57 protein-coding genes (1 of these 57 cut by a window edge) are annotated in these 57,671 nt (G+C 38.0%); 28 read left to right on the top strand and 29 right to left on the bottom strand.

The window, feature by feature from the left end; all coding sequences use genetic code 11:
• Window positions 1-1,187 carry the 5' portion of a hypothetical protein gene (locus BMX11_RS09495; RefSeq protein WP_090883783.1) on the bottom strand. It extends 382 nt beyond the left edge of the window, so the window shows 1,187 of its 1,569 coding nt (coding positions 1-1,187); the start codon lies at window positions 1,185-1,187; the stop codon falls past the left edge of the window.
• Between the two features lie 91 nt (window positions 1,188-1,278).
• Here BMX11_RS09495 and BMX11_RS09500 point away from each other — a divergent pair, with 91 nt between their 5' ends.
• The 3 genes from BMX11_RS09500 to BMX11_RS09510 all read left to right on the top strand — a co-directional run bounded on the left by BMX11_RS09500 (window position 1,279) and on the right by BMX11_RS09510 (window position 4,892).
• Window positions 1,279-1,665, top strand: coding sequence for a DUF423 domain-containing protein (locus BMX11_RS09500; RefSeq protein WP_090883784.1), 387 nt, complete (start codon window positions 1,279-1,281; stop codon window positions 1,663-1,665).
• Window positions 1,665-4,145 carry a replication restart helicase PriA gene (gene priA, locus BMX11_RS09505; RefSeq protein ID WP_090883785.1) on the top strand — a complete coding sequence of 827 codons (2,481 nt, stop codon included), beginning with the start codon at window positions 1,665-1,667 and terminating at the stop codon, window positions 4,143-4,145. Before BMX11_RS09500 ends, priA begins: the two co-directional genes overlap by 1 nt.
• A gap of 90 nt (window positions 4,146-4,235) precedes the next feature.
• Entirely contained in the window at window positions 4,236-4,892 is a 657-nt protein-coding gene (locus BMX11_RS09510) for a protein-L-isoaspartate(D-aspartate) O-methyltransferase (protein WP_090883786.1), read from the top strand.
• A gap of 129 nt (window positions 4,893-5,021) precedes the next feature.
• Here BMX11_RS09510 and smpB read toward each other — a convergent pair whose 3' ends face one another.
• The gene (gene smpB, locus BMX11_RS09515; RefSeq protein WP_090883787.1) at window positions 5,022-5,471 is read right to left on the bottom strand and encodes an SsrA-binding protein; all 450 of its coding nucleotides are present in this window, start codon (window positions 5,469-5,471) and stop codon (window positions 5,022-5,024) included.
• 189 nt (window positions 5,472-5,660) lie between these two features.
• On the opposite strand from smpB, the gene BMX11_RS09520 reads away from it, so the two are divergent.
• Entirely contained in the window at window positions 5,661-6,140 is a 480-nt protein-coding gene (locus BMX11_RS09520) for a TlpA family protein disulfide reductase (protein ID WP_090883788.1), read from the top strand.
• A 1-nt stretch (window position 6,141) separates the two neighbouring features.
• On the opposite strand, the gene BMX11_RS09525 is transcribed toward BMX11_RS09520, so the two are convergent.
• Window positions 6,142-8,004 carry an Nramp family divalent metal transporter gene (locus tag BMX11_RS09525; RefSeq protein ID WP_090883789.1) on the bottom strand — a complete coding sequence of 621 codons (1,863 nt, stop codon included), beginning with the start codon at window positions 8,002-8,004 and terminating at the stop codon, window positions 6,142-6,144.
• Window positions 7,991-8,653, bottom strand: coding sequence for a metal-dependent transcriptional regulator (locus BMX11_RS09530; RefSeq protein WP_090883790.1), 663 nt, complete (start codon window positions 8,651-8,653; stop codon window positions 7,991-7,993). The genes BMX11_RS09525 and BMX11_RS09530 overlap by 14 nt, the downstream gene beginning before the upstream one ends.
• 126 nt (window positions 8,654-8,779) lie before the next feature.
• Between BMX11_RS09530 and BMX11_RS09535 the strand changes: the two genes are divergently transcribed.
• Window positions 8,780-9,250, top strand: coding sequence for an Lrp/AsnC family transcriptional regulator (locus BMX11_RS09535; protein WP_090883791.1), 471 nt, complete (start codon window positions 8,780-8,782; stop codon window positions 9,248-9,250).
• A gap of 137 nt (window positions 9,251-9,387) precedes the next feature.
• Here the strand turns inward: BMX11_RS09535 and BMX11_RS24285 are convergent, their stop codons facing one another.
• The 4 genes from BMX11_RS24285 to BMX11_RS09550 are packed head-to-tail and all read right to left on the bottom strand — an operon-like array spanning window position 9,388 to window position 11,275.
• Window positions 9,388-9,561 carry a hypothetical protein gene (locus BMX11_RS24285; protein WP_175474520.1) on the bottom strand — a complete coding sequence of 58 codons (174 nt, stop codon included), beginning with the start codon at window positions 9,559-9,561 and terminating at the stop codon, window positions 9,388-9,390.
• Between the two features lie 14 nt (window positions 9,562-9,575).
• Window positions 9,576-10,049 carry an alpha/beta hydrolase gene (locus BMX11_RS09540; RefSeq protein WP_090883792.1) on the bottom strand — a complete coding sequence of 158 codons (474 nt, stop codon included), beginning with the start codon at window positions 10,047-10,049 and terminating at the stop codon, window positions 9,576-9,578.
• Window positions 10,050-10,730 (bottom strand): uracil-DNA glycosylase, encoded by a 681-nt coding sequence (ung, locus tag BMX11_RS09545; RefSeq protein WP_090883793.1) that lies wholly within the window; start codon window positions 10,728-10,730, stop codon window positions 10,050-10,052.
• 23 nt (window positions 10,731-10,753) lie between these two features.
• Window positions 10,754-11,275, bottom strand: a complete 522-nt coding sequence (locus BMX11_RS09550; RefSeq protein WP_090883794.1) for a thioredoxin family protein — start codon at window positions 11,273-11,275, stop codon at window positions 10,754-10,756.
• A gap of 113 nt (window positions 11,276-11,388) precedes the next feature.
• On the opposite strand from BMX11_RS09550, the gene BMX11_RS09555 reads away from it, so the two are divergent.
• Window positions 11,389-11,928, top strand: a complete 540-nt coding sequence (locus BMX11_RS09555) for a YgaP family membrane protein (RefSeq protein WP_090883795.1) — start codon at window positions 11,389-11,391, stop codon at window positions 11,926-11,928.
• A gap of 182 nt (window positions 11,929-12,110) precedes the next feature.
• On the opposite strand, the gene BMX11_RS09560 is transcribed toward BMX11_RS09555, so the two are convergent.
• On the bottom strand, window positions 12,111-12,608 hold the full coding sequence (locus tag BMX11_RS09560) for a YdeI/OmpD-associated family protein (protein ID WP_090883796.1): 498 nt from the start codon (window positions 12,606-12,608) through the stop codon (window positions 12,111-12,113).
• Between the two features lie 291 nt (window positions 12,609-12,899).
• On the opposite strand from BMX11_RS09560, the gene BMX11_RS09565 reads away from it, so the two are divergent.
• Window positions 12,900-13,454, top strand: a complete 555-nt coding sequence (locus BMX11_RS09565; RefSeq protein ID WP_090883797.1) for a pyridoxamine 5'-phosphate oxidase family protein — start codon at window positions 12,900-12,902, stop codon at window positions 13,452-13,454.
• A 62-nt stretch (window positions 13,455-13,516) separates the two neighbouring features.
• Here BMX11_RS09565 and BMX11_RS09570 read toward each other — a convergent pair whose 3' ends face one another.
• From BMX11_RS09570 to BMX11_RS09590, 4 genes are all read right to left on the bottom strand, one after another.
• Window positions 13,517-13,732: a hypothetical protein gene (locus BMX11_RS09570; RefSeq protein WP_090883798.1), complete on the bottom strand. Its 216-nt coding sequence runs from the start codon at window positions 13,730-13,732 to the stop codon at window positions 13,517-13,519.
• A 95-nt stretch (window positions 13,733-13,827) separates the two neighbouring features.
• The gene (lysS, locus tag BMX11_RS09575) at window positions 13,828-15,537 is read right to left on the bottom strand and encodes a lysine--tRNA ligase (protein WP_090883799.1); all 1,710 of its coding nucleotides are present in this window, start codon (window positions 15,535-15,537) and stop codon (window positions 13,828-13,830) included.
• 541 nt (window positions 15,538-16,078) lie between these two features.
• Entirely contained in the window at window positions 16,079-16,537 is a 459-nt protein-coding gene (locus tag BMX11_RS09585; protein WP_090883801.1) for a MaoC family dehydratase, read from the bottom strand.
• A 183-nt stretch (window positions 16,538-16,720) separates the two neighbouring features.
• Window positions 16,721-18,637 carry an AMP-dependent synthetase/ligase gene (locus BMX11_RS09590; protein ID WP_090883802.1) on the bottom strand — a complete coding sequence of 639 codons (1,917 nt, stop codon included), beginning with the start codon at window positions 18,635-18,637 and terminating at the stop codon, window positions 16,721-16,723.
• 294 nt (window positions 18,638-18,931) lie between these two features.
• Between BMX11_RS09590 and BMX11_RS09595 the strand changes: the two genes are divergently transcribed.
• Together BMX11_RS09595 and BMX11_RS09600 are read left to right on the top strand one after the other, a co-directional pair.
• Window positions 18,932-20,944, top strand: coding sequence for a sensor histidine kinase (locus BMX11_RS09595; RefSeq protein WP_090883803.1), 2,013 nt, complete (start codon window positions 18,932-18,934; stop codon window positions 20,942-20,944).
• Window positions 20,931-21,566 carry a response regulator gene (locus BMX11_RS09600; RefSeq protein WP_090883804.1) on the top strand — a complete coding sequence of 212 codons (636 nt, stop codon included), beginning with the start codon at window positions 20,931-20,933 and terminating at the stop codon, window positions 21,564-21,566. The genes BMX11_RS09595 and BMX11_RS09600 overlap by 14 nt, the downstream gene beginning before the upstream one ends.
• A 26-nt stretch (window positions 21,567-21,592) precedes the next feature.
• Here the strand turns inward: BMX11_RS09600 and BMX11_RS09605 are convergent, their stop codons facing one another.
• The 3 genes from BMX11_RS09605 to BMX11_RS09615 all read right to left on the bottom strand — a co-directional run bounded on the left by BMX11_RS09605 (window position 21,593) and on the right by BMX11_RS09615 (window position 23,758).
• A complete protein-coding gene (locus tag BMX11_RS09605; protein WP_090883805.1) occupies window positions 21,593-21,919 on the bottom strand; it encodes a HesB/IscA family protein in 327 nt (108 codons plus the stop codon).
• Window positions 21,920-22,033: 114 nt separating this feature from the next.
• Entirely contained in the window at window positions 22,034-22,447 is a 414-nt protein-coding gene (iscU, locus tag BMX11_RS09610) for a Fe-S cluster assembly scaffold IscU (RefSeq protein WP_090883806.1), read from the bottom strand.
• 99 nt (window positions 22,448-22,546) lie between these two features.
• Window positions 22,547-23,758, bottom strand: a complete 1,212-nt coding sequence (locus BMX11_RS09615) for an IscS subfamily cysteine desulfurase (protein WP_090883807.1) — start codon at window positions 23,756-23,758, stop codon at window positions 22,547-22,549.
• A 138-nt stretch (window positions 23,759-23,896) separates the two neighbouring features.
• On the opposite strand from BMX11_RS09615, the gene mce reads away from it, so the two are divergent.
• Together mce and BMX11_RS09625 are read left to right on the top strand one after the other, a co-directional pair.
• A complete protein-coding gene (mce, locus tag BMX11_RS09620; protein WP_090883808.1) occupies window positions 23,897-24,304 on the top strand; it encodes a methylmalonyl-CoA epimerase in 408 nt (135 codons plus the stop codon).
• Window positions 24,305-24,695: 391 nt separating this feature from the next.
• Window positions 24,696-24,983 carry a hypothetical protein gene (locus BMX11_RS09625; RefSeq protein ID WP_245738627.1) on the top strand — a complete coding sequence of 96 codons (288 nt, stop codon included), beginning with the start codon at window positions 24,696-24,698 and terminating at the stop codon, window positions 24,981-24,983.
• Between the two features lie 143 nt (window positions 24,984-25,126).
• Here BMX11_RS09625 and BMX11_RS09630 read toward each other — a convergent pair whose 3' ends face one another.
• Complete coding sequence (locus tag BMX11_RS09630; protein ID WP_090883809.1) at window positions 25,127-26,440, bottom strand: Gfo/Idh/MocA family protein; 1,314 nt, start codon at window positions 26,438-26,440, stop codon at window positions 25,127-25,129.
• A 266-nt stretch (window positions 26,441-26,706) separates the two neighbouring features.
• Between BMX11_RS09630 and BMX11_RS09635 the strand changes: the two genes are divergently transcribed.
• The 8 genes from BMX11_RS09635 (at window position 26,707) to BMX11_RS09670 (ending at window position 33,210) form a co-directional block, all read left to right on the top strand.
• On the top strand, window positions 26,707-26,955 hold the full coding sequence (locus BMX11_RS09635) for a type B 50S ribosomal protein L31 (protein WP_090883810.1): 249 nt from the start codon (window positions 26,707-26,709) through the stop codon (window positions 26,953-26,955).
• A 72-nt stretch (window positions 26,956-27,027) separates the two neighbouring features.
• A complete protein-coding gene (locus BMX11_RS09640) occupies window positions 27,028-28,203 on the top strand; it encodes a GlmU family protein (RefSeq protein WP_090883811.1) in 1,176 nt (391 codons plus the stop codon).
• A gap of 62 nt (window positions 28,204-28,265) precedes the next feature.
• Window positions 28,266-29,027: a triose-phosphate isomerase gene (gene tpiA / locus BMX11_RS09645; RefSeq protein ID WP_090883812.1), complete on the top strand. Its 762-nt coding sequence runs from the start codon at window positions 28,266-28,268 to the stop codon at window positions 29,025-29,027.
• On the top strand, window positions 29,027-29,866 hold the full coding sequence (gene prmA / locus BMX11_RS09650) for a 50S ribosomal protein L11 methyltransferase (protein WP_090883813.1): 840 nt from the start codon (window positions 29,027-29,029) through the stop codon (window positions 29,864-29,866). The genes tpiA and prmA overlap by 1 nt, the downstream gene beginning before the upstream one ends.
• Before the next feature lie 106 nt (window positions 29,867-29,972).
• Entirely contained in the window at window positions 29,973-31,325 is a 1,353-nt protein-coding gene (locus tag BMX11_RS09655) for a UDP-N-acetylmuramate--L-alanine ligase (RefSeq protein ID WP_090883814.1), read from the top strand.
• Entirely contained in the window at window positions 31,325-31,645 is a 321-nt protein-coding gene (locus BMX11_RS09660; RefSeq protein WP_090883815.1) for a helix-turn-helix domain-containing protein, read from the top strand. The genes BMX11_RS09655 and BMX11_RS09660 overlap by 1 nt, the downstream gene beginning before the upstream one ends.
• A gap of 142 nt (window positions 31,646-31,787) precedes the next feature.
• Window positions 31,788-32,267: an Lrp/AsnC family transcriptional regulator gene (locus tag BMX11_RS09665; RefSeq protein WP_090883816.1), complete on the top strand. Its 480-nt coding sequence runs from the start codon at window positions 31,788-31,790 to the stop codon at window positions 32,265-32,267.
• A gap of 1 nt (window position 32,268) precedes the next feature.
• Window positions 32,269-33,210 (top strand): EamA family transporter, encoded by a 942-nt coding sequence (locus BMX11_RS09670; protein WP_090883817.1) that lies wholly within the window; start codon window positions 32,269-32,271, stop codon window positions 33,208-33,210.
• Between the two features lie 20 nt (window positions 33,211-33,230).
• Here the strand turns inward: BMX11_RS09670 and BMX11_RS09675 are convergent, their stop codons facing one another.
• The 5 genes from BMX11_RS09675 to BMX11_RS09695 all read right to left on the bottom strand — a co-directional run bounded on the left by BMX11_RS09675 (window position 33,231) and on the right by BMX11_RS09695 (window position 39,285).
• On the bottom strand, window positions 33,231-34,349 hold the full coding sequence (locus BMX11_RS09675) for an N-acetyltransferase (RefSeq protein WP_090883864.1): 1,119 nt from the start codon (window positions 34,347-34,349) through the stop codon (window positions 33,231-33,233).
• Between the two features lie 72 nt (window positions 34,350-34,421).
• Complete coding sequence (locus tag BMX11_RS09680; RefSeq protein ID WP_090883818.1) at window positions 34,422-34,610, bottom strand: hypothetical protein; 189 nt, start codon at window positions 34,608-34,610, stop codon at window positions 34,422-34,424.
• An 88-nt stretch (window positions 34,611-34,698) separates the two neighbouring features.
• On the bottom strand, window positions 34,699-35,265 hold the full coding sequence (gene scpB, locus BMX11_RS09685; RefSeq protein ID WP_090883819.1) for an SMC-Scp complex subunit ScpB: 567 nt from the start codon (window positions 35,263-35,265) through the stop codon (window positions 34,699-34,701).
• A gap of 251 nt (window positions 35,266-35,516) precedes the next feature.
• On the bottom strand, window positions 35,517-38,513 hold the full coding sequence (locus BMX11_RS09690) for a ligand-binding sensor domain-containing protein (RefSeq protein ID WP_090883820.1): 2,997 nt from the start codon (window positions 38,511-38,513) through the stop codon (window positions 35,517-35,519).
• Window positions 38,500-39,285 carry a LytR/AlgR family response regulator transcription factor gene (locus tag BMX11_RS09695; protein WP_090883821.1) on the bottom strand — a complete coding sequence of 262 codons (786 nt, stop codon included), beginning with the start codon at window positions 39,283-39,285 and terminating at the stop codon, window positions 38,500-38,502. Before BMX11_RS09695 ends, BMX11_RS09690 begins: the two co-directional genes overlap by 14 nt.
• Window positions 39,286-39,410: 125 nt before the next feature.
• On the opposite strand from BMX11_RS09695, the gene BMX11_RS09700 reads away from it, so the two are divergent.
• From BMX11_RS09700 to BMX11_RS09715, 4 genes are all read left to right on the top strand, one after another.
• Window positions 39,411-40,133, top strand: a complete 723-nt coding sequence (locus BMX11_RS09700) for a ferritin-like domain-containing protein (RefSeq protein ID WP_090883822.1) — start codon at window positions 39,411-39,413, stop codon at window positions 40,131-40,133.
• An 18-nt stretch (window positions 40,134-40,151) separates the two neighbouring features.
• Window positions 40,152-41,009, top strand: a complete 858-nt coding sequence (locus BMX11_RS09705; RefSeq protein WP_090883823.1) for a ferritin-like domain-containing protein — start codon at window positions 40,152-40,154, stop codon at window positions 41,007-41,009.
• A gap of 320 nt (window positions 41,010-41,329) precedes the next feature.
• Window positions 41,330-41,572 (top strand): hypothetical protein, encoded by a 243-nt coding sequence (locus BMX11_RS09710; protein ID WP_090883824.1) that lies wholly within the window; start codon window positions 41,330-41,332, stop codon window positions 41,570-41,572.
• A gap of 180 nt (window positions 41,573-41,752) precedes the next feature.
• Complete coding sequence (locus BMX11_RS09715) at window positions 41,753-42,757, top strand: fibronectin type III domain-containing protein (RefSeq protein WP_090883825.1); 1,005 nt, start codon at window positions 41,753-41,755, stop codon at window positions 42,755-42,757.
• A gap of 693 nt (window positions 42,758-43,450) precedes the next feature.
• Here the strand turns inward: BMX11_RS09715 and BMX11_RS09720 are convergent.
• Together BMX11_RS09720 and BMX11_RS09725 are read right to left on the bottom strand one after the other, a co-directional pair.
• Window positions 43,451-43,954: a hypothetical protein gene (locus BMX11_RS09720; protein ID WP_090883826.1), complete on the bottom strand. Its 504-nt coding sequence runs from the start codon at window positions 43,952-43,954 to the stop codon at window positions 43,451-43,453.
• Between the two features lie 19 nt (window positions 43,955-43,973).
• Entirely contained in the window at window positions 43,974-45,098 is a 1,125-nt protein-coding gene (locus tag BMX11_RS09725) for a CofH family radical SAM protein (RefSeq protein ID WP_090883827.1), read from the bottom strand.
• A 132-nt stretch (window positions 45,099-45,230) separates the two neighbouring features.
• Here BMX11_RS09725 and BMX11_RS09730 point away from each other — a divergent pair, with 132 nt between their 5' ends.
• Together BMX11_RS09730 and BMX11_RS09735 are read left to right on the top strand one after the other, a co-directional pair.
• The gene (locus tag BMX11_RS09730) at window positions 45,231-46,475 is read left to right on the top strand and encodes a M16 family metallopeptidase (protein WP_090883828.1); all 1,245 of its coding nucleotides are present in this window, start codon (window positions 45,231-45,233) and stop codon (window positions 46,473-46,475) included.
• Window positions 46,468-47,739 (top strand): M16 family metallopeptidase, encoded by a 1,272-nt coding sequence (locus BMX11_RS09735; protein ID WP_090883829.1) that lies wholly within the window; start codon window positions 46,468-46,470, stop codon window positions 47,737-47,739. The genes BMX11_RS09730 and BMX11_RS09735 overlap by 8 nt, the downstream gene beginning before the upstream one ends.
• A gap of 53 nt (window positions 47,740-47,792) precedes the next feature.
• On the opposite strand, the gene ppnP is transcribed toward BMX11_RS09735, so the two are convergent.
• From ppnP to BMX11_RS09760, 5 genes are all read right to left on the bottom strand, one after another.
• Window positions 47,793-48,074, bottom strand: a complete 282-nt coding sequence (ppnP, locus tag BMX11_RS09740; protein ID WP_090883830.1) for a pyrimidine/purine nucleoside phosphorylase — start codon at window positions 48,072-48,074, stop codon at window positions 47,793-47,795.
• Window positions 48,075-48,086: 12 nt separating this feature from the next.
• Window positions 48,087-48,386: a hypothetical protein gene (locus tag BMX11_RS09745; RefSeq protein ID WP_090883831.1), complete on the bottom strand. Its 300-nt coding sequence runs from the start codon at window positions 48,384-48,386 to the stop codon at window positions 48,087-48,089.
• A gap of 104 nt (window positions 48,387-48,490) precedes the next feature.
• On the bottom strand, window positions 48,491-49,396 hold the full coding sequence (locus BMX11_RS09750; RefSeq protein WP_090883832.1) for a hypothetical protein: 906 nt from the start codon (window positions 49,394-49,396) through the stop codon (window positions 48,491-48,493).
• Window positions 49,393-49,788, bottom strand: a complete 396-nt coding sequence (locus BMX11_RS09755) for a hypothetical protein (protein WP_090883833.1) — start codon at window positions 49,786-49,788, stop codon at window positions 49,393-49,395. The genes BMX11_RS09750 and BMX11_RS09755 overlap by 4 nt, the downstream gene beginning before the upstream one ends.
• Window positions 49,789-49,870: 82 nt before the next feature.
• A complete protein-coding gene (locus tag BMX11_RS09760) occupies window positions 49,871-51,706 on the bottom strand; it encodes an outer membrane protein assembly factor BamB family protein (protein ID WP_090883834.1) in 1,836 nt (611 codons plus the stop codon).
• 463 nt (window positions 51,707-52,169) lie between these two features.
• Here BMX11_RS09760 and guaB point away from each other — a divergent pair, with 463 nt between their 5' ends.
• From guaB to BMX11_RS09775, 3 genes are all read left to right on the top strand, one after another.
• Window positions 52,170-53,639 (top strand): IMP dehydrogenase, encoded by a 1,470-nt coding sequence (guaB, locus tag BMX11_RS09765; RefSeq protein ID WP_090883835.1) that lies wholly within the window; start codon window positions 52,170-52,172, stop codon window positions 53,637-53,639.
• A 716-nt stretch (window positions 53,640-54,355) separates the two neighbouring features.
• Window positions 54,356-56,935 carry a TonB-dependent receptor gene (locus BMX11_RS09770; protein WP_090883836.1) on the top strand — a complete coding sequence of 860 codons (2,580 nt, stop codon included), beginning with the start codon at window positions 54,356-54,358 and terminating at the stop codon, window positions 56,933-56,935.
• A 208-nt stretch (window positions 56,936-57,143) separates the two neighbouring features.
• Complete coding sequence (locus BMX11_RS09775) at window positions 57,144-57,605, top strand: MaoC family dehydratase (RefSeq protein ID WP_175474521.1); 462 nt, start codon at window positions 57,144-57,146, stop codon at window positions 57,603-57,605.
• The last annotated feature ends 66 nt before the right edge of the window (window positions 57,606-57,671 follow it).

The following is a 57,671-nucleotide window of genomic DNA, read 5'->3' on the forward strand; positions in this document are numbered from 1 at the left end:
GGCTCTCCAAAAAAGTTGTAAAGTATACCAGCCGATTTAAAAATTTTAATTTCTTCATTATAATCTGTACTTACATCAAGCAACAGCTGCTTCACTTTTTCTCCATTGCTTAAGGAAATGGCACCAAGCTTTTCGGTAGTGCTTAATTGAAATGAAATAAACTGATTTTTTACATAATTGGAGAATACATCAGTTAAATCTATTCTGTATTCATTCTTAATTTGTTCTATTGCAGCTTTGGATTTATTTATTTCATTGATTTGTGTTAGCCATTGTTCCAGTTTTTTTTGCCAGGCTTTGTAGCTGTCAATGGCATAAACATTATAATTGGCTGTATTATCGGGCAAAATGTCGGTTATGGAAATGTTTTGAGCCGGTATGTTTTCAAATAACTTCAGGTAATTGTTGGTATCCTTAATTTCTGTTGATCCATTAAACAGAATTCGCTCTTTACTAAAGTTATAATTCAACGTAGCATAACTATTCTGCTGGTTGAAAATGCTAAGTTCGCCACTCAAATTTCCAGCGATAATATTTTTAATGAGCTGGGGCGCTTGATTGAAATTGATGTATATACGGGCCAGCGCATTCTTATTTTGTTGATTATTCTCCTTTATATACGCTGTAAAAGGGTTTTCTTCTAATCTTACGCCTGCCTCATGAATTAATTTTAAAGAGGTAGATGCTGTAATTACGCTATTTTGAATACCAATAAAAATAGAGAGACTATCATTGAATTTAATGGAATAAACTTCCTTCTCGTTTTTAATTGCTATGGTTTTCTTTTTTAGCAGCTCCTGAAGCTGGCTAATTTTTTTTTCCTTAATAATTTGTACGGTAAAGAGAAAGTTTAAAGTTTTATTTGAATCGGGCAGCACACTGATGTAAACCTGCTGATTTTTAATAAAACTGTTTATCTTATTATTCTCGATGATCTCTTTTTTAAATTGCAGTAATAGTTTTACTTTATCAATGCCAATAGCCTGTTGTAGTAATTGCTGGCTTTCAATAATATCGTAAAATCCTTTGTCGTTTTGAAAAGAGAAGACCAGGGCGGCATTATTTGTAGCAGATTGAAGAGCAAGGTCTTTAGCATTGTTCTCGGTGTTCAATCTGGAAAAATAAAGGTAAGCCATTAAGACGCTACCTATAAATAATGCTGCTGTTAAAATTATTATTTTTTTCATCTGTGTATGCAACAAATTTAATTTATTACATTGATTAGTGAGAAGTTCTTGACCATTTTATTAATTTAGCCCTGCTATACGCAAAAGCTATATGAATAAAAGAATTATCCTCACTGCTGCTTTTTTTGGAGCCGTAGCCGTTTTATTAGGTGCTTTTGGGGCGCATGGCCTTAAGAGTCTGATAGATGCACCTGCTTTAGAGATTTGGCAGAAAGGAGTCGACTATCAATTTTATCACACCTTTGCATTATTATACCTTTCAACCTTTGCACGTTACAGAAATAAATTGATCAATATTGCGTATTTCTGTTTTACCTTTGGCATTATTCTGTTTTCAGGTTCTCTTTATTTGCTCGCTACCAGAAGTATTTTTAACTTCAGCTTTACAGCTTTTATAGGACCAGTTACACCTATTGGTGGTTTACTATTTGTTTTAGGCTGGATTATGTTATTCTTTGCCGCTTTTAAAGATAAATAATGGAATCTTTCGAAAATGACATATTTACAGAAAGAGAAACACTTTTTGTGGAAGTTATTTTGCCTTTATCCCTGGCGAAAAATTATACCTATCGTGTTCCTTTTGACCTTAATAACCAGGTAGCAATCGGTAAGAGGGTAGTGGTGCAATTTGGTAAACACAAAATTTATACTGCACTTATTAGTGCCATTACAAAAGTACCACCTGCTGCCTACGAAGCTAAATATATCATTGATGTAGTTGATAATGAGCCTGTAGTAACACCAGTTCAGCTTAAATTCTGGACCTGGATGACACAGTATTATATGTGTAATGAAGGCGATGTGATGTCTGCAGCGCTTCCGGCAAGCTTAAAACTGGCCAGCGAAACCATTTTGGTTTTAAGAGAAGATTTTAAGGATGATGTGCCGTTGACAGAAAAAGAAGAAATTATTATTGCTACGCTTAAGAAACAGCAGAAGCTTACTGTAAATGATGTGTCTAAGCTTTTAGGACAGAAAACCATTTATCCAATCATTAATAACCTTTTAGATAAGGAACTGATTTTGGTGGCAGAAGAAGTTGTTCAGAAATATAAACCACTACTTAAATCGTTTATCCTGCTCAATGAGTTCTATCTGGAGGAAGAAAATTTAAGACAGCTTTTTGAAGTTCTGGAACGTGCACCGAAGCAATTAGATGCTTTGTTAGCCTATTTAAAATTAAGCAAGTCGGGAGAACCCATCTCAAAAGAACAATTGCTGGAAGCGAGTAATTGCGGGCCAGCGGCATTAAAAGCACTTACCGATAAAGAGATTTTTGTGGTGATGAAAAGGCCTGTTAGCAGACTTGCCGCCCACGATGACGAGTTCAATGTTAACTTTACACTTAATGAAGGTCAGCAAAAGGCTTTTGAAAAAATCAAAGCCTCTTTCGAAGAAAAAGATGTGGTGTTACTTCACGGAGTTACCGCTTCAGGGAAAACACAGGTGTACATTAAATTAATTGAAGAGATTATTCAACAAACTGATGGACAGGTGTTGTTTCTTTTGCCGGAAATAGCCCTAACTACTCAGATCGTAGAACGCATTAAACGATATTTTGGTAACGCCATTGGTGTTTATCATTCTAAATTTAACAATAGTGAGCGGGTTGAGATCTGGAATAAAGTGAGGACTGGCGCTTATAAAGTTGTTTTAGGTGCAAGGTCGGCAGTTTTTCTTCCTTTTCAAGATCTTAAGCTTATTGTTGTGGATGAGGAGCATGAATCTTCTTATAAACAACAAGATCCGGCACCTAGATATCAGGCCAGAGATGCGGCAATTTATCTCGCTCATCTTTATCAAACTAAAGTGGTGTTGGGTTCTGCTACACCATCCCTCGAAAGCTATTATAATGCCCTTCAGGGAAAGTATGCTTTAGTAGAAATGAAAGAACGCTTTGGAGGTGTTCAGTTGCCTAATCAACAGGTGGTGAGTATTGCAGAAGAAAATAAAAAGAAAACGATGGTTTCTTATTTTTCGAGTATACTTATTAAGGATATAGATGAAGCCCTGGCTAAAAAGGAACAGATTGTACTCTTTCAAAACAGGAGAGGTTACGCCACCATATTAATTTGTGCCACCTGTGGCTATACCCCTAAATGTGTGAATTGCGATGTGAGTTTAACTTATCACAAAAGTAGTGGAAAGCTTCATTGTCATTACTGTGGTTATTACCAAAGCAGCGTAAATATATGCCCCGCCTGTGGCTCTGTGCATGTAGAACAAAAGGGTTTTGGAACAGAACGTATTGAAGAGGAACTTAAACTACTCTATCCAGAGGTTAACATCGCCCGGTTAGATATGGACAGCACCCGGACGAAAAATGGTTTGCAGCAAATCCTGACTGATTTTCAGGAGAAGAAAACAGATATCCTGATTGGTACACAAATGGTAGCGAAAGGACTGGATTTTGATAACCTAAACCTGATTGGCGTAATTAATGCCGATACGATACTGGGATATCCAGATTTTAGGGCTTATGAAAGAAGTTTTCAATTGCTGGCTCAGGTTGCCGGAAGAGCGGGAAGAAGGAATGATCAGGGAAATGTATGTATACAAACGTATGATGCCGATCATCGGATTATAAAGCAGGTGGTAGAAAATGACTATATAGGAATGTATAACGATGAGATTGCAGAGCGTGAGCGATTTTCTTATCCGCCTTTCTCCAGAATGATTTTTCTTTACCTTAAGCACAAGGATTCTAACGTACTCGATCATGCATCGGCAACACTTGCCAATATATTAAAGGGGAAGTTTGGTAAGCGTGTACTCGGACCTGAACAGCCTTTGGTAAGCAGGGTGCGAAATCTTTATATTAAACAGATTATTATCAAGGCAGATAAGCATACTGCCATACAAAAGGTTAAGGATGTTTTGCGCGAAACGCTAACTGAATTTAACGCTACAAAAGACTTCAAAAGCGTAATTACCCAATTGGATATTGATCCTTATTAGTAGTTTTTTTAGTTTTGATTTACTGCTACTTACAAAATCGCTAAAGAATAAAGCTTGTTTCACCATTAAAAAAAGCTAATTTTGAAGCTCATGGCCTATAAATTTGTTGATAATTACCGAGAACGTGGAGCGAGAAAAAAGCTGGTAGAGTTGTTGAGATCTCGCGGAATTGAAGATGAAAATGTGCTTAATGCAATAGGCAAGGTTCCTCGTCATTTCTTTTTTGATGAAACATTTTGGAAGCAAGCCTATAAGGACATAGCCTTTCCAATAGGTGATGGGCAAACCATATCTCAACCTTACACAGTTGCTTATCAAAGTGAGTTACTGCACATTAAAAAAGGAGACAAAGTTTTAGAGATTGGCACGGGATCGGGTTATCAAACTTGTATTTTAATGGAGCTTGGTGCCCAGGTTTATACCATTGAGCGGCAAGAAAATATTTATAATAGAACTATACAGGTATTGCCAGGCATGGGGTACAGACCTAAGTTTTATTGTGGAGATGGTTCCAGAGGGATTGCAGAAGGCGCTCCTTACGATAAAATTATTGTGACTGCTGGTGCACCTATGGTACCCGAAATCCTCTTAAAACAGCTTAAAATTGGCGGAATATTGGTTATTCCAGTAGGGGATGAACATACCCAGAAAATGGTAACGGTGCTACGGGTAAGTGAAACTGATTATGAAAAAATTGTTTTAGATACTTTTAGGTTTGTACCACTGGTTGGTGATCAGGCCTGGTGAGGATTAATATCTAGTATCAAGTATTAAGTATTTAGTATCAAGTACAAAGTAGTTGGTTTCAAGATTAGATATTTTGTTATAGGCTTTGAACTTTGAACTTTCAACTTTTGACTTTTAACTTTCAACTATTTATCGTTTCATCGCTCTGTCTAACTCACGTTTTGTATCTCTTTCTTTGATGCTATCTCGTTTATCGAATTCCTTTTTACCTTGACCTAAAGCGATTTCCATTTTGGCAAAGCCTCTTTCGTTGACAAAAATTCGGAGGGGGATAATGGTGTATCCTTTCTCTTCTCCTTTTGTTTTTAACTTTCTAAGCTCCTTTTTTTGCAGTAATAAAACCCGGTCTCTTTTAATATCATGGTGATAGAAAGAGCTGTGACTATATTCAGAAATGTGGAGGTTGCGCACATAAAGATTATCTCCGATAAACATGCAGAAAGCATCAGTCATATTCGCCTTTCCTTGTCTAATCGCTTTAATTTCAGTTCCTAATAAAGCTATACCCGCCACATACTTGTCGATAAGGTTGTAGTCGAAATAAGCCCTTTTATTTTTTATATTGATGTCGTTTTTCAAAATGTATGTTTTTAATCGTTGAATTAATCTCTATGTCTTAATTCGGGATGCAAATATCTTAAAAATAAGCGTAATTAAATTATTCAATAACATTTAACAGTGATAAAGCTCATCTGTTTGTAAAACAAAAGTTAAAATTATAGTTGTAACTCTTTAAAGTTTTATGTTTGGGGCTTATCGGTTAAACTTATGAAATCAAGACTTCTTTTTGCTGTAATCTTTTTATTTTTCGTTTCAGTTGTAAATGCTCAACAACCGGCTGCTTTGCCTTTGTTCACTTTTTATAAGCTAGATGGCAAACCCGTATCCAACATTAATCTTAAAGCAGGAAAGAAGAACCTGTTCATTTTATTTGATTGTACCTGTGAGCATTGCCAAAGAGAAACCAAGCTGTTAAATACTAACTACGCGGCCTTTAAAGATGTTAATATTTACATGATTACTTTGGATGAAGCTTATATCATACCTAAGTTCTTCGATTCGTATGCTAAAGGCTTAAATGCTAAACCCAATGTAACTGTATTACAAGATAAAAAGCAAATCTTCATTCCTACCTTTCTCCCTTCTATGTATCCGGCTATGTACTTATACTCTCCACAAGGAAAACTTCTGGCCTATAATGCGGGTGATGGCGGGATTAAAAAGATGCTGAAAACTATCAAAAAATAAGCTAGCGAATAATCAGCACCGGAATGTTTACCTTATGCCTTACGGAATCAACAGTGGTTCCGAAGATAAGGTCCTTAAGTCCTTTATGTCCATGGGCACCCATTACTAAAAGCTGAAACTCATTTTTGTTGCTGATATCTGCTATTGCCCTTGCAGTTCCGCCAAATCCTATAAATACGCTGGCATCATAACCCAGATCGGCTAGGTTTGCTTTATATTTTTCAAGGTTTTCTGCATCGCTTTGCGTTTCATGGTCCATCACAATATCGCCATGGTACCTGGCAGCAGCAGTTTCTACTACGTGTATAAGGTAATAATGGGCATCTTTTCCACCCTGAATTAAGGCATGTCTGATGGTATTTCTGTCATTTTTAGAAAAGTCTACCGCTATTCCAATTCTTTCATAGCTTATTTTCTCAATCTTACCAATATCCAGGGCATTGCCATGAGGTACCATTTGTTTAGCACGATTTTTCTTATCGATAATGGGATGAAAGAAAACATAAAGAAGAAGGAGTGCGGTTAAGATTATAGCGGGGAAAATAAAGACATAAAGCCACCAAATATTGGCATCCTTGGTCCAGCCACTAATCTCTTCTATAACCAGCTTTACATTGAGTGATATGATTACAGCAGCACTGCCCCAGGCGAGTACTTTTACCCAGGGTTTAATGGCAAAATCTTTCATCAACTTTTTATCAGAGGTAAAATGGATTAAAGGGATAATGGCAAAGCCCAATTGTAAGCTTAGCACTACCTGACTCAAGACCAATAATCCGCCTAGTGCATCATCACCATAATGTAGAATAGTAAAGAATGCAGGGATAATGGCTAATAACCGGGTGATTAAGCGTCTCAGCCAAGGCTGAATCCTTAAGTTTAAATGCCCTTCCATTACAATTTGTCCGGCAAGGGTACCTGTAACGGTAGAACTCTGTCCGGCGGCAATTAAAGCAATAGCAAATAAGGTTGGGGCAACATTTCCAAAAATATTAGACAGTAATTTATGGGCATCCTGAATCTCTGCTACCTCGTGTAATCCATTTTTATAAAAGGCTGCTGCCGCCAGTATCAGAATAGCGGCATTAACAAAAAAGGCAAGATTTAAAGCAACAGTAGTGTCTATAAGATTAAATTTCAGGGCTTCTTTAATTCCTTTATTACTGCGCTCAATTTTACGTGTTTGAACCAGGGAGGAGTGTAAATAAAGATTGTGCGGCATAACGGTAGCGCCAATAATACCTATAGCAATATAAAGTGCATCACCGCTTAACAACGAAGGCTCAAATCCTTTTACCACCTCTTTTAATGAAGGTTCTACAATGAACATTTCTGTCAAAAAAGATAATCCGACAATGAAAACCATCGATACGATAAAGCTTTCCATGGCTCTCATTCCTTTATTGAGTAAAAAAAGGAGTAAGATGGTGTCAAATATGGTAATGGATATTCCCCATATTAAAGGGAGTCCGAAAAGTAGCTGTAAGCCTATTGCCATTCCAATGATCTCCGCCAAATCGCAGGCTATAATAGCCGTTTGGGCAAGTCCAAATAAAGGAATGTTCGCCCATCTTGGATAAGCATGTTTAGAGGCTTGGGCAAGGTCTAGTCCGCGAACAATCCCCAATCTGGCGCTTAATGATTGAAGTAGGAGCGCAATCAGGTTCGACATTAACAGCACCCAGATTAACTGGTAACCGAATTTACTTCCCCCAGCCAGGTCGGTCGCCCAGTTACCCGGATCCATGTAGCCAACGCTAATCAGGTAAGCGGGACCAATAAAGGCTAAAATTCTACGCCATCCCTTGCGTTTATCGGTATGAACACTTTGATGTACTTCGCTTAACGATTCAGATTTTGTCATTATTGCTAATTAAAATGTGTTTGGCAACTTCTCGGCTAATATTTACTGGTTTATTGGCGATTAAGAGTTCAACTGAACCATCAAAATCGGTAATATCCTTCACTTCAATCTCTTTCCCTAATGTTAATCCTAACTTCTCTAAATGTTTTAAAAATGCCGAACTGTGCTGGCTTACACCCGTGATGGTGCCAAGGTCATTAATTTTTAAATCGATAAGTTTTATAAATTGGGTTTTGGCAAAGCGGCCATTTTTATCAGGTATAGGATCTCCATGTGGATCTGATTTAGGGAAACCTAGAAATTCATCTAAACGCTCAATAAGATCGACAGATTTGATATGTTCCAATTCTTCTGCAACATCATGCACCTCATCCCATTTGAAATTCAATTTATCTACCAAAAAAACTTCCCATAAACGATGTTTTCTAACAATGTCTATTGCCGCTAATCGGCCGTTTGTAGTTAAACTTACTCCCTGATATTTAATATAATCAACCAGGCCTTTTTCGGCTAGTTTTTTTATCATGTCTGTAACGGAGGCAGGCTTGGTTTGAAGTTGCTCTGCAATGGCATTTGTTTGCACACTGCTTGACTTTTCTGCCAGATGATAAATCGTTTTTAGATAATTCTCTTCGGTAAAGCTCTGCATTTATGTTTATCTAATTTTATTTTTAGGTAAATCTAAAAATTTTTATTTAAAATATATATGATAAATTATGTTAAAATTTAGAATATAATTTGGTTATGTTTGTGTTCTCAATACCTTTTAACCAATATGGCATCAGAATTAGATAAAATTGATTTTAGAATCTTAAAAATTCTACAAGAAAATGGTAGAATTACCAATTTATTACTCTCACAAGAAATCGGTTTATCACCCGCACCAACTTTAGAACGTGTTCGTAAACTCGAAATGGCAGGATATATCAAAAGTTATCATGCTTTAGTAGATGAAGAAAAGCTTGGATTAGGCATTAAAACTTTCATTCAAATCCAACTGGATTTTCATAAGAATAATACCATTCAGATTTTCCTGGATGAGGTAAATCAGATTAAAGAAATTACCGAGTGCCATCACGTTACCGGACAGGCAGATTTCCTGCTTAAGGTTTATGTGAAGGATATTAAAGCTTACGAGCGATTGATCATGGATAAGATCAGTAAGATTTCCGTTGTGAAAACTTTTCAGACCATGATGATTATGTCAACTACTAAAAAAGAGCCGATTGTGCCTTTAGAATATTAGAATTCGGAGTTTTTTACCACCTCAGGCATCTTAGGCATCTAAGCTGGCATCCAGTTTAAGTGTTAGCAACTACTTTACAATACTGGCACTGTTGCCCCCACCTTAGAGCCTCAACGGCATCTAAGGTGGTTAAAACTTTAAGTGTCGATGGTTTTCCTCAATATTTTACCAATCAAAGCAGAAATTTCGGCTGCATTTTGATAAACCATAAAATGTGTTCCTTCAGGAATCGAAAAGTCTGGCAGGTATTTTTTGGTGTAAAGTATCTTATCTTTCGTACCGTGAATATGAAAAAGTCTTTCAGGCTTCATCTCGTTTTTCCAACTCAAAATAGCCCCAATAGCCCATTTAAAAATTGGGCATCAGTATCGTTTACAATTTTGCTTAGGAGCTTTTTCTCTACTGCTGTTTTTATTCCGAAGAAATAATTTTGGGTCAGTTTATTCGATGATTTAAGTAAGCTGGCAGGAATTAAAGGTAATAGATTCAATTTGCCTGCAAGTTGATAGCTTATGGGGAGGTGACTGCTTTTTAAACTGCTGGAAATGATAATGGTTACCACCGGTGATAATACTTTTGCTATTTCTACCGCAATCATTCCTCCAAAAGATACGCCAATAATTGCAAAGGGTTTGCTGGGATCGATAATTTCACTTAAGCGTTGAGCATAGTTTGCTAACTTCTCTTTTGGTTGCGGAGGAATCCAATCAATGTGATTAATGACAGTATTTTCGGGAAACTTAAGCTTACCGAAAATACGTCTGTCCGCCCCCAAACCGCTAATCAAATAAACATTCATTTATACTGGCAGCGTCCAATCAATGGGTTTTAAGTTATTTTGAACCAATAGCTGATTGGCCTTGGAGAAGTGTTTAGATCCGAAGAAACCATTGTAGGCAGAAAAGGGTGAAGGGTGGGCTGCAGTGAGTACGTAGTGTTTCTTTTGGTCTATTAAGGCTCCTTTAGCTTGTGCATATTTACCCCAAAGTAAAAAAACAATGTGCTCACGCTTTTGCGATAGTGCTTTAATAATTTCATCTGTAAAGATTTCCCAGCCACGATTTTGATGGGAGCCGGCCTCACTTGCCCTAACAGTTAAGGTCGCATTTAATAAGAGTACACCCTGCTCGGCCCAATGGGTTAAATTGCCATGAGCCGGGCTTTTGAAATCGGATATATCGGTCTCTAATTCCTTGTAAATATTTTTTAAAGAGGGGGGAATTGCAACCCCACGTTGAACTGAAAAAGATAAACCATGTGCTTGTCCGGTACCATGGTAGGGGTCCTGACCTAAAATAACTACCTTAACATTATCGAAAGAAGTTGTATTTAACGCATTAAAAATATCTGCTCCCTTGGGGTAAATTGTTAGCCCTTTATCTTTCTCATCTTGTAAAAAAGCCTTCAGGCTTTTCATATAATCTTTCTCAAATTCTTGATCTAAAACGGCGAGCCAACTGGTTTCTAAGGATGGAGACATATATTGAAAATTAAGCTATTATATTATGAAGTTTTCTGTTTTAATATGGCTAACAAATCTGCTTCCAAAGTGTTTTTTGGACCTTCGATAATTCTTCCGATCTCATTTCCTTTTTTATCGGAGATAATAAATGTAGGGACACGTAGAATATTTAATTTATCTAATAAGCCATTTTCAGCTTTTTTATTTCCGTCAACCGCAATGATATTGACATTTTTATCGCTGAAACCTGCCGCATCTAAAATTTTAAAGAAATTCGGCACATTAACCTTACTATCACCACACCAGCTGCCAAATACAATGGTAATTTTCTCCTTCTTAAGCAACTTCTTAATTTCTATTAGCGTGGCTGCATCCGGTGTGTAGGCTTCGTAAATTGGATCGTACATCTCCTTAAACTCGGGGAAAGAAGTAATGCCTTCTCGGGTGCAGGTATTGATCAGGATATCCTTATTTTTGATTTGATCGTGTATTTTTTTATTCAGTTCTTGTGCAGAAACGCTCATGGTAACTAAAATTAGGGTTATAGATAATAGGAATTTCATGTTTCTAGGGAGATTAACGTCATTATAAATTTTTAATGAAATTATTGTTTTAAAATCTAATTTCTGCTATTTAAACACGATATTTGCAGAAAAAAATAATTGTAATAAATTTTATGCCAAATATTATCAGATTAATTGCGGGGTTTGCTTTACTGGGTGGCGCAGTAGCTTTATTTATATTCGGTTTCTGGCCTTGGGGCATAGTTGCCATTTTAGTAGGTTTAATTGTATTGGTTACTTATTTCTTCAATGAAAATATGTTATTGGCACAATGGTATCTCAGAAAAGATAACATGGAAAAGGCCGAGCTGTTTTTGAAACGCATTACCAATTATGAAAAACAGTTGATAAAAGTTCAACATGGTTATTATAACCTTTTGGTCGGATTGATTGAAAGTAGAAGAGCGCCAATGCAAAGTGAGAAATATTTCAAAAAATCTCTTGCTTTAGGCATGCAAATGGATCATAATGTGGCTTTGGCTAAGTTAAGCCTTGCCGGAATTGCCATGGCGAAGCGTAATAAACGTGAAGCAACCATGTATTTAGCCGAAGCTAAAAAAGCAGATAAGAATAAATTATTAGCCGATCAGATCAAACAAATGAAAGATCAGATGGGGATGATGGATAAGCAACAACAGGTGCGTTATCGCTAAATAGCATATTGGAATTTATTTTCCTGTCAAAGCCATCTTTTAATTAGAATGGCTTTTTTATTTTATTTGAAAACGTGAGTATCAGCAATGCTTCTGAAACTGTAGCCCCGCTCTTTGCTATAGCTCCGATTAAAATATCGGAGGCTGCCACGACGATCGGGTTTAATATTTACGGCTTGTACTTATGGCTTGTCTCTTCCAATAAACCTTTCATTTCCCAATAGAAAACGAATAGCTCGCTTTACGTTCAGATCTACAGACGCTTCAGTTTTAAGGTTATTAATGTACCTGATAACTTCTTTTTGCAGGTAGGGGGCTAGGCTGTCAAATATCTGCCTGGCTTCAATATTTTCTGTCAATGCGGCTTTAAGTTTGGGGTGGAAGACTATTGTTCTTTCTTCCGGATCAAATTCTATTTCAAATTCTGCTGTATCACCCAACTCTTTACTCGCAGCAGTACGCATAGGTGCGTTAAGGTATAAGCGCCAGTGGCCTGCATATTTTACCAGGGTTTGCTTAAAAGGATAACCATCAATTTTCATCTTAACAGGGATCTTTCCTTTGTCATTTTTAGCTTGATCAAACAGGTGCAACAGTGTTTCCTCTGGTATAAATACAAAAGGATTAATCCCGATGATTTCAATTTTCGCCAGGAAGGGTTTAGGCTTTTTTGTAGGCATATGGCAGTTCTTAGTTTAAAGATACGATAAGAAGTTTATTAGTCATTGGCTCACTTTTATTGGTTCATTAGTCATGGATCATTTGTTCACAAGTTTTGAGTCAGGTAGGGGGTATGTTTTACAGTCGTAGCGAGACGCTAAAACCAGTTTTAGACGCTATAACCAGTTTTAGATTAAGTTGATTACATTGGGTGTAGGCATGTGTGCTGGTGGGGTGGTTAGATCCCCTCATTTAATTTCTTCAAAACCAAAGCGATTTTAAAATTGTAGTTTATGTAAAATCTTATACCTATGGCAACATCACAAGAAGGAAGTACTAACAATACTCAGGAAGAAAATAACATTCAGGATTTAGGCGGGAAAGAAGCTATTGAAAAGCTACGCGCATTGGCTGAAAAGGCAGAGAGCTGTTTCTTTTGTACAAATATCAAAACAGGTATTCCGTTATCTGTTAGGCCAATGGCGATTCAGCAAGTGGATGATGAAGGAAATATCTGGTTCATGAGCATGAAAGATAGCCATAAAAACGACGAAATTGCTACTGATCCATTTACCCATTTACTTTTTCAGGCAGGCGCCCATTCGGGCTTTGTTAATATTTACGGGATATCTGAAATCAGCCGGGATCAGGCTAAAATTGATGAGTTATGGAGTCCTTTTATTAAAACCTGGTTTCAGGGAGGGAAGGAAGACCCCAATATTACATTAATAAAAGTAATTCCATCAGAAGGTTACTATTGGGATACCAAACATGGTACCGCTGTTGCCTTTTTGAAAATGGCGGCTTCAGTAATTACTGGAAAAACTATGGATGACTCGGTTGAAGGGACATTAGACGTAGACTAACTTCCGTCATGCTCGATCTAAAGCGCGGCATAGAACTTTGCTGTAAATCTAGCATGAGGGATTTATTTGTCATCTAAGTTATCGTAGCCTTCGTATTCTTCTCTTTGTGCACGTTTACTTAAGATATCGTCTTCATCGATTTCTGTATGACGTTTGAAGAAAAGGGCTTCGGCCTGGATTCTTTTAATCAATTGGCGAACCAGGGTTAAATCAAATGCATCTTTACTTAATTTGATGCAGTATTCGCTTTCGTTAATTTCTAAACTTGAAGTATTCATAGCAATAATGTTAATTATCAATTGCTGTAAATATAGAAAAGGCTTGCTAATCATTTATTAGCAAGCCTTTTAAGTTTTTATTATGTTTATGTTAACTATTTGTGTGATAGAAACAAGCCATCATCAGTTTTTGCAACTTTTAAGATTCCTTTGCCTGTTAAGGCTTTTAAGGTCGTATCCCATTTTTTATTGCTCCAATCAGTCAGCTTTGCTTTAACATCTGTAAGTAGTGCTTGTTCTCCTTCTCCAACTAAGGCATAAAGTTCTGATTCTTCTGCTGTTAATTCAATTTTCTTTTTCTCAGGGCGCATTTGCGGGAAGAAAAGTACTTCCTGGATAGTACTTTGATTCGTCATTAACATGACCAAACGATCAATGCCAATACCTAAACCAGATGTTGGAGGCATACCATATTCTAATGCACGTACGAAATCATCATCCATAACCATGGCTTCATCATCACCACGGGCTGCCAGTTTCAATTGATCCTCAAAACGTTCTTTCTGATCAATAGGATCGTTCAATTCTGAATAGGCATTCGCAATTTCTTTTCCCTTAACAAATAGCTCAAAACGTTCTACTAAACCTTCAGCTGAACGATGTTTCTTAGCCAGAGGTGTCATTTCGATAGGATAATCTGTGATATAGGTAGGCTGAATTAAATTAGCTTCTACCTTCGCACCAAAAATCTCATCAATTAATTTACCTCTTCCCATTGAAGGGTCAATTTCAATGCCTAAATCTTTACAGGTTTGGGCAATTTCTTCTTCAGTCATGGCTGATACATCTATACCTGTATATTTTTGTATAGATTGGTACATGGTCAGTTTCTCGTAAGGACCTTCGAAATTGATGTCATGTCCGCCAACATTAACTACTGCCGAACCATTAGTTGCGATTGCTACTTTCTCCAAACACTCTTCTACCATTGCCATCATCCACACATAGTCTTTGTAGGCAACATAGATTTCCATAGAGGTGAACTCTGGATTATGGGTGCGGTCCATACCTTCATTTCTGAACATTTTGCCGAACTCATAAACGCCATCAAAACCAGCAACGATTAATCTTTTTAAGTATAATTCATTCGCAATACGTAAATAAAGCGGCATGTCCAGCGTATTGTGGTGCGTAGCGAAAGGACGCGCTGCGGCTCCGCCATGAATAGGCTGTAGGATAGGAGTCTCTACTTCCATCCATCCCTGCTCATCAAAATAGTTGCGCATGGTGTTAATTACCTTGCTGCGTTTAATGAAAATCTGTTTGTAATCTGGATTTACCGTTAAATCGACATAGCGCATGCGGTAACGCAGTTCCGGATCGGTAAAGCCATCGTAAATGTTGCCATCGTCATCACGTTTAACCACAGGAAGCGGTTTAAGTGATTTAGCTAAAACCGTAAATGAAGTTACATGAACGGAGATTTCGCCTGTCTGCGTGGTAAAAACATAGCCTTTTACACCAATATAATCACCTAGATCTAAAAGCTTTTTAAAAACGGTGTTGTACAAGGTTTTATCTTCATCAGGACATAAGTCGTCACGCTTTAGATACAACTGAACACGGCCTGTAGAATCTTGTAATTCAGCGAAAGAAGCACTACCCATGATACGACGGGTCATTAATCTTCCAGCAATGCTGATATTCTTATAAGCAGTTTTATCTCTTTCGTAGTTCTGGTTAATATCATCTGCATAAGCATTAACTTCATAAGCTTCGGCAGGATAGGGCTCAATGCCCAATTCGCGTAATTGTTTTAACGACTCACGTCGTAATATCTCTTGTTCTGATAATCCTATACTCATTTCGGGTATTTTTTGCAAAAGTAAGAATTTTGCAGGGTTTTATTTGTGATTTAATTTTCGTTTTTTCATTAGTACTCCATTTGATTATGGACCGTAAGGTTTAAATGGTTGTAAGTGTCACGCTAGCTAAATGTGCCTGTATGTTTACATGTAAAAAAATCTTGTTCATCTGCATGGATCTGCTACCTGGTTCCCGCAGATTAAATTTGATGCTTGCAGATTTACCTTATGTATATTATTAAAGAATTGTATCTTCAAATTATGAAAAAAATGCTCTTAACCCTTTCCCTAATTATTATTTGCCATTATTGTTTTGCTAGTTCAAATAATGAAGTTACCCACACCGCCATTGGAAATGGAATAGGCATCGGATCTGCACTTGCAGTTTCCATATGCTGGTCCAGAACAGAATCAGTTTTAAGTTCGCTTATAGCTGGAATATTTGGCTGGTTGTATATTATTTATTTTCTTTTAACAAGAGAAACATAATAGGTTGCAAATAATGACAGAAAGTATTATTATCCCTATTGATTAAATACCCTTAATTAAAATGATAAAGAAAAACCACATTGCCAATATAAGCTGGCTTGGCTTCTCCTTTAATATCTAATATGGCTTGAATAACGACTTTGGTAATGCCACGAAGATTGGATATGGCCAGTAGTTTGGCCTTAAGTTGTATTTCGCTATTTACTTTAACGGCTTGGCCGAACTTAAAGCTTTCTATGCCATAATTGATTTCCATTTTGATGTTACGAATATCAGCTATCTGTTTCCAAAGATAGGGGATAAGCGAAAGGGTAAGGTAACCATGGGCAATGGTGGTATTAAATGGGCTATCTGTTTTTGCCCGTTCAGTATCCGTATGGATCCATTGGTAGTCAAGTGTTGCATCTGCAAACTTATTAATTTGTTCTTGCGTAATGGTGTGCCATTGCGATATGCCGAGTTCTTTTCCTAGATGGGCTTCGTATTCTTCAAAATTGTTTACAATCAGCATATTTTAGAATTTATAGTAGCGGGTTTTTAGGATATACTAAATAAGGTCGGTCGCAAATGCGATTTCTCAACATTACATTAGTGTTTCAGCCCGGTGTTTAAAGATAGTATTTTAATCCACATGTGTGAATTTATTTCAGTGCCTAAGCTCATTGCGCCGAAATAAATCATGTGCCATAAGGGCTTAGGCATCTGCCTCAACATCCTCCTGGTACATTTCATTTATGGCTTCTGCATACTTCTTTTCTACAATACGACGCTTAACTTTAAGGGTCGGTGTAATTTCTCCTTCTTCGATGCTGAAGGGGTTACGTTTGATTTTAAAGTTTTTAATGCGCTCGAATTTAGCCAGTTCGTTAGAAATCTTCTTTATATCCTGAGCCATCCAATCGATAATTTCCTTATTTTGAATGAACGGATCTGCATCTTCGAAAAATGACGGTTGAAGTTTAAATGTTTCCTCTAATGTTTCTCTGTTGGGAATAATAATCGCGGTAATATATTCACGTTTATCACCCACTAAAAATAATTGATCAATTTTAGGGCTTTTCAGGTAAATGTTTTCAACAGGAGTAGGGTAAACATTTTTACCATAAGCATTCACAATCATGTTCTTTAAACGATCGGTAATCTGTAGGTTACCTTTATAGAAACGACCGATATCGCCGGTATGGAACCACATGTCTTTGTCAATAGCTTCTGCTGTTTCTGCAGGCTTATTAAAATAGCCCTTCATTACGCAGTGCCCACGAACAATGATTTCTCCTTCCGCACATTCAAAATCTTCATTAAAAGTATTGTGGGTTTGAATATTGATCATTTCTTTACTTTCTACATCTTGAATGCCTACCTCTATACCTGGAATAACTCTTCCAACAGTTCCATAAACCTGGCGGTGGAATTCGGTTACAGACATTACCGGAGAAGTTTCTGTTAATCCGAACCCTTCCAATATCTTGATGCCCAAATCTCCAAAAAATTCACCAACATTTTTAGGTAAGGCGGCTCCTCCGGAAATCATAAATTTTAACCGGCCACCCGTTTTTTCTTTGATTTTACTAAATACCAATTTTTCTGCAATCGCTTTTTTGGTAGATAATAAAAAGCCTGGATTTTTACCTCCTTCTTTAGCTACACGGTAATTTTTACCAGTTTCTAATGCCCAGTTAAATATTTTGGCTTTAGTACCACCTGCAGCTGTTCCAGATTTAATCGCTTTATCGTGGATGCGTTCTAATAACCGAGGAACACAGTTCATTACCGTCGGACGAACTTCAGCCATGTTTTTTGCCAATAGCTCTAAACTTTGAGCAAAAGCGATTTTACAGCCCTGTGTACAGCATACATGATAGGTAGCTGTACGTTCAAAGACATGTGAAAGGGGTAAAAACGATAAAAAGGTTTCTGTTTCGTCGATTACAGGAATCTGCTGTAAGCAAACTTCCACATTTTTAACAAAGTTGTGGTGGGTAAGCATAACGCCTTTTGGCGTTCCCATGGTGCCAGAAGTATAAATGAGGGAGGATACATCGTGTGGTTCAACTAAACTTCTACACTGTTCTATTTCAGCTTTTTCTGCTGCTGTTAGCTGATGTTTTAAAGCTAAAATGTCAGAAAAGCTAATAATTTCTGCCTGGACATCTGCAGGAACGGTTACTTTCTCGTAGTCTTTAAAAGCTGGAATAATGTATTTGAGTTCTTTACAATTTGGAGCTACCTTAAGCACCTTCCGGTAAAGAAAATTGTTTCCGATTAAAATTCCTTTTATACCAGAATCATTGATGATATAAGCTACCTCTTGTTCTGAAAGTGTAGGATAAATGGAGACATTGACTACCCCAATTTGCTGAATACCCTGATCATAGTAAACATATTCTGGTGAATTCTCAATCATTAAACCTAATCGGTCTCCCTTTTTCAACCCTTTCTCCAGGAAGAAAGCCGATACTGCATCTGCCCGCTTTAAGGTATCCTCGTAAGAAATCTCTGTCCACTCGGCCCCCTGTTTATGTATTAAAAAGGTGTCTTCTGGTTTATGTATATTTTTAACAACATTTCTAAGTAAGGTTGGAACTGTTGAAAATTCGTTAATTAAAGGCATGCTCGTTATTTGGTGTGTTCGTTTAATTAACAATTATAAGGCTTTTTGGTTTAAAAATACAAAGAGGGGCTAAAAATCGATATTGCCGCTTAAATGATACATTTTTGACTTTGATATAATGATGAGAAGAGCTTCCTTTTTTTATACCCATTTACAGGTATTTATGAGATTATCACTTACTTAAAGGCTAATTTTCATTATCTTCTTCCTAATTGTAACAGCAGGAATGATTATTGATGGGAGCAACCGAAAAATTCTATATACCATACCTATAATCCAAATGATGAAAGATAGATGCTAAAGAAAATCGTAATAATTTATGTGCTAATACTGGTAAATGGTTTAATTAATACGCTACAGGCACAAATTAAAGCAAGGGATAATAAATTAAATATCGATAGTTTATCTGCTATCATTAATTCTACAAAATCTGACAGTGTAAAGGCAAGGGCCAATTTTTTATTAGGTGAATATTGGTCATCCTCGAATCCTAAAATGTCACGATTGTACTTGGATAAGGGAAAGCAGTTAAGTTCAGGAAACCCCTTGCTAAAAGCCCTGTCATTTTTCTACGAGGGCAAATTAGAATACGATCTTCATGATGCTTCGAAATGCACCACCGCCTTATTAAAGGCCGAACAGTTATTGGTTAAACTTAAGTCGGAAGAGGCCGCCAAATTCAGAAGGCTCGCCTTGTATTATTATGCCGAGAATTTATATAGTGAGGGGAATGATAAAGCGGTAATCAGTACAGTTTTAAATCGGATTATTCCCCTAACTGTTGCAGGAAAAGACTCTTTGCTCATGGCCAAATCTTATGGCCTACTTCATAAAACCTTTAACGATAATAGCCAGTACGATCAGGCGAATTTGTATGTTAATAGGGCGATTTCCTTGATGAAAAAGATAGATCCAGATAGTAGACTACTGGTAGCCTATTATCTTCGTTCGGCTTTTACTGCCTGTTATCAATATAAATTTGATAAGGTTAAAAAGATTTTGGATCAAGCCAAAGGTTTATTGAAGAATTTTCCTGATAGTAAGGAAATGCTGGATTATTACGAGGTGGAAGGGATTTATTTTATGGAAGGAACCCGGGAAGATCAAAAGGCATTGGCTAGCTTAGATAAGGGATTTAACCTGGCCAAAAAGATTGGAAATGAATATAAGGCTACAACTTTTATGCTTCAGAAATACAATGTGTATTTGAATGGTACTCAATATGATAAAGGAGTTAAAATACTTTTAAAAGTTGCTGAGGATCATGAGTTTATGCGGCATGCACTAAATAAGCAATCCATTTACAGGGAGTTTAATCGTACATACGAATTGTTAGGTGATGTTCCCAAAGCATACTTTTGGCTAAAAAAATACAATCAGATTACAGATAGTTTAAACGAAACCCACTTAAGAAAAGATATCACAGAACTGGAGGTGAAGTTTAGAAATGCAGAGAATCAAAAGAAGATTGTTGAACTCCATGCTGCAAATTCAAAAGCTAACCTAACCGCTAAAAATAATAGATTGATGAGCTGGCTTTTTGCGATCATCAGTATGGGCTTGTTGCTGGTATTGATTTTTGGCTGGCTGGTGTATCGAAATGGTAGGCGGCTATCTTTACAAAGAGATATTTCTCATCAGCAACAACTCAAAGAGATTAAACAGCAGGAAGAGATTAAGATTACCAGAGCTATGCTGCAAGGGCAGGAAGAGGAACGTAAAAGAGTTGCCAGCGATCTTCATGATGGCTTGGGGGGAATGCTGGCTGGTATAAAGCTCAACCTATCTGATTTTGCCATCAATCATGCAGATGATAGGGAAGAATCATTAAATCCAATAATCAATCAGCTTGATACATCAGTTACTGAATTAAGGCGGATTGCGCACAATATGATGCCCGAAACTTTACTGAAATTTGGATTAGAAACCTCTATCCGTGATTTGTGTAATGCAATGACAAATAAGCGCATTGCGATTAACTTTCAGTGCTATGGAATTATGAATGAGCTGGTGATGCAAGAGCAAATCTCGATATATCGCATTGTACAGGAGTTGCTGGGGAATGCCGTTAAACATGCTAAGGCCAGTCAGATTTTGTTGCAATGCAGTTACGCTGAGGGATCTTTTTTAATTACTATAGAAGATGATGGCATAGGGTTTGATATGGAGGAGCTTGAAAACAAAATAGGAATGGGCTTGCTTAACATCCGGAATAGGGTAAATTATTTGAATGGTATATTTGAAATTACCACCAACAAAGGTGAGCAAGGCACAACAATTAACATAGAGCTTAATGTTACTACATAAAGTTACGCTTGCCATAGTAGATGATCATCCCGTAGTTATTGAGGGATTACAAAATATACTTAAAAATCATGACCGCATAGAAATTGTAGGGAGTTTTATTAACGGGAAGGATTTTATCTCATTTATAGAGAACTCAAAGGTTGATGTGGTTTTATTGGATATTTCTCTTCCAGATATAAACGGTATAGCACTTTGTAGAGAGATTAAAAAGAGCTCGCCTAAAACTTCCATACTTGCGTTAAGTAACCACGATGAGCGCAGCATGATCATGAAGATGATTGAAAATGGTGCCAGCGGCTACTTGCTTAAAAATACTTCTGTAGATGAACTTATTCGATGTATTGAAGAGGCAGTGAATGGAAATATCACCTTTAGTTCTGCCGTTAAGGAAATTATTTCTAACCCAGGATTAGGAGATTTTAGAGAAGCCGTTCGATTAACTAAAAGGGAAAAGGAAATATTGAGCTTAGTGGCGCTAGGTAAAACTACTCAGACTATTGCAGATGAGCTCTTTCTGAGTAAATTAACTGTAGAGACACATAGAAAGCACCTGCTTCAGAAATTTAAAGTGAAAAATGTAGCGGAGTTAATAAAAATAGCCTCACAAGATAATCTCTTATGAGGCTATTAATAATATTATTTAAAGTACTAAACTGAAAAGCTTTCGCCACAACCGCATGTACGGCTAGCGTTAGGATTGATGAAGTTGAAACCTTTTCCGTTCAAACCATCTGAAAAATCAAGTTCTGTTCCTGCCAGATATAAAAATGATTTCATATCTAATGCAATTTTGATTCCGCGATCTTCAAAGAACTGATCTCCGGTTTTTTCCTCGTTATCAAAGTCAAGATTGTAAGATAAGCCAGAACAGCCCCCACCTTTTACCGATACACGTAAAAAGTAGTCAGAACCTAATTCTGAATCCTGCATTAAATGATCTATTTTATCCTTTGCTTTATCTGTTATTGTAATCATTTTCTTACTGTTTAGTATCGAGTATCTAGACTTTAGTATCAAGAATTTAGTATCAAAGTATCAAGAAGGAGATTCCAATCTTGATACCAGTATCTTGCTACTTGTTTACTAATTTTAGTGGTGCGATTTTTCTAATACCACAGGCTCTAAACCATTTTTAACGCGGTAATCATTAATTGCTGATTTAATAGCGTCTTCTGCCAAAACTGAGCAGTGGATCTTTACCGGTGGTAAAGCCAATTCTTCAACGATATCCATGTTATCGATTGCTAAAGCCTCATCAATTGTTTTTCCTTTTAGCCACTCGGTAGCTAAAGAAGAAGAAGCAATTGCAGAACCGCATCCAAATGTTTTAAATTTAGCATCAGTGATTACGTTATCATCACCAACCTCAATTTGTAAGCGCATTACGTCACCGCATTCAGGCGCTCCAACCAAACCTGTTCCTACAGCTTTGCTTTCTTTATTTAAAGTACCTACGTTACGTGGGTTACTATAATGATCAATTACTTTATCTGAATATGCCATTTTTGTATTTCTTTAGTCTCCTTTCGGAGCGTTTGTTACTGTTTGTTATATTAATGTGCATCAAGCCATGTAATTCATAACTTGTAACACATAACTCTGTTAATGTTCTGCCCACTCAATTTTACTCAAGTCAACACCTTCTTTAAACATTTCCCAAAGTGGAGAAAGTTCTCTTAAGTGGTTAACTGCTTTTTGAGTAATCTCGATGGCGTGATCGATATCTTCTTCAGTAGTAAATCTACCTAAACCGTAGCGGATAGAAGAGTGTGCTAAATCGTCTGATAAACCTAAGCTTTTCAATACGTATGATGGTTCTAAAGAGGCAGAAGTACAAGCAGAACCAGAAGATACCGCTAAATCTTTCATTGCCATCATTAAACCTTCACCTTCAACATATTTAAAAGAGATGTTGGCTACGTGTGGTAAACGGTGCTCTGTATTACCATTAACATAACTTTCTTCCATTTTGTTTAAGGTTGTTTCTAATCTATCGCGTAAAGCAGATAAACGAACAGCTTCGCTTTCCATTTCTAAACGACAAAGTTCACAAGCTTTACCTAGTCCTACAATACCTGGAACGTTTAAAGTACCAGAACGCATACCACGCTCGTGGCCTCCACCATCCATTTGTGCAGTAACTTTAACTCTTGGGTTTTTACGGCGTACGTAAAGTGCACCAACACCTTTTGGTCCGTACATTTTATGTGCCGAGAAAGCCATTAAGTCGATACCATCTGTATTTACATCAACAGGAATTTTTCCTACTGCCTGTGTTGCATCAGTCATAAATAAGGCACCATGCTTATGCGCAATAGCCGAAATTTCTTTTACCGGTTGAATTACGCCGATTTCATTGTTACCATACATGATGGAAACTAAAATCGTTTCTGGAGTCATCGCAGCTTCAAGTTCAGCTAAGTCGATTAAACCGTCTTCTTTAACAGCAAGGTAAGTTACGCGTGCACCATTTTTTTCTAAATGCTTACAGGTATCTAAAACTGCTTTATGTTCGGTTACCGCAGTAATAATGTGGTTTCCTTTTTCTTTGTACATTTCGAACACACCCTTAATAGCGAGGTTATCTGCTTCGGTTGCTCCAGATGTAAAAATAATTTCTTTTTCTGTACAGCCGATTAATTTGGCCACCTGCTCACGGGCATAATCAACCCCTTCTTCAGCTACCCATCCGAAAGCGTGGTTTCTGCTGGCAGCATTTCCAAATTTTTCAGTAAAGTAGGGTAACATTGCTTCCAACACTCTAGGGTCAAGAGGTGTCGTTGCATTATTGTCTAAATATATCGGCTGTTTCATCTTATTCTGTTAATTTTACTACAAAGATACGAAAAAACTTTTCTAACAATTATAAATAATAGCTATGACTGTATAGGTAAAACCTGCATTTTTACATTTACCAAACCTTTCAGCTTTCATCCATTTGAATAAATACCTATGAATAAGATAGAACATATCGGAATCGCGGTTAATAGCCTCGAAAAATCTATTGACGTGTATCAGAAACTCCTCAATACAGACTGCTACAAAACAGAACTAGTAGTTTCAGAACTGGTAAATACAGCTTTCTTTAAAACCGGTGAGAATAAAGTAGAATTGCTCGAAGGAACGGCTCCAGAAAGTGCGATAGCTAAATTTATTGAGAAAAAAGGCGAGGGGATTCATCATATCGCATTTGCAGTAGATGATATTTTAGCAGAAATGGAAAGGCTAAAGCAGGAAGGTTTTGTGTTGTTAAATGAGCAACCCAAAAAAGGAGCAGATAATAAAATGGTTTGTTTTGTGCATCCGAAAGATACCAATGGGGTTCTGATAGAGCTGTGTCAGGAAATTAAGTGGATATGAGCTTGTTTAGTTGGTTAGAGGGGTGAGCTGTGTTAGTTGTGTCATTACTCCAAGCTCCGAACTCCAAACTTGGTTAGTTGGTTAGGGTTGAGGCGGTGAGCTGTGTTATGGGGCAAGACTTTGGACTAACGACTGCGGACTATGGACTTTTTTCGCGCTCCAATCCTGTCCGTCGAGTTCCGCAGGAGTTCTACGGATTGTTTAATGGAGGAGAGTCTTGGACTCGGTTTAATTAATGTTGAGTTATGAAACTCAACGGTATGCTGTAATCCGTAGAGGCGCTGCGCTTAACTCTACGGACAGGGCAGGCTATGCGCCCAAGACTCTGGACTATTGACTGCAGACTAAAGACTTTTTTCGCGCTCCAAACTATTTAGCTAATTTTGTAATTATGAGTGATGCGTTGTCTTTAATTAGGATTATTAGCAAGGATTTTGATTTAGCAGAAGGGTTATCTGAGGAGCAACTGCGTTTTGCGATGATTGATGCTTTTGGTTACCTGATCGATAATGATTTTTCTAAGCTGGTACAGATTCTTTATAAGGCGGATGTAGATCAGTATAAATTGAAAGAGCTGTTAGAAAACACCAATGGTGCTAGTGCTGCCGAAATTATTGCTGACACTTATATCGCAAGGCAAAAGGCAAAAATCGAAACCTGGAAGAAATATAGTTCTTAATGATTAGGAGGCTGGAGGTTAGTGAGACTCTCAACTCCATAATTTTATGGAAGGTTGTAGCGTTTATGCAGGTTATTCATCATAGACTCCAAAATCCCAAGCCCCAAATCCAAACTGGATAAAGGGCTTGGGAGTAGAATCAGCTAAACCTTCGGCATTTTATAACCATTATGATATTGGGCGGCTAAATATTTATTTGCCTGGCTATCGGTGAATTTGCCTTTTGCGGCATCCCAGTATATTTTTTTTCCGGTGCGGTAAGCAATATTGCCCATTTGACAAATGGTAGCCACATGCGCTCCAGCCTGTATAGGTGCATTTAAATCTTCCAGCTTGCGAGATTGTATAACATCCAGGAAATTTTTGGTGTGTAATTGCAATCCATTATCTACTGATTTTTGAAAAGGAACTGCTTCAATTCTATTTTTGTCGCCGTCTTTTCCAGGAATCACTTCCCAGCCCTGGCGATTAAGCACTAAAGTGCCGTTGTTTCCAATAAATGCAACCCCATGGTTTCTGCTATAAGGACCATCATCTATGCCAGTAGCATGTTCCCATTGCATATTAAAGCCTTCAAATTCATATATAGTTGTTAGGGTATCCGGTGTTTCCGAAGCGTCGTCTGGATAGGCAAATTTTCCCCCTGAGGCTACAATACTTTTTGGGGCAGATGCTTTCATGCCTAACAAGGCATAGTCAATCATGTGTACGCCCCAATCGGTCATTAAGCCCCCGGCATAATCCCAGAACCAGCGAAAATCGAAATGAAAACGATTTTTATTAAAAGGATGTTGGGTAGCCGGACCCAGCCACATGTTATAATCTACACCTTCGGGAACGGCACTGTCTGGAACTTTAGGTATAGCTTTCATCCAGCCTTGGTAAGCCCAGGCTTTTACCAAACGGATATTCCCTAATTTGCCCGAATGAACGTAAGCAATGGCATCGGCAAAGTGTTTCTGGCTACGCTGCCATTGGCCAACCTGTACCACCTTATTGTATTTTTGTTGTGCAGCTATCATTTCATTACACTCGGCAATAGAATTACCGACTGGTTTTTCTACATAAACATCTTTGCCTGCGGCGAGTGCATCAACCATTATTTTACAATGCCAATGATCTGGAGTTCCAATTACAATGGCATCTATATCTTTATTTTCGAGGATTTGTTTGTAATCGCCTGTAGTGGTTACCGTAATGCCTTTTTTAGCAAGTTCGGCAGCTCTTTTGCTTAATACATTCTGATCTACATCGCACAGAGCAATACATTGTGCTCTGGGATCTTTAAGCAAGGCGGTTAAATCAGACCAACCCATACCATTGATGCCGATTGCGGCGATACGGATTTTATCTGCTTTGCTTTTGTTTGTGGCGAATAAATTTAAGGGGAGGATGCTGGCTAAACCAGTGCTTGCTAATAGTAATGAGCTTGATTGGATGAATTTTCTGCGTTTCATTAAGGTTTAATTTGGTTATTTTTAAAATTAATAAAAATATCAGAAAATGAAGCGAATAACGTTATAGTTACGTTTATTTTTTGAATTCCTCTTTTTGTAAATTAAATTTAATAGAGGTGTTGATTCTTATAAAATAAATTAATACATTTGCATCCTCTAAAATAGAGGTAGAAAGACAAATAGGAAATGTCATAAGCATTGTTGCCAGCAAATTGCAACTAAATGTTCTTGATGCTTTCACACAAAAAACATAAAATAATATTCAAATGAAAAAAGATTTGCACCCATCAAGCTACAGACCTGTTGTTTTCAAAGATATGTCTAATGACTATGCTTTCTTAACAAAATCATGTGTAGATACTAAAGAAACTATTAAATGGGAAGATGGTAATGAGTATCCTTTATATAAATTAGAGATTTCTCATACTTCACACCCTTTTTATACTGGTAAAATGAAATTGGTTGATACAGCTGGACGTATCGATAAATTCAAAAACCGTTACGCTAAGAAATAATTTTAGCAACAAAAAGCATTTTTTGAAGTCCCTTTGCCAAAAGCATCGGGACTTTTTTTATTTTTGTTGCTTATGACAATCAATCTATTTGATGATTCCAGCTGGACGTCTCTCCGTCCGCTTACATTTACAAGGCCAGTTGCCGATTTACGAGTAGGGATATTAACCATTGCAGAAAAATGGGCAAAGCATTTGCAGTCTGATTTTGGTTTTATAACACAGGAATACCTTGCGAAGAAATTTAGCGCAAAAGCTAATCCTGATATTTTTATTAACGGTTCTGTATGTCCTGACGAAGCACTTTTGGAAGCCCTTAGTGGCTTAAGAAATGGGGAATCTTTGGTTAAAGGGGATTTAATTATCGCTTATAAACCGGATCAATCCGCTACGCATAGTCTGGAGCTTGCAAGGTCTTTAAAAACAGTTGAGTTTAAAGGTGATTTTATCAGCATCAGCTATCCTGATCACATTTTTACACACAATGGCGTAGAGCTTAAAAAGGATTTTGAACTTTTAACCAAGGGGAGGACTTCTGGCACGCTGAGTAGTACCAACACCTTTTTAGGAGATAATATTTTCATTGAAGAAGGTGCTAAAGCTGAATGTTCGGTATTTAACAGTCTTCAAGGACCCATATACTTGGGTAAAAATGCTGAAGTTTGGGAAAGTTGTAATATTAGAGGTTCATTTGCGCTTTGCGATGATTCGTCAGTGAAGATGGGGGCGAAGATTTATCCGAATACCACTATTGGACCGCATACTAGGGTTGGCGGTGAAATTAATAATGCGGTGATTTGGGGCTATTCTTCTAAAGGGCATGAAGGCTATTTGGGGAATGCTGTATTGGGGCAGTGGTGTAATATTGGGGCTGATACCAATAATTCAAATTTAAAGAATAATTACGCAGAGGTAAAGCTGTGGGATTACGAAGCAGAAAGCTTCCGTAAAACAGGTTTGCAGTTTTGTGGTTTAATTATGGCCGATCATGCTAAATGCGGGATCAATACGATGTTTAATACCGGAACGGTGGCAGGGGTAAGCGCTAATATTTTTGGCGCGGGATTTCCACGTAACTTTATCCCGGATTTTGCCTGGGGAGGTGCGCAAGGATTCGATGTGTATAGCCTGGACAAGATGTTTGAAACAGCTGAAAAGGTATACGCAAGAAGAGATCTCCCTTTTGATGAGGTTGAAAAGGAAATTATTGGCAAAGTTTACGAACTAACTGAACAATACAGAAGGTTTTAAACTGTTTATAGAAAAGAAACTAAATACTAATCAGTGGTTTTATGCCACTAAGAATAAATGACATGAGAAAAAAAATAGTTGCCGGTAACTGGAAAATGAATTTGGATTACAATGAAGGTATTTCATTGTTCAGCGAAATTGTAAATATGGTTAAAGATGAACGCAAAGGCGATCAGTTAGCTGTTATTTGCGCGCCATTTATCCATTTAAACAGTTTGACTAAGTTAGGCGGAAACGATGTTAAAATCGGTGCTCAGAACATCCATGATAAAGAAAGTGGTGCTTACACAGGTGAGATTTCTGCCAAAATGATCAAATCGGTTGGTGTGGAGTATGTAATTTTAGGTCACTCAGAGCGCAGACAATATTTTGCTGAGAGTGATGAATTATTAGCGGCTAAAACCAAAACTGCTTTGGCAAATGGTTTAACACCAATTTTCTGTATCGGTGAAACTTTAGACGAGCGTAATAATGGTAGTTATTATGAAGTTTTGAAAAAACAATTATTGGATGGTCTGTTCGGCTTAACAGAAGAAGATTTCAAGAAAATTGTTATTGCATATGAGCCAGTTTGGGCTATTGGTACTGGTTTAACTGCAACACCAGAGCAAGCGCAGGATATTCATGCTTTTATCCGCAGTGAAATCCATGCCAAATATGGTTTTAATGTCGCTGATGATACGACTATTCTTTATGGAGGTAGCTGTAACCCAGGTAATGCAGCAAGCTTATTTGCCCAGACAGATATTGATGGCGGGTTAATTGGTGGTGCCTCATTAAAATCGCGTGATTTTACAGATATTATTAAAGCTTTAAACAGCTAATGCAATATATAAAAGCCATATTTAAATTCAATAGTATTGAAGAGTATCAGCAAGATCTACTTATCAGTGATCTTGCTGATCTTGGTTTTGATACCTTTGAAGATAGTGAGAGCGGATTTACTGCTTTTGTTATTAAAGATAATTTCGATGAGCAGGAACTGCAAACATTGTTGGGTAACTATTCAGCAGAATTTATAACCGACTATACGCTTGAAGACGTAGCAGACGAGAACTGGAATGCGGAGTGGGAAAAGAATTTTAGTCCTTTAATTATCGACGATGTATGTTACGTACGGGCTACTTTTCACGAGCCTCAGCCATCTTACCCATATGAAATTGTGATTGATCCGAAGATGTCGTTTGGTACAGGTCACCATCAAACTACTACCATGATGATGCAGTATATTTTAGCTGCAGATTTAAAGGATAAAGCGGTTTTGGATATGGGCTGTGGAACAGCAATTTTGGCTATTTTAGCTGCTAAATTGGGTGCAAAACGCCTTGTTGCCATCGATTATGATGAGGTTTGCTACGATAGTACATTAGAAAACGCAGCTTTAAATCATGTGGATAATTTACAGGCATTATGTGGTAGTAAAGAAGTGATCCCTGACGAATTGTATGAGGTAATTTTTGCTAATATCAATAGAAATATTCTTCTGGATCAAATTCAGCGCTATGCTGAAGTACTTAAACCTGAAGGGAAAATCTTCTTCAGTGGCTTCTATCTTGATCCGGATTTGGGATTAATTACTGCAGAATGTGCTAAATACGGTATCAAATACGTTGATCATAAACAGAACGGCGAATGGGTAGCGGCACAGTTTGAGAAAAAATAATGATTGAATTTTGAGTGAGTGAATGACATTGCGGTTTATTTTTTAGCGCATTGTCATTCAATTCTTCTTTAATTCTTTCATTCAATAATTTACTCATTTTATTATTATGCGTATACATTTTATTGCAATAGGTGGAAGTGCTATGCACAACCTGGCTATTGCGCTTCATAAAAAAGGATATCAGATTTCTGGTTCAGACGATGTGATTTTTGAACCTGCCCAATCGCGATTGGCAACATATGATCTTTTACCCAAGGAAATGGGCTGGGATGAATCTCGCATTACAGCTGATTTGGATGCGGTAATTTTAGGGATGCATGCGAGAATTGATAACCCCGAGTTGTTAAAGGCACAGGCATTAGGACTGAAAATATATTCTTACCCTGAATATGTTTACGAGCAGAGTAAATCTAAGCTACGTGTGGTTATTGGCGGTAGTCATGGTAAAACTACGATTACCAGTATGATTCTTCATGTACTCAATTATTATGGTCGTGATTTTGATTATTTAGTAGGGGCTCAGCTTGCTGGTTTCGATACCATGGTGAAGATTACCAGAGAAGCACCAGTGATGATTATTGAGGGCGATGAATATCTTTCTTCTCCAATAGATAGGCGACCTAAATTTCACCTCTATAAAGCTAATGTTGCGGTAATTAGTGGAATTGCCTGGGATCATATCAACGTTTTTCCAACGTATGCAGATTATGTTTCGCAATTTGGGAAATTCATTGATACCATTGAGGAAAATGGTACTTTGATTTTTTGCAGTGCTGATCAGGATTTACATGAGCTTGTCGACAAATCTGAAGCTTCGGTTAAGCGTATTGGTTATGCTATTCCGGAGCACACTATTGAAAATGGTATCACTTATCTTTTTCCAGATCATACCGCACTAAAGGTTTTTGGAGATCACAATTTGATGAATCTAAATGCTGCTAAATTGGTTTGTGAAGAATTGGATATTTCGGCTGAACAATTTAATAAAGCCATCGCCTCATTTACGGGTGCCGCAAAGCGCTTAGAAATCATTTCTGCTGATGAATCTACCAATGTTTACAAAGACTTTGCACATTCACCATCTAAGCTAAAAGCCACAATTGATGCTGTGAAAAGTCAATTTGATCAGCGCAAGTTAGTAGCTTGTATCGAACTACATACTTTTAGTAGTTTAAATAAGGACTTCTTGAAAGAGTATGCCGGTGCAATGGATAAAGCAGATGAAGCTATTGTTTTTATCGATATAAAATCTTTTGAACAAAAGAGAATGGAGCCGTTTTCAGAAAGTGATGTTCGTGAAGCATTTGCAAACCCAAATTTGAAGTTCTTTAATGATGCCACACAGCTTAAGGCTTATCTTTTAAGTTTGAAATACCAAAATACTAATCTTCTGTTGATGAGTTCTGGTAATTATGCCGGTTTTGATCTTCCTGAGTTGGCGGCTCAATTACCCCGTTAATGAACGCTGTTGGAGAAAATATAAAAAAAAGCAGGATTGAGCTTGGCTTAAGTCAAGCTCAGGCTGCTAAGATGCTCCAAATTTCTACTCCTGCCTTCTGTAAAATAGAAACTGGTCAAACTGATCTGAATGTTTCCAGATTGCTTCAAATAGCCAAAGTATTTAAAGTAAAGGTAGATCGATTACTTTATGGAACTACGAATAAGGCAGATTCTTCTGAAGAAATAAATGTGCTAAAGGCTGAACTTCTCGTTAAAGATGAAGAATTGAATAAGCTCCGCAAAAAGATTATTGATCTTTATGATAAATTAGGAATGTAACCTTTAGGGAATGGTGTGCGGTTTGTTTATTGGTGTGTGGGGAGTTGTTCTGGTTCGTGGGGTATGATTTATTTGGTTAAATAAAATTCATTTAATGTTGTTTGGTTTTGAATATTATTCTGATTTAATTTAAATTTACAGAATGATATTCGATAACACAATTAATCTTGATCAGGTTGATCTGGCGATTTTGCGGTTAATGCAGGAGAATGCCAAGATTTCTAATGTGGCGTTGGCACAAGCCTTAGACCTTGCGCCATCTGCAGTACTGGAGCGGGTTAAAAAATTAGAGAAGAAACAGGTCATTACAGGCTATACGGCAATAATAAATCCGGTTGCCCTTAACCTGAAGCTTTTAGCCTTTATCTCCATGAAGGCTTCGCATAGTATTGGTTGTACAGATACGGCCAATGATCTGGCCAAGATTAAAGATGTACAAGAGGTTCATGTTATAGCTGGAGAGGATTGCTATCTGGTTAAAGTGAGAACAGCCGATTCGGCCTCGTTAATGGCCTTGATGAGAGATGCCTTCAGTAAGATCCCGAATATCACCTCTATCCGAACGACCATCGTTCTAGAAACGGTGAAAGAGCAATCTCATTTAGTAATTCCAGAGCAATAAAATGATGAGCAGTGTAAATAAAACAGCATCCCCCTGGGCAGTATATCTTGCCTTCGCGATTGTGTATATCGTTTGGGGCTCCACCTACTTTTTTATTCAGAAAGCATTGGTAGGATTTCCACCATTTATTTTAGGCGCATTTAGGTTTATTGTTGCAGGATTATTAATGCTGATCTGGTGTAAGATTAGGGGCGAGCGCATTTGGAACAGCGGCACGATTAAAATTGCAGCCATTAGTGGATTTCTTATGCTCGGACTAGGAAATGGGATTGTGATTTGGGTTGAGCAATACATTCCGAGTGGTTTGGTGGCTATTGTTGTGGCTTCTGCAGCCATGTGGTTTGTCATCTTGGATAAACCCAAATGGAAAGAAAACTTTAGTGATAAATACATCCTATCGGGATTAGTGGTCGGTTTTATCGGGGTGGTATTGCTTTTCAGTTCACAATTAGCAGGAATTTTAAATGCACCGCAGGGTAAATTTCAGTTAATTGGTATAATATTGTTAGCCTTGGGACCTATCGCCTGGGCTGGAGGTTCTTTGTATTCCAAATATTACCCAACTACCGGTAGTTCAGTGTCTGTAAATACAGGATGGCAAATGTTAATTGCAGGTTTTGCCTTTCTCCCTGGTGGAATATTCAATGCTGAGTTTACCGCGTTGAACTGGTCTGAAATTCCACTAGATTCTTGGTTGTCTATTACTTATTTGATATTATTCGGGTCAATAGCGGCTTTTAGTGCCTATGTGTGGTTACTTAAGGTGCGTCCGGCTACTGAGGTGAGCACCTACGCTTACGTTAATCCTGTAGTAGCAGTAATCCTTAGCGTAACTTTTACAGATGAAAGGGTAACGTTGATGCAAATCCTCGGACTGGTAGTTGTTTTGGCGAGCATTTTATTGATTAACCTGCCGAAATATAAAAAAGGTGTAGATGCTTAATTCTACACCTTTTAATAAACTTAAAAAATCTTACGGAGTGTTAAGTGTCTTTTGCCAAAAGTTGCCCCTGTGGCTTCGTGAATGGCAAGCATCTTATCGTTAAAATCGCCCACCCAGCTTAGTTCCAATTCATCATACTGTTTTAGCGGTAAAACATATTCTTTCAATTTGATGAAAAGGGCAGATTCCAGACCATGTTTTTGGTAGGCTGATTTTGTACCCATTACAATGGCGCGCATTCTGCTTACACCCACCCACCTGCGGTAAGCGAATTTTAGTTTTTCAATTAATCCAAGTTTTCCATTGAAGCCCTTGATCATCTGATTGGCATCAGGAATGATAACTACAAAAGAAGCAGGCTCTCCATTAAGATAGGCAAACCAGATCAGTTTCTCATCCATAATTGGCTTCATGCTATTGAAACTTTCCTGGAGCGTTTCTTTTTTAATGGGAACAAAATTTTCAAAATCCTTCCAGGCATCGTTATATATTTCCATGAGGTCGGAAATATATTTATCGGCATTTTTTGAGGAAAAATGCTCAAAGGTATAATCGGGCTTTTTAGCTACCCAATTGGCAATCTTGGTAAAGCGCTCAGGAAAAGGTTTATTTACGGCTAAGTGATTGGTAATCTGCTCGTACATTTTTTCAAAGCCATAAGCCTCGAAAAGTGCTTTGTAATAGGGAAGGTGATAGTTCATTCCGAAAGAAGGAGGAGTGAATCCCTCAACCAGAAGTCCCCAGAAAGTATCGTTTTCTCCAAAATTAATTGGGCCATCCATGGCTTTCATGCCTCTCTCTACCAGCCATTGCTTTGCAGTATCAAATAATAGATTGGCTGCGTTCTGATCATTTATACACTCGAAAAAGCCAATTCCTCCGGTTGGCTGCTCGTAATTATGGGCTTTCTTTTCATTGATAAAGGCCGCAATTCGTCCAATCAATTGTCCGTGTTCATCTTTCAATACCCAACGAGTGCATTGGCCGTGATTAAAGAAGTTATTTTTTGTAGGGTTAAATACATTTTCAACTTCTATATCTAATGGGCAGATCCAGTTTTTATCGTTCTGGTAAATGATTTTTGCTGTTTGGAGAAAGTCTTTTTTTAACTGAGGATTAGCAACGGGTATAATTTGCATAGCAGATTTAAAATTAAAAAGCATCCAACCACAAGGTAGGATGCTTTTTCAAATATATAAGTTTTTTAATATTTAGTAATCGTCGTCGTCATCATCATAGTCGAAATTATCCAGATCGTCTAAGGGCATATCAAAGTCGTCTTCGTCGTCATCTTGTGATTTTTTGGCAGGTTTTAAATCTGCATCATCTTCAAAATCATCATTCTCTTCTACCTCTTTTTTGGTAGTCGGTTTTGCTGGGGATTTCTTTGGAGTTTTCATTACACAAAAATAAAAATTGCTTTTATAGTTTAAAAATACAAAAAAACTTTTTTTAATAACGAACTGTAATCAAAGAAATTAAAATTATTTATTCTACCGTTTCACCTACCGTGTTTTCTTCTTTAACGATATCTTTTAGCTGCGGCAGCTGAGAAAGATTCTGAAGTCCGAAGTAATCCATAAACATTGGACTGGTGCTATACAGGATAGGTCTTCCTGGTGTTTCTGCCTTGCCATCCATAGTGATCAGTTCCTTTTCTAAAAGTCGCTGAACAGAATAATCGGAGTTCACGCCGCGAATTTGTTCGATCTCTAATTTGGTGATGGGTTGTCTGTAAGCAATGATGGCTAACGTTTCCATTGCCGCCTGGCTTAATTTTTTCTTTGATCGGTGTAACTGTAATTGATTTACCGTTTCGTGGTATTCCTTTTTAGTTAAAAACTGGTATCCATTATTGATGTGCACCAGCTGCAAGATAGAATCTTCGAGATTATATTTATCTCTAATAGCTTCAATATGGTCTAGCACAAATATTTCATCATATTCGGCACTGAAAACAGTATTTAAAGCAAGTATAACTTCCTGAAGGGAGATACTTTGTACAGAAGAAAATATGAGGGCCTCGATGTGTCTGGAAATGTGTGTTTCTGGCATATACAAAAGTATAATTTTTAGGCATAAAAAAAGCGGTCTCGCTTTTTTGAAACAAGACCGCTTTCAACACACAAATGAAACCTGAATTAAGATATAGTTTTAGGTTAGGTTATTAAATATCTATATCAATTCTATAAGAACGTTTTGATAAACACTATCGTTTATTTATAATACAAGTTTAAGGCTATTGAGGATTGGAACTCAGTTCTATTTAGTGAGTGGTATTAATAATTGAGTAAACGGTAATTATCTCATTTTAACGGTATAGAAATGGATACGGTAGTGCCGTTTACACTGTTTTGTTTAACAGATAGGTGTATAGGTTTTGCTCCAATCTGGCCTAAAAGATTTAATCTTTCTTTGGTGAGCTGCATGCCTTTACTAATATGCGATTCTTTTTTGTTTCGTAATGAGTTGTCAATACCTATTCCATCATCAATAATTTCGATGTTTAAATAGAACTCATCTTGCAAGTTGATATTGATTTGTATTTCTCCGCCAGTTTCTTTCGGCATAATGCCATGCCATATTGCATTTTCTACATAAGGTTGCAGGAGCATGGATGGAATAAAGATTTCTTCCTCATCAATTTCTTCATCTATGTGGAATACATATTTCAACTTATCGCCAAAGCGATTTTTTTCCAGTTTCAAGTAAAGGTTAAGATATTCTAATTCCTCTTGTAAAGAAATATAACTTTTGGTACAGATTTCTAAGTTTTTGCGGATCAATCTGGCAAAACCAGTCAATACTTTGTTTGCCGATGCCGTATTTTGCGTATTGATGTAATGTTGAATGGAATTCATTACGTTGAAAACAAAATGGGGATTCATCATCGCCTGCAGGGCTTGTTGTTCGAGCATTAACACCTTGTTTTTTAAAAGTAGCTGCTGTTGTTCCTTATCTTTCTGTTTTCTGGTGATGTAAACCGCTACTTTGTAAAAAATGTACGCCACCAACAAAATTAGAATGGATAAAAACCATAGACTTTGCCAGAAATGTTTTTTGATGGTGAAGGAAATCTTCGCTGGAGGACCCCAGTTGCCGTTTTGGCTTTTAGCACTTACCTCAAAAACGTAATCACCAGATTGTAATGACGAGAAATCCAGACGACGGGTACGGGTTTCTACCCAAGCCGAGTTTTCATTCAGACGGTATCGGTAAGTAATATCGCTTGTCGTGAAATCAACTGCACTAAAAGTGAAAAGGATGGTATTGTTGCCTGTTTCAAAAACAAAATTATTTTGATCTATGGGTAATCGTTCATTATCTCTAATGATGGAGGTAACATAAACCTTTGGCAGGTTTTTACTGATATTCTGATTGTTGTATTTAAAGAGGATAAGGCCTTTATTTGTTGTGAAATAAGCTGTGCTATCATCGATAAAAAGATTGTTGATATCATCGCTTAGAAGGTCTTTCCCGTAATCAAAATTGGCCACACTAGGCTTTTTGGGGTAATTAACGATCTTATTTACCCCCTTGTTAGTGAGTACCCAGATTTCATTGTTTTTAATGAATATTTTAGTGCAGATATTATTGGTTAGTCCATCGGCTTGAGTAATTTGCCTCGCAATTTTATTGTCTTTGTAAAAGATTAATCCATAACCATCCGTAGCCAAAATGAGCGTTCCATCTGGCAGTTGCTGAATATCGTTTATCCTTTTGGTGAGCAGTGGGCTGTTTTCAAAATGTTTAATTAACCTGCTATTAGAAAACTGGGATAGACCATTGATGTTGGAAAACCAAAGATTACCAGTTTGATCGTAAAATACATGATAGGAGCGATCTTTAAAGAAATCTTCTTTCTCTCTGTACTTTAGGGAATTAAATTCAAATTTGTTGAGCCTGTCTGATAGGAAAACTACCCCAGAGGAAAGGGCTAAGGCAAGGTGATTATTGTTGTCGCTTAAGCTGAAGTGCTTAATTACGAACATAGAATTATTGGTTTCTTTTAAATAATTAACTTCGTTAGTGGTTTTGTAAATGTTCTTAAACACGCCCATTCCATAATCGGAAGCAAAATATATAGACTGATTTTTAGGGTCGTAATTGATTTGTTTTATGGTTTTATATTTTTTAAAATCATCAAGGCCAACCTCCTCCACCTGGTAATTCTGGATATTGAGAATATCGATCACGGCATCATCTGTACCTAACCACAATCTGTTTTTGGCATCTTTGGTAATACTTTTAATAACATTACTACTAAGCCCTGATTCTGCATCAATAATAGACAGTCTGTTATTTACGTTTGGTAACATGTAAATCCCCTGATTGGTAGCAAACCAGATGTTTTGGTTCTTGTCTTTAATGGCTTGATTTACCGAAATATCCTGGAGATATTGTACTGTTTTTCCACTTTTATTAAGAGCAAATGCACCATTGGCATTGGCCAGCCAAACTTCCTTAGCAGATTGATCATAGTAGAAGTAACCCGACATATTTTTGATCAGGTTTTGAGGTATGGGGATGAGTGTATTTATTGCCCCGTTTTTGAACTCCTTTAAGCCTGACTGGTCAAGGTAAAGCATTGATTTTTGTACGGTATTATCGGCCGTCATGTAGGAGAGTGGTTGCACCTTTGACTGGCTTAAAACAAATGTTTTACCGTTAAATTGTTGAACGCTTAAGTCGCTGTAGGCATAGATGTTACCTTCTTCATCCTCATGGATAAAGGCATTTATAAACTTGTCGTTTTCGTGGGGAGATACATATTTTTTAATATTTTTTCCATCCCAGCAAACAATTAAGTTCGAGTTGGTCCCGAGCCATATTCTGCCTTGTTTATCTTGCAGAAATGAAACTATAACCGTGTTTGAGTTTAATTTTTTAAGTAGTATATCGTTGTCCTGATTATAGAATTTCCCTTCTTTGAGGTAGCTTAATTGGCCATTTAGGGCGAAGAACCAAATCCGACCTTGTTTATCTTCGGTCATCTGTAGGATTTGTGTATCGGGAAGGCCATCCTCAATAGTGAAATTTTGAAAATTGGTTCCATCAAAACGGCTTAAACCATTGTCTGTTGCTATCCAAATAAAGCCTTTATCATCTTGTAAAATGTAGTAGCAATTGTTGCTGGCTAAGCCATTTTTAGAGGTGTAATGGGGCAGGTAAGTGGTTTGCGACCATGTCTTTAAGTTTGAAAGTAGTAAAAAAACAATCAATACAAATGGCGTAAAACCAGCTTTTTTTAAAGTTGAAAACGAGTTTTTAAGAACTGACGGTATGGTTTTAATGTTCGCCATTTGCTTTGGTGAATATTTTTATCTTTTCGAAGAAATCAGTTGCCCGTCTGCGGGAAATGTTAATGCTTTCGCCATTTTTAAGTAAAGCCTGAAGTCCGTTTTTAGAATTGTATTCTTTGAGGTGGTTGAGGTTGATGATACTGGATTTATGGATCCTTACAAACTGATCGGAGGGCAGTAATTCTTCAAACTCCCTAAGCACTTTAGAAACGGTTATTTTATCTTGATTAGTTAGATGAAATACAGAATAATTACTGTCGGCTTCTACGTAAATGATTTCATCAACATCTATCATTTTAAAGCCCTGGCCATAGGGGAGGGTGAGTTTTTTTATTTCAGATCTGCTGGATAGTGTGTTAGCAAGATTGTTGATTCGATTATCGTGGTCAGGTTGCTTTTGAACCCTTTTGAGGTGGTGGCTTACCTTCTCTACTGCAATTTTAAGCTCGTCAATATCAATGGGTTTAAGCAGGTAATCGAGCGCATTAGCTTTGATCGCTTTTAGGGCATATTGATCGTAAGCAGTGGTGAAAATCACTTCAGCCTGATGCTTCTGCGCATCCGGTATCAGCTCAAATCCATTTCCGCCAGGCATGGCTATATCTAAAAAAATAAGGTTAATGGGGTGGTTTTCTAAAAGCTCTTTGGCTTCCGCAACAGACCTTGCAATGCCCGTAATTTCTACCTCCGGGCAGTTCTGTTGCAGCAAAAAAAACAATGATGAACGTGCAAATTCCTCATCATCAACAATTATGGCTTTTAGTGTACTCATAGCAATAGGTTGGTGAATGTATTAAAAAGCGGTTGTAAAAAAAAATGTAAACTGTAAAAACCGCCCTTAGAATTGTCACGTATGTATCATCAAACGAAATCAAAAACCCTAAAATAAAAGGACATATGAAAAACAAAGAACTAGAAACTCAGAATGAAATTCAAGAGACAAGTTTCTTGAATGGCTCGCTAGGAAGAAGGTCATTTCTTCAATATGCAGGTGCTAGTGCTGCAGGTATAGCGTTGGTAGCCGCCGGATGTAAAAAGGACAGAGGCTACAATGATGTTAACATGGGGGCTACGTTAGATTTTAAAGATGATTTTGGTGTATTGAACTACGCTTATGCTTTAGAACAACTAGAGGCTGCATTTTATGTGAAAGTAGCATCGGCACCGCCTTCAACTTTTACTACTGCTCAAAAAGCTTATTTTCAGGATATTCAATTTCACGAGATTGCACACCGTGAGTTTTTCAAAAATGCGTTAGGAACCTCCGCAATTGGAAGCTTAGAGGTAGATTTTTCTTCTATTGATTTTACGAGTGCAACCAGTGTTTTAGGTGCTGCACAAGCTTTTGAAGATTTAGGCGTAGCGGCTTATAATGGTGCTGGAGTGAGAATTAAAAGTACCGATTATCTGGTTTTGGCAGGTAAGATTGTTTCCGTTGAAGCCCGTCATGCGGCTTACATCAGAGATTTAATCTCTAATGGATCATTTGCAGATTTAACTTCGCTTACTGCTTTAGGAGCCAATAATGCTGGTGGATTAGATGCGGCTTTAACGCCTGATAAGGTTTTGGCTGCTGCTGGCAAGTATATCAAAACCAAAATTAATGTTATCAATCTTTAATTTTTAAAACAGACAATCATGAATATCTTAAATATATTAGACGAAATTGAAAAAGTTGATGGTGAAATCTATGAGAGATTAAGCCCACGCCGTAAAGCCATGAAAGATTTTTTCAATGTTGGAAAGAAAATTTCATTTGCTGCCCTGCCTTTGGCATTGGGATCAATGTTCCAAAAGGCCTATGGTCAAAGTAATCCAACTAGCGTTACGGAAGTTTTAAACTTCGCCTTGGCTTTAGAATATCTGGAATGGAACTACTACAACCGCGCATTAACATTGGCTACAGCTACTTATATTCCAACCGGAGCGCCGAGGGCTGCTATTACCACTATCCGTGATCACGAACGTGCGCATGTTGATTTGTTAAAAGGTGCTTTGAACATAACCGGAGCCGATTCGTATACTTTTGCTGATTTTGATTTTACTGCGGGAGGTATTTTTGGAGATGTATATACCAACTATCAAACGTTTTTAAAAGTAGCTTTGGCTTTTGAGGATACAGGTGTAAGGGCTTATAAAGGCCAGGCTCCAATATTAAAGGGAAATGCTGTATTGACTACCGCTTTACAGATTCACTCTGTAGAGGCACGTCATGCTTCGCATATTCGCCAAATGGTTGCTGCTAACGTAACCGGCGCAAGTGGTTTAAAACCTTGGATTGCCTATACCGGAAACGGAAATGATACGGGTGTTACTGCAGCTGACGGTGTTTACGCTGGTGAACAAAATACCACACAGGCTGGCATTCAAATCACAGCAATTAATGGTACTGCAGTTACACAATCTCAGGCAGCAGAGAGTTTCGATGAGTTTTTAACTGGCTCAGATGTTAAGAAAATTGCTAACTTATTTATCCCGATAAAGAAGTTAACTTAATAAAAAACGCATTGTTTAGGTAATGTTTTGTTTAAGGTAGGGGAGTAGAATTTAGGTTTTACTCCTCTTTTTTTGAGCAATTAATTTACAATTTCCTCATCAATACCTTTACTTTATACCTATAAATCAGCTCATTCCTGGAGTTATAGTCTAAATACAGACTTTTGTCTGCCCCATCCCATTTAACAGTTTAGTTTACGTTGCGCCATAAAGGCGATGGCTTTTCTTGCTGTACATACAACGTTTTGACCATTTCGGATGGCCTGAACAGCGTGTGCTTTAATGCGTTTGTTTTTGTCCCTTCGGCAGAACGATAAACCATGACTAAAAACCAAACGCTCTTTTTATCCCTTCCTCTCAAGTTTTTCCTATTTCTTTTTTGTTTGTTTTCTGCAGCGCAGGCGCAGATTTATCCCGTCCAGGTAACACCGGTACTGGTTCCGCCGTATCCCTTGCATATCAACGAATACTATGGGGGTACTACCGAGCGGCTTGCGGTAATACTAACCAATACCGACCTGCAAAAGCCGGTGCTGAACGTGCGGCTGCGGATGTACATCTAGGGGCAGGGCCTAAAGCTTAAGAGCCGTGAGGGAGGTTACTATCCCAGTATCAGCCTTGATGCCGGGATTGCCCAAAGGGTTTCGCTGGCTGATCTTAGCCCTTATTTTCAGGCCGATAACCTTGATTTTTCAGGTCTTTCCCGAACAGCTTATGAACGGGAGGGGCGGTTACCCGAAGGGATGTATACTTTCTGCTTCGAGGTTGTTGAGGCCAATACCGGGCAGCTGCTTAGCCGCAAGAGCTGCGCGATGGCTTACCTGGCCCTGAATGATCCGCCGCTGCTTAACCTGCTGGCTAAAGGCGAGCGGATAGCAGCGCGGGAAGTGCAGAATATTGTTTTCCAGTGGACACCCCGGAACATGGGAAGCCCTGCCGCGGCATTCCATACCCGGTATGAGTTTACGCTCAAAGAGCTTTGGGACAGGGGTATGGCCCCTGAAGCGGGCTTTGAAAGCAGTCAGGCGTTATACCAGAGTACCCTAAGCAGTACCACACTGTTGTTAGGCCCCACAGAACCCCAGCTGATCCCCGGGAAGCGTTATGCCTGGCGGGTGCGGGCCATATCAACCTCGCCAACAGGGGAGCAAACCGATAACTACCGCAACCATGGGTGGAGCGAAATCTATTGGTTCGATTACCAGGACGACTGCCAGCCACCTTCTGCTATCCAGGCGAGTATTACCGGTACACAGGCAACCGTGAAATGGGAATCTCCCCCGGGCACCAGGCCTGCCGGTGGCTATACGCTGAAATACCGGGAGCAGGCCTTAAGCGGGGGCAACTCGTACATTATCAACACGCTGGAAACCAGTACAACACTGAATGGCCTAAAACCGGGGCTGGTTTACGAATACCGTATCGGATCTGTTTGTACAACAGGGGGCTTTAGCGCAGGGGCCGACAATGGCACTTACTCGCCTGTTCTTAAGCTGGAAACGGCTGCAAATGCTACAGATGCGGTAACCACAAACTGTGGGATGATTGCTGCAGAGATCAGCATCAGCAATAAAAACCCGATTTCCTCCCTCGCAGCCGGCGAACTGTTTACCGCGGGGAAATTCCCGGTGCGGATAACCAGGTTTTCGGGTAGCAGGAGCTTTAGCGGAGAAGGCTATTTGACCATCCCGATGCTGGGGCAGGTTAATGTAAAGGTGCGGTTTAAGGCAATGCTTGGGATGATGTAGAAGCATTAGGAACGAAAATGTGGATTGTGAGTATTGAGTTAGATTTTTTTTAGAATATCAGCATGAAACATTGTTGTTAGGCTATAGATAAGAAGAAACTATTACATTTCTCTAATGAAGCAGAACGTATAATGTAAAGCTTCCATTTTAGTCGTTCAGTTGGACACCAATACTGGATTTGAAGAAACCATCATTGGTGCACTGGTTAAACTGAAAGAATTTATGACAGATGATTTGAACTCCCCTCTCATCTAAGCATCCATTATTTCAGCCTTCGCTTAAATCTGAAATAAAGTACTGGATTTTGTTCGAAAACGATGCATTCGCAAACTAAAGTTTGGCTGAGTTATGAATACACATTATTTTAATTTAGAGAATTTTTTTCAAAAGGGAGTTATTGATCCTGTAAACACTTAAACCAAAACGGAGATTAAGTAACAGACAATGGACTATGGATTCTTAAATCATCAAGGGGTCTTCGACAGGCTCAGACTGACAAAATGTTCGACCTAAGAGATACCACAGTTATACGCAACTACGAATCGAAAACGCTTAGTATACGCTTACACTACGGCTAATCCACGGTTGATCTACGGCTTATCTACAGATAGTTTAGGACTTATGGCTTAAAGCAAAAAGCCCTCATTAAAATTGAAGGCTTTTTGCTTATATTTTATTTAGAGAAGTATACCACTACTTGATAGATACCGTACTCAAATAAATATCTTTATTTTTAAGGCTCTTTCCGTCGGGCACAATGCAGGTAAAGGTGTATGAAATGCCATCTAAAAAACATACAAGCATAAAAAGATTGCTCTTATTTTCATCACTTCTTGCTTCCATAGTATATGCCCTTTTACCCTGTACCATGATTAGCTTTGTTAGTCCAAATTTATATTTCGGAAAAGAGCCACTAACTCCTATGCCAAAGTCATCTGCAAATTCTTGTTTTTCAATTTCTTCGTTAAAAGTTGGAAGATCCAACTTGGTACTTTTAAGTAAATCAACAATTGAACTCACATAAACAATTCCACTTGTATCTTTCAGTCCATAGCTAATTTCGTTCAGTTTTCTGGGCTGAGTGGGGAAGTTAATGCTTACTCTTTCGGCAATTTGCTGCTGAAACCACTTTTGCTGTGCTTTTACATGCAAACACACCATACTAAGAAGGCTGATTACGATTAATTTTTTAAACATAGAGCGATAATTTAAATGATTAATAAGTGATTACTTGTTCTTCTAAATGTTCTGGTAAGTCGCGGTAGTTGTATTTTTGACCGCGCAATTGTGGTTCAAATCCAGCCGCACGAATAGATTGTTGAATTCCGTTTGCAGTAAACCGGTGAGGTGCACCAGCAGCGGAAACTACATTTTCTTCAATCATGATAGATCCAAAGTCGTTCGCGCCTGCATGTAAACACAACTGAGCAGTTGTTTTACCAACAGTTAACCAGCTGGCCTGGATATTCTTCACATTAGGAAGCATAATCCTGCTTAATGCAATCATCCGAAGATATTCATCCGCAGTTACGGTATTGCTTATACCACGTAAACGTTTTAATAGTGTAGCATCATCCTGGAATGGCCACGGAATAAAGGCTAAGAAACCATTTGCATCTGCAGGCTTTTCACTTTGTACCTGTCTGATCCAAACTAAATGTTCAAAACGTTCTTCTATTGTTTCTACGTGACCGAACATCATGGTTGCTGAAGTGGTGATGTCCAGTTGATGAGCAGCACGCATAACGTCTAACCATTCTTGTCCACCACATTTACCCTTAGAAATTAACCTTCTAACCCTGTCATTCAGAATTTCTGCTCCTGCACCTGGTAAAGAATCCATTCCAGCCTCTTTTAAGGTTTTTAAAACCTCGGTGTGGCTAATACCCTCTAATTTGGCTACGTGAGCAATTTCCGGAGGGCCTAAGGCATGTAATTTTAAATCAGGATATAGTTCTTTTAATTTCTTAAAAAGATCGGCATAAAAAGCAAGACCTAAATCGGGATGGTGCCCGCCTTGTAGTAAGAGCTGATCTCCTCCAAGACGAAAAGTTTCCTCAATTTTAACTTTATAGGTTTCAATATCAGTTATGTAACTTTCGTCGTGACCGGGCCGGCGAAAGAAATTACAAAATTTACAGTTCGCAATACAAACATTCGTGGTATTCACGTTTCGGTCGATTTGCCAGGTTACTTTACCGCTGGGAACTTGTATTTTTCTGAGTTCGTTAGCTACAAACATCAGTGATGCTGTATCTACGTGATGATAAAGATGTACACCTTCTTCGAGTGTTAAGAAATCGAAATGTAGTGCCCTGTGCAGTAAATCGGCTGTATTCATAGTACAAAGATAAATAAAAGTAGTTAGTGAAGGGCTTCACTTCGAACCTATCTCATCAAATTACAAAGCTTTTACCTTACGCACTCAACCTTAACCCTTAAAATTATATCTTTACGCTTCTAAAAATTGATAATGGTAGATTTTAATCGTTTTACACTAGCTAATGGACTTAAGGTTTTGGTGCATGAAGATGCCACTACGCCAATGGCTGTTTTAAATATTTTATATGATGTGGGTGCTCGTGATGAGGATCCCGAAAAAACTGGTTTTGCACATTTGTTTGAGCATTTGATGTTTGGAGGATCTGTAAATATTCCCAGTTACGACGAACCTTTACAGCGTGTAGGTGGAGAAAACAATGCTTTCACCAGCAACGATATTACCAATTATTACATTACGTTGCCGGCAGAAAATCTGGAAACCGCTTTTTGGTTGGAAAGTGACAGGATGTTGAGTTTGGCATTTTCTGAAAAGAGCTTGGAAACGCAGCGGAACGTGGTATCTGAAGAATTTAAGCAGCGTTATCTAAATCAGCCTTATGGCGATGTTTGGTTAAAGTTGCGTCCTTTGGCCTATAAAAAACATGCTTATCGTTGGGCAACCATTGGTAAAGAATTATCGCACATAGAAAATGCGACAATGGTCGATGTAAAAGCATTCTTTAAAAAGCACTACAATCCACAAAACGCAATTATGGTAGTAGGAGGGAATGTTAAAACAGAAGATGTGAAAGCACTGGCTGAGAAATGGTTTGAACCTATTCCGGCGGGGGATAAGTACCTGCGTAATTTGCCACAAGAAGAGGTACAGACAGAGGCGAGGGTAGAAACGGTAACAGCAAATGTGCCGTTAAATGCCATTTATATTGCCTTTAAAATGCCTGAGCGATTAAACCCTGATTTTTATGCCTTTGATTTGCTATCGGATGTACTTTCAAGGGGGCAGTCTTCCAGATTATACAATAGTCTGTTAAAGGAACAGCAATTATTTAGCGATATCAATGCATATATTTCCAGTAGTTTAGATGCCGGTTTGTTTATTGTTGAAGGAAAGCTGGTTGAAGGCGTTTCTATGGAAGAAGCTGAAAAGGCCATTTGGGCGGAGTTGGAGAAAATGAAGAACGAAGTGGTGACCGAAGCAGAACTTACCAAAGTGAAAAATAAGGTTGAATCTGTCCTGGTTTTCTCTGAAATGAGTTTGTTGGATAAGGCAATGAACCTGGCTTATTACGAGTTACTTGGCGATGCTGACTTGTTAAATCAGGAAACCGCCGCATTTTTAAAGGTTACCGCCGAAGATATTAAGCGGATCTCTAATGAAACCTTTACCCATAATTCTTCATCTACCTTATATTATTTAACCCAAGAAAATGCTTAACAGACAACAGGCACCTGATTTTAAGCAGGTATCCACCATAAATTTTATTCAGGCAGAAGAAAGTAAACTTCGAAACAATACGCCTGTTTTTACCATTTACTCTGGTGAACAGGATTTGGTACGTTTAGAATTTATTTTCAGTAACGTAAATTGGGATTTGCAAAAGCCTCTTCAGGCTATTGCCGTAAGTGCCATGTTAAATAGCGGTACAGCGAAAAGGACAGCTAAAGAAATTGCTGAGCAAATTGATTTTTATGGCGCTTTCTTTCAAACAGAATATCTGCAAGATCAATCGAGCGTTACACTGTATACTTTAAATAAGCATTTACCTGCCGTGCTGCCTATTGTAAAAGATGTAATCAGCAATAGCCAGTTTCCACAACATGAGCTGGATATTTATATCCAGAATCAGAAACAGAAGTTACAGGTAAACTTGAAAAAGAATGATGTTTTATCAAGAAAAGAGTTTGCACATGCCTTATTTGGTGATACAGCTTATGGCGTAGACATTCGGGCCGAACATTACGATGCGGTAAAAAGAGATGACTTAGTTGCTTATTTCAAATTGGCTTATGCACCTAATAATTGCACCATTATAGCCTCCGGGAAATTTGAAAAGGAAAGCTTTGAGTTGCTAAATGATGTATTTGGCCAGGATTGGGAAAGTAGTGCAGCGGTTAAAAATAAATTCAGTTTTGTTCAAAAGCAGAAGGAAGCCATTTATAAAGAAAAGCCGGAGGCTATACAATCAGCTATCAGGATTGGTAAACTTGCCATTAACCGCAAGCATGAAGATTTTGCCGGACTACAAATATTAAACACCGTTTTGGGTGGATATTTTGGTTCCAGGCTAATGGCGAATATCCGTGAAGATAAGGGCTACACTTATGGTATAGGTTCTGGAATTTCCTCTTTACACGATGCAGGTTACTTCTTTATTGCAACCGAAGTGGGTGCTGATGTTTGTGCTGATGCTTTGAAGGAAATATACAAAGAAGTAGAGCTCATTAAGAATGAACTTATTTCGGAAGAGGAACTTAACTTGGTAAGAAATTATATGTTAGGCTCTATGCTGGGAAGCCTGGAGAATGTATTTTCTCACGCCGATAAGTTTAAAAATATCTACTTCGCAGGTTTAGATTATGATTATTACCAAAGGTACATTCAAACCGTGAAAACCATCAGTGCTGAAGAATTAAAGCAATTGGCTAATCAATATTTATCGACCGACGATTTTACTGAAGTGATCATCGGGAAAAAATAATGTAGTTTTGATCAACTTATGCTTATTGAAAAGCATAAGTTGATCAGCTTTTTTTATCTATACTGACAAAGATAGGCAGTTTGTACAGTAGCTTTTACCTTGAAAGAATCATTTGCCGGAACTTCGAAAAAACTTCCCGCCTGGAAAGTTTCCCAATCAGATTTCCCACTAAATAATACGGCAAGTTCTCCTTCAATAATGTTCATTATTTCCTTTTGGGCAGTGCCGAACTCATATTCTCCCGGATTAATTACCCCAACGGTAGATTTTCCTGCGGTAGTTTGATAGCCTAGTGATTTTACCTGGCCATCGAAATATTGATTTTCTGTAATCATGATTAATAATTCTTATTGTACTTTGGTTAAGACAGCTTTTTGCTTATCTGCCTGATATATTTTTTTGTAGAAATCTACATATTCATTGTATTTCTCTGGTGCGTATTTTTTATTGTTCATCACTTGCGTACGGGTATAAACAATCGTGTTATCCTTGGTGGTAAACTTAGCAGAATAAGTACCAAACTCTGATGAAATGTCTATGTCTTTGGGTATAAATTCTACCGCATAGCCTTTAGGTAGGGTGTAGCTAATTTCATCTTCGTCATTATAGCAAAACGGGACCGCAAAATAGGTTTTCCGATTCTCCACTTTTAAAGGTATGCTTTCTTTGCGATTAGTTTGGTTAAGTACTAAGAATAATTTATCTCCACCTTTGGTGGTTAATGGGGTGGTTTTAAAATTTATTTCTTCTGTTAAAACAGGTTTGTTTTTGTCTTCCTGTAAATATTTAAGTCCAACGCATCCAGAAAATATAACTGGCCGGCTATTTCTGTTACACCGACTACGTTATTGAATGCAGAAATAACCGGATATCCAGGATGTTGTCCATTTGTTCTGGTGCTAATCAGTACTGGAAAGGCTTTAATTTTGGCTTCCTTCAGAAAAGCTAACAGGGCAAGATTAATATCGGCAGAATTGCCAGTCTTTTTATCAAAAATGCTTTTAGGGTTATTTTCAGATGAAAAAATATCGTAGCGATTATTCCATTTAATTTGTGATTTTAGATGGTTTGTTATTAATTTAACCATAGCAAGGGTGTCTTTTTCTCCCTTTAAAATTGCCGGTAATGTTGATTTTGCCAGACCATTTTTATTCAGGTAGCCTCCAAAATCGTCACGTTCTGCCAATCCAGTAATAATTTTTGGCCATGACCCGTTATAATCCTCGTACATGGAATTTGGGAAATGAGAGGCCCTTAACTCAAATTCAATTTTAGGACGATAGTCATCCATGGTGGTCACAAATGGCTCATCTTTTAATGCTGGTACATTCTCTGCGCAATATTTGTCGTAGCTTGCATTTGAATTTACTCCATTAACATAGTTAGCATTTTCTGTGGTATGAACCGGATGTTGGATTTCAAAATAACCACTCATGTTGTGCTTATAGGTTAAATATTCCGGAATGCGAAGATTGTATTCGGTCCATAGCGTTGGCACACCAGACTGAAAACACCAGCCTCTCAAAGTAAAGATAAAATCTGATTTGATTTTATACTTAAACTCGATGATGGAACCTTCTTTTACATTAGGAAGGGTAAATTTCTTGATGATGTTGTTCTTATCGAAAACCTCTGTGAATTTACCATCCTTGTTCAATTACTGGTTACCATTTTGCCGTCTACCATATTGTAAGTGGCTGCATCCATGTAATTCAAATCTTCCTTACTGGCGCCGCTGCTTCGGTAAAGTTCGATTGGAAAGTTGGCCAAATCGTAGCCATTTTTGTTTAGGATCTTGTATCGGATATGTCTTTCATAAACATAGATGAATGACCCCTGTGGGTTAATTTCAAAATAGCAATTACCCACATCGAACAATTTAATTGCCGAAGCTGCGGAGTCTACTCCGAATGGTTTGGCCTCAAATTCTGAAGGGGCAATCTTCCCGAATTTAAATTCTCTTTTAACTGTGGGGATGTTTTGGGCATAGAGGGATCCGACGCCAATGCATAGCATTGCCATTAGAATTTTCAGAGCGTTTTTCTGCATTATTCTTTAGTTGTTTGGTATTACAATAATAAGTAAGAAACACAGAAAACTAAAAAATATTTTTATTTGCGCTAAAGCATTGTTAGTTAACCTTTAGCCAGCTTACTTTTCCATCCATAGTGCTCATTAAAAGGTTTTTACCGTCAATAACATTTACCGTGTTTACCATAGAATTATCTACTTTATGCCCCCAAATTGTTTTTTGATTTAAGGGATCGATGGCGTAAACTGTTCCATTTTTGGTCCCGAAGAAAACCTGCCCCTCTTTTTCAATCAGCATGGATGGAATGTGTTCATATCCGAAACCTACATTCAGTCGCCAGGCAACTCCCGGATCTGTAGCTTGTGTTTTGTATCCAACAATTTCGTCTTGCATCGTTTTGCCATAAACTGTTAAGCTATCTGCCGATAGTCCGATAGACTCTCTAACCGTTGCTTCCTTGTTTCGCCACAAGGTATTGCCATTATTCGCGTCGATGGCTGTTAGATATCGGTCAGGTGCTGAAATGTAAACAATTCCTTTAGTGGCTACAGGCGTACACATGGCCGGAGAGAACATTCTGTTTCCATGACCGTTGTTCCATTTCCATAATAGTTTTCCCGAATGGAGATCCAGCGCATATAAATGTCTTCCCCAAGAGCCAAAAATAACCTTGCCCTGGTAAATTAGCGGTTTATCTACAATGGAGCCCTCAACTTCATTAAATTCCCAGATTGTTTTACCCGATTGAATGTCTAATGCCCTAAAGGTATGGTCGCTACCGCCAATCAATACCAGGTTACCATCTATCACGGGAGATCCAAGTACTGCATTATTGGTTTTAGATTTCCAGATCACTTTTCCATTTAACAGGTTTAGTGAATAGATATTACCATCTCCCGAGCCTACAATAACTTGTTTTTGAGTAATGATGGGAGAGGAGTAAATAGCGCCCTGGGTTTGAAAAGTCCAGCTCTTTTTACCTGTTTTAGCGTTAAGGGCTTCGATTAACCCCAGGCTGTTGCCAAAAACAACTATATTTTCTGCATAAGCAGGAGTATTTACAACATTGGCACCGGAGTGATAAGTCCAAACGGGTTTTACATTTGGATATTGGGTGTTGATTGTGAACACGGGGCGCGTATATTTTTTTGTTATATCATTAGTGAATGGATGCAGTACTATTTTTCGCCATACAGGTAACAGTTCCTGGGTAGGTTTTTTAGTGGCAAAAAAGACCGAATCTTTAGTCATGGTTACGATGTTGTAACCGCCAATACTATCTTTTGCCCTTAAGTTAGAACGACCCATGGTGGCTTCTATGCCTTCGAAATTATACGCATGGTTATTGTGCCCATGTCCACATAAGGCATACTGGATATTGTATTTTTTAAGCCGGTCTGTTGCTTCGTACCAGTTATCTAAACTATTGTCTAGGGGATAGTGATTTAAAAATACAATGGGTTTGTTTTTTGGTGTGCTTTTTAATGTTTTTTCTAACCAAACAGTGGCATCTCTGGGGATATGACCATCGCTCATGCGTACATATGGCCCAGAAGCGCAAGCGATGAACCGGTAGCCCTTATGGTCAAATACAAACTTATCGTTACCAAACTCCTTAATAAAATTTACCCCACCAGATTCGGACCAGCCTGTGTCATGGTTACCGGGGATGATGTAATAGGGCTTCCTGAGCTCTGCTAATATGCTTTTAGCCAATTTCAATTCGTCATTGGTACCCATTTCGGTAATATCGCCAGTAATGACAATAAAATCGAGGTTTTGCTGCTCATTGATATCTGCCACTGTTCGGCGTAAATCTTCTTCTCCCGTACCCGAACCTACGTGAGTATCGGTTACAAAGGCGTATTTAAAAGTTTGTGCGAAAGTGCCTAAGCTTAAAAAAATAAGTAGGGCAAGGATGGCCGTTCTTCTCATTGCGGGTTTTTGCTGTTTAGTTCAAGTAAATATGCGTATTTGTGCGGGTATTTGTTTTGTGTAATAGGAATTTTATATTCGGTATCAAGTATCAAGTATCAAGAATCAAGTATTGAGTATCAAGATGTAAGTATCAAGATGTAAGACTGTCCAAAAAGAGCAAACAGCAAAGAACAAGGAGCAAAGATCAATGACTAACGCCAGGCAAATAAAGCTTAAGTATAAAAAAATCTAAACAAGCATTGATTAGGGAACAGATAACAAGATTCGGAGCTTAGTATTGAAGAATTTACTACAGTTTATTCTGATATTTTATTTGGCCCTGGTAACACAAAACCTTTCATACTTAACTTTATCAAAGTAATCCAATTTTCATTTAGATGTAAGAAGTTAATTCGTGTTTTAAAATTCCCTAATCTTTTGTATCTTTGTCCGGCAAATAATAAATCCTAATTTATTTGCTATGCAACTCGATTCCACAAAATTTATTGCCACAGGTTTAACTTACGATGACGTACTTTTAGTACCCGCATATTCGGAAATTTTACCCCGTGAAGTAAATACATCCACTTTTTTAACTAAAAAAATTAAACTTAATGTTCCATTGATTTCTGCTGCAATGGATACTGTAACAGAAGCCGAGCTTGCTATTGCCATAGCGCAAAATGGTGGTATTGGTATGTTACATAAAAACATGACGATTGAAAGACAAGCGAATGAAGTTCGCAAAGTTAAACGATCAGAAAGTGGAATGATCCAAGACCCTGTTACCCTTTTAGAAACTGCCGTTGTTGCCGATGCTTTCAAAATTATGAAGGAACATAAAATCGGAGGTATTCCGGTGGTAAGCAGCGACAATAAATTAGTAGGTATTATTACTAATCGCGATTTACGTTTTCAAAAAAATATGTCTCGCCCCATTGCAGAGGTAATGACTAAGGAAAATCTGATTACTGCACCTGAGGGTACAAACCTGGTACAGGCAGAAGAAATTCTTCAAAACTATAAAATTGAGAAACTTCCAGTAGTTAGTAAAGATGGATACCTGAGTGGTTTAATTACATTTAAAGATATTTCAAAAGTTAAAAATTATCCTGCGGCTTGTAAAGATGAGCGTGGCCGTTTACGTGTTGGTGCTGCGGTTGGTGTAACAGCCGATACACTTCAACGTGTTGATGCATTGGTTCATGCCGGTGTAGACGTGATCACTATCGATACTGCTCATGGTCACTCTAAAGGAGTTGTTGATAAATTGAAAGAAGTTAAAGCTAAGTATCCTGATCTACAAGTGATTGTTGGTAATATTGCAACAGGTGCTGCTGCTAAATTTTTAGCTGATGCGGGAGCTGACGCGGTTAAAGTAGGTATTGGTCCGGGTTCAATTTGTACCACCAGAATTATCGCCGGAGTTGGTGTTCCGCAATTATATGCTGTTTACGAGTGTGCTAAGGCTTTGAAAGGTACTGGTGTTCCGGTAATTGCCGATGGTGGTATAAAACATACAGGTGATATTGCAAAGGCAATTGCATCTGGTGCAAGTACTGTAATGGCGGGTTCATTATTTGCCGGAGTGGAAGAGTCTCCAGGTGAAACCATCATTTATGAAGGACGTAAATTTAAATCTTATCGTGGAATGGGCTCAATTGAGGCCATGGAGCAAGGTTCTAAAGACCGTTATTTCCAGGATGTAGAAGACGATATTAAAAAATTGGTTCCTGAAGGAATTGTTGGTCGTGTTCCGTTTAAAGGTACCTTAGCAGAGGTAATGTATCAATATATTGGTGGTTTACGTGCCAGTATGGGATATTGTGGTGCAGCAAGTATTGAGGCATTACAAGAAGCTCAATTTGTTCAAATTACGGCTGCGGGTATGCGTGAGAGTCATCCACATGATATCACGATTACTAAAGAAGCACCAAATTATACAAGATAGAAGTGGGAAAGCCAAAAGAATAAAGCTGAAAGCTTAAGGGATTTGGCTGAAAGTAAAATAGGGCGGGGCATCGGTAACGATAGCCCCGTTTTTTTATATCATCGAATATCCTGAATGCCTGGTTAGTTTGAAAAGCCAGTTCAGAAGCACCTAAATAAGGTTTGTTCCTGCTCCGCTTTACTGCGTGCCCGCTTCAATCAGGTTTATATGGCTAATTTAATGCAACTATTTACAGTATTCTATAGCGTATTTCCTTGCCATCCTAAACCCTATAGTAATGGATAACCCACAGGTTGTCGCAGGAGAGTCCGGACTAATTTCAAGTAAGGTTTTTAAGGCAGCAGCCCTTACATTCCAAACCTTGTTCCTCCCATCTCAATTAAAGTAAGCAGGCGCTTTGGTAAAACTCCGGACTTCAGGACTCCAGGCTCCTGACTGATTAACGGGGATTAGTAATGAATAGCGGGGCCGGACCTGGCCAAAAGTGGTGATATGATTTACGTGATGATCTCTATAAAATAAAATAGCGAAATAAAATTTGGCAGTTGCTTTTTTTTAATATATTTGTCGACTAAATCCATAGATTTAATATAATTACCATGAAGTCATTTAACCAAAGCTTAAGAAAATGTTGTTGTTGCTGTCGAAACGCCCAATTAAAACCCTTTCGAACGAGGTAATAACTAACTGTCTAAACCAAATACACTAAACAAATCATGAAGAAAAGTATACTCATTTTATTTTCGCTACTCATAACTACGAGCTTTGTTTTTGCTCAAAACACTATAAAAGGAATTGTAAAAGGAAATAACGGCATCACGCTTCCACGGGCAACGGTAAAGGTGAGGGGCACCAACGAGAAAGTAATTGCAGACGATAATGGAGCCTTTACTATTGCAACAAAACAAACACCACCTTTCTATATTCAAGTAAGCTCAATCGGCTATAAACCACAAGATTTTCAAATATTAAAACTTCAGGAAACACCTATCGACATAGTATTGGTGGAGGATGCATTACTGGATGAAATTGTAGTAACCTCAAGAAGACGTTCTGAAGTATTACAAGATGTGCCTATTCCTATCACCGTTATCGGAGGTCAGGCAGCAGAGAACTCTGGAGCTTTTAATGTTAATCGTTTAAAAGAATTGGTTCCATCCGTGCAGTTATACGCATCGAATGCCAGGAATACAACTCTTAATATTAGAGGTTTGGGTTCTACATTTGGCTTAACCAATGATGGTATTGATCCGGGAGTAGGCTTCTATGTAGATGGTGTTTATCATGCTCGTCCGGCTGCAACTTCTACCGATTTTCTTGATATTGAACAGATCGAAGTAATTCGCGGTCCTCAGGGAACTTTGTTCGGTAAAAATACAACCGCAGGTGCATTTAACATTACCACCACAAAACCTACTCAAACGCCAAGTGCAAAAGTAGAGGTTAGCGTTGGTAACTATAATTTTATCCAGGCCAAAACATCGGTATCGGGAGGAGTAGCCAAAAATTTAGCAGCGAAAATCTCCATTTCAGGTACTCAGCGCGATGGTACGATCTGGAATACCAGAGAAGAGCGCAGATATAGCGGACAAAACAATTTAGGTTTTAAGAGTCAGTTATATTATACTCCTTCAGACAAGTTAAAAATATTATTGAGTGGTGATGTGAGTATTCAGCACCCTGCCGGATATCCATTAGTTATTGCAGGTGTTACTACAACAGAAAGAAGTGCTTACCGCCAGTATGCCCGGATTGTTTCAGATTTAGGTTATCAACAGCCTAAAATTGATCCTTTTTCGAGAGAAATCAACACCAATACGCCCTGGAGACATAATCAATCTATTGGCGGTATCTCTTTAAACGTAGATTACAAAATTGGTAACGGAACACTAACCTCTACTACAGCCTGGAGATTCTGGAACTGGGATCCTACCAACGATCGTGATTTTTCAGAGTTAGCGGCCTTAACAAAATCCCAGGGTAACTCGCGTCATGATCAATATTCGCAAGAAATCAGGTATGCCGGAAATATCACTGATAAATTAAGTGGTGTGATTGGTGTATTTGCCCTTAGCCAGAATTTGAAAGGACTTGATCAAACAGAAGAAGTGGGCAAAGATCAATGGAGATTTGTACAAACTGCTAATACCGGTTCGCAGGCACTGTATTCTACTCCGGGGTTATTAGATGGCTTCGGTATTAAAACCAACTCTACCATTAAATCTTTAAGTACAGCGGTATTTGCTCAGGTTGACTGGGAATTTTTAACTAACTTCCACGTTTTACCTGGATTAAGGTTTACTTATGATAAAAAAGATGTGGATTACAACCGGAATACTTATGGTGGTTTACAAACTACTGATGCAGCATTATTAGCCCTTAAAGCAGCTGTTTATGCCAATCAACAATTCGTTACCAGCACAGAAAACAATAATCTTTCAGGTAACTTAACGGTTTCTTACAGACCTAACATTAATCTGAATATTTACGGTACATTTTCTACTGCATACAAACCAGTAGGGGTTAACGTAGGCGGATTACCAACTACCTCAACAGGAGCGGCAGACTTATCTTTGGCAGTAGTAAAGCCTGAATATGTGCAGCACTACGAATTAGGTCTTAAAACCCGTCCAATTAAAGGTGCTTTGTTAAACGTAACAGCTTTCAATACGGATATTAAAGATTATCAAACCAATGTACAGTCGCCACAATTGGGTGTGAACAGAGGTTATCTTTCCAATGCAGAAAAAGTAAATGTAAAAGGTTTGGAAATTGACGGAACCTATCAATTGGAAAGATTTTTAACCTTAAACGCTGCAGTAGCTTACCTGGATGGTAAATATGTTACCTTCACTAATGCGCCATTACCGTTAGAAGAAACTGGACACACCGAGTTGGTTAATGGTGTTGCCACTCAGGTAGCATTTAAAGATGCATCGGGAGGCAGGTTGCCTGGTATTTCTAAATGGAATGTATCTGGAGGTGCAGAATTTAGTGTTCCAGGGAATTTAGCTACAAGAACTGGAAGATATTTTGTTGCGACCGATGCGAGTTACCGTTCTACTTACTCTTCAAACCCAACACCTTCGAGCGTATTAAATGTGCAAGGTTATGGTTTGGTAAATGCCAGATTAGGCTTTAAATCAGATAAGGTATCCATTTTTGTTTGGAGCAGAAATATTGGTAACAGAAATTATTATGAGCAATTACAGGCAGCAGCAGGTAACTCTGGTTTATACGCTGGTGTGCTTGGCGATCCACGAACATATGGTGCTACCTTCCGTTATTCATTCTAAGCTGATTAATCCATTAGATTATTAGCAAAATAATAGAAAAATTCTCTCTTATATTTGGTTCAAAGGGGCGATGTGATGTCGTCCTTTTATTTTTTTGTAACAGCTTTGTGCAAAATTAAAATTTAGTAAAAGCTATTTAAAATATTAACTTCGATGATTATTAAGGGCTATTTAGCATTTTTACACTAACATAATTTCATAAAAAATCATGCAAATCATTACTAATCACGCAGAGTTTGAGCAACATCTAGGCAAAGAATTAGGCGTATCTTCATGGCATACCATAACACAGGATCAGATCAACAATTTTGCCAATGCAACTTTAGATCACCAGTGGATACATGTTGATGAGGAAAGGGCTAAAAATGAGGGGCCATTTGGCGCTACCATAGCGCATGGTTATCTTACCTTGTCGTTAATTCCTTATTTGTGGAAAGAGATCGTAGAAATTAAGAATCTTAAAATGGAGATCAATTATGGAATTGAAAATTTAAGATTTGCACAGCCCGTTACCGTAAATAGCCAAGTGAGATTAAAAGCTAAACTTGCCTCAATTATCAATCTGCGTGGCGTAACTAAAGTAAATATGGCTATTGAAATGGAGATAGAAGGACAAAAGAAACCAGCTTTTAGCGGTGAAGTTGTATTCTTATATCACTTTATTAGCTAATTCATCGATAATTGTTATTGTAAAAGTGCTGAAAGGATCATCTTTTCGGCACTTTTGCATTTATGC

The sequence above is a fragment of the Pedobacter rhizosphaerae genome, assembly GCF_900111155.1.
Classification (GTDB): domain Bacteria; phylum Bacteroidota; class Bacteroidia; order Sphingobacteriales; family Sphingobacteriaceae; genus Pedobacter; species Pedobacter rhizosphaerae.

Bases quoted from the DNA above. Each gene is read 5' to 3' on its own strand.
- BMX11_RS09500 (WP_090883784.1), top strand. From the start codon at position 1,279: ATGAATAAAAGAATTATCCTCACTGCTGCTTTTTTTGGAGCCGTAGCC.
- priA (WP_090883785.1), top strand. From the start codon at position 1,665: ATGGAATCTTTCGAAAATGACATATTTACAGAAAGAGAAACACTTTTT.
- BMX11_RS09510 (WP_090883786.1), top strand. From the start codon at position 4,236: ATGGCCTATAAATTTGTTGATAATTACCGAGAACGTGGAGCGAGAAAA.
- BMX11_RS09520 (WP_090883788.1), top strand. From the start codon at position 5,661: ATGAAATCAAGACTTCTTTTTGCTGTAATCTTTTTATTTTTCGTTTCA.
- BMX11_RS09525 (WP_090883789.1), bottom strand. From the start codon at position 8,004: ATGACAAAATCTGAATCGTTAAGCGAAGTACATCAAAGTGTTCATACC.
- BMX11_RS09530 (WP_090883790.1), bottom strand. From the start codon at position 8,653: ATGCAGAGCTTTACCGAAGAGAATTATCTAAAAACGATTTATCATCTG.
- BMX11_RS09535 (WP_090883791.1), top strand. From the start codon at position 8,780: ATGGCATCAGAATTAGATAAAATTGATTTTAGAATCTTAAAAATTCTA.
- BMX11_RS24285 (WP_175474520.1), bottom strand. From the start codon at position 9,561: ATGAAGCCTGAAAGACTTTTTCATATTCACGGTACGAAAGATAAGATA.
- BMX11_RS09540 (WP_090883792.1), bottom strand. From the start codon at position 10,049: ATGAATGTTTATTTGATTAGCGGTTTGGGGGCGGACAGACGTATTTTC.
- ung (WP_090883793.1), bottom strand. From the start codon at position 10,730: ATGTCTCCATCCTTAGAAACCAGTTGGCTCGCCGTTTTAGATCAAGAA.
- BMX11_RS09550 (WP_090883794.1), bottom strand. From the start codon at position 11,275: ATGAAATTCCTATTATCTATAACCCTAATTTTAGTTACCATGAGCGTT.
- BMX11_RS09555 (WP_090883795.1), top strand. From the start codon at position 11,389: ATGCCAAATATTATCAGATTAATTGCGGGGTTTGCTTTACTGGGTGGC.
- BMX11_RS09560 (WP_090883796.1), bottom strand. From the start codon at position 12,608: ATGCCTACAAAAAAGCCTAAACCCTTCCTGGCGAAAATTGAAATCATC.
- BMX11_RS09565 (WP_090883797.1), top strand. From the start codon at position 12,900: ATGGCAACATCACAAGAAGGAAGTACTAACAATACTCAGGAAGAAAAT.
- BMX11_RS09570 (WP_090883798.1), bottom strand. From the start codon at position 13,732: ATGAATACTTCAAGTTTAGAAATTAACGAAAGCGAATACTGCATCAAA.
- lysS (WP_090883799.1), bottom strand. From the start codon at position 15,537: ATGAGTATAGGATTATCAGAACAAGAGATATTACGACGTGAGTCGTTA.
- BMX11_RS09585 (WP_090883801.1), bottom strand. From the start codon at position 16,537: ATGCTGATTGTAAACAATTTTGAAGAATACGAAGCCCATCTAGGAAAA.
- BMX11_RS09590 (WP_090883802.1), bottom strand. From the start codon at position 18,637: ATGCCTTTAATTAACGAATTTTCAACAGTTCCAACCTTACTTAGAAAT.
- BMX11_RS09595 (WP_090883803.1), top strand. From the start codon at position 18,932: ATGCTAAAGAAAATCGTAATAATTTATGTGCTAATACTGGTAAATGGT.
- BMX11_RS09600 (WP_090883804.1), top strand. From the start codon at position 20,931: ATGTTACTACATAAAGTTACGCTTGCCATAGTAGATGATCATCCCGTA.
- BMX11_RS09605 (WP_090883805.1), bottom strand. From the start codon at position 21,919: ATGATTACAATAACAGATAAAGCAAAGGATAAAATAGATCATTTAATG.
- iscU (WP_090883806.1), bottom strand. From the start codon at position 22,447: ATGGCATATTCAGATAAAGTAATTGATCATTATAGTAACCCACGTAAC.
- BMX11_RS09615 (WP_090883807.1), bottom strand. From the start codon at position 23,758: ATGAAACAGCCGATATATTTAGACAATAATGCAACGACACCTCTTGAC.
- mce (WP_090883808.1), top strand. From the start codon at position 23,897: ATGAATAAGATAGAACATATCGGAATCGCGGTTAATAGCCTCGAAAAA.
- BMX11_RS09625 (WP_245738627.1), top strand. From the start codon at position 24,696: ATGAGTGATGCGTTGTCTTTAATTAGGATTATTAGCAAGGATTTTGAT.
- BMX11_RS09630 (WP_090883809.1), bottom strand. From the start codon at position 26,440: ATGAAACGCAGAAAATTCATCCAATCAAGCTCATTACTATTAGCAAGC.
- BMX11_RS09635 (WP_090883810.1), top strand. From the start codon at position 26,707: ATGAAAAAAGATTTGCACCCATCAAGCTACAGACCTGTTGTTTTCAAA.
- BMX11_RS09640 (WP_090883811.1), top strand. From the start codon at position 27,028: ATGACAATCAATCTATTTGATGATTCCAGCTGGACGTCTCTCCGTCCG.
- tpiA (WP_090883812.1), top strand. From the start codon at position 28,266: ATGAGAAAAAAAATAGTTGCCGGTAACTGGAAAATGAATTTGGATTAC.
- prmA (WP_090883813.1), top strand. From the start codon at position 29,027: ATGCAATATATAAAAGCCATATTTAAATTCAATAGTATTGAAGAGTAT.
- BMX11_RS09655 (WP_090883814.1), top strand. From the start codon at position 29,973: ATGCGTATACATTTTATTGCAATAGGTGGAAGTGCTATGCACAACCTG.
- BMX11_RS09660 (WP_090883815.1), top strand. From the start codon at position 31,325: ATGAACGCTGTTGGAGAAAATATAAAAAAAAGCAGGATTGAGCTTGGC.
- BMX11_RS09665 (WP_090883816.1), top strand. From the start codon at position 31,788: ATGATATTCGATAACACAATTAATCTTGATCAGGTTGATCTGGCGATT.
- BMX11_RS09670 (WP_090883817.1), top strand. From the start codon at position 32,269: ATGATGAGCAGTGTAAATAAAACAGCATCCCCCTGGGCAGTATATCTT.
- BMX11_RS09675 (WP_090883864.1), bottom strand. From the start codon at position 34,349: ATGCAAATTATACCCGTTGCTAATCCTCAGTTAAAAAAAGACTTTCTC.
- BMX11_RS09680 (WP_090883818.1), bottom strand. From the start codon at position 34,610: ATGAAAACTCCAAAGAAATCCCCAGCAAAACCGACTACCAAAAAAGAG.
- scpB (WP_090883819.1), bottom strand. From the start codon at position 35,265: ATGCCAGAAACACACATTTCCAGACACATCGAGGCCCTCATATTTTCT.
- BMX11_RS09690 (WP_090883820.1), bottom strand. From the start codon at position 38,513: ATGGCGAACATTAAAACCATACCGTCAGTTCTTAAAAACTCGTTTTCA.
- BMX11_RS09695 (WP_090883821.1), bottom strand. From the start codon at position 39,285: ATGAGTACACTAAAAGCCATAATTGTTGATGATGAGGAATTTGCACGT.
- BMX11_RS09700 (WP_090883822.1), top strand. From the start codon at position 39,411: ATGAAAAACAAAGAACTAGAAACTCAGAATGAAATTCAAGAGACAAGT.
- BMX11_RS09705 (WP_090883823.1), top strand. From the start codon at position 40,152: ATGAATATCTTAAATATATTAGACGAAATTGAAAAAGTTGATGGTGAA.
- BMX11_RS09710 (WP_090883824.1), top strand. From the start codon at position 41,330: ATGACTAAAAACCAAACGCTCTTTTTATCCCTTCCTCTCAAGTTTTTC.
- BMX11_RS09715 (WP_090883825.1), top strand. From the start codon at position 41,753: ATGTATACTTTCTGCTTCGAGGTTGTTGAGGCCAATACCGGGCAGCTG.
- BMX11_RS09720 (WP_090883826.1), bottom strand. From the start codon at position 43,954: ATGTTTAAAAAATTAATCGTAATCAGCCTTCTTAGTATGGTGTGTTTG.
- BMX11_RS09725 (WP_090883827.1), bottom strand. From the start codon at position 45,098: ATGAATACAGCCGATTTACTGCACAGGGCACTACATTTCGATTTCTTA.
- BMX11_RS09730 (WP_090883828.1), top strand. From the start codon at position 45,231: ATGGTAGATTTTAATCGTTTTACACTAGCTAATGGACTTAAGGTTTTG.
- BMX11_RS09735 (WP_090883829.1), top strand. From the start codon at position 46,468: ATGCTTAACAGACAACAGGCACCTGATTTTAAGCAGGTATCCACCATA.
- ppnP (WP_090883830.1), bottom strand. From the start codon at position 48,074: ATGATTACAGAAAATCAATATTTCGATGGCCAGGTAAAATCACTAGGC.
- BMX11_RS09755 (WP_090883833.1), bottom strand. From the start codon at position 49,788: ATGCAGAAAAACGCTCTGAAAATTCTAATGGCAATGCTATGCATTGGC.
- BMX11_RS09760 (WP_090883834.1), bottom strand. From the start codon at position 51,706: ATGAGAAGAACGGCCATCCTTGCCCTACTTATTTTTTTAAGCTTAGGC.
- guaB (WP_090883835.1), top strand. From the start codon at position 52,170: ATGCAACTCGATTCCACAAAATTTATTGCCACAGGTTTAACTTACGAT.
- BMX11_RS09770 (WP_090883836.1), top strand. From the start codon at position 54,356: ATGAAGAAAAGTATACTCATTTTATTTTCGCTACTCATAACTACGAGC.
- BMX11_RS09775 (WP_175474521.1), top strand. From the start codon at position 57,144: ATGCAAATCATTACTAATCACGCAGAGTTTGAGCAACATCTAGGCAAA.